The following is a 57,671-nucleotide window of genomic DNA, read 5'->3' on the forward strand; positions in this document are numbered from 1 at the left end:
CCGCCAAGGTGGCCGCCGCCATGGCCCGGGGGCTGTCGGTGGCACAGGGTGATGCGCTGAAAGACCTTGTCCATTATCCGGACCAGAGTTTCGACTATGTGATACTCAGCCAGACGTTGCAGGCGGTGAAACGGCCCGACCTCGTGCTGGATGAACTGGTGCGCATCGGGCGGCAGGCTTTTGTGAGCTTTCCCAATTTCGCGCACTGGCGGGTGCGGCTGTCGCTGCTTATGGGCGGGCGCATGCCGGTGACGCGGCTGCTTCCCGAACAATGGTATGATACGCCCAATATTCACCATGTCACGGTTGATGACTTCCGCGCCCTCATCCGCGACAAGGGGCTGGTGCAGGACGGGCAGTGGTTTCTCTCCGGCGACACGCAAACCGGCCGCGGCGCAGCCAACCTGATGGCGGAACATGCGGTGTTTTTGCTGCGGGGGTGATATCGTGTTCAGTCAATCCGTTATCCCAGCGCAGTGAGGTTCAGACAAGCATCAGGCGGGGCGTACGGAGTTGGATTGAAGGTGTGTGAAGAAGGTAAAAAGCTACCCCTTCAATCCCCTTGCGAGAAGGTCATTGGCTGCCCTAGCGACATCTTCTGCGCGCATATCATGGCCCCACACACCATAGCGCAGGCCCAGAAACACATTCATGCCCATTAGCGCCCATGCGTGGAGTTCATTTACGTCGTCTCGTATTTCCCCGGCCTCTGCGCCGGATTGCAGGCGCGCCAATATGCGCTCGGCGGTGGTTGTGTAATGGGTTTTATAGCTTTCCGGATCGACGAATTCTGACTCGTCGATGATCCGGTAGATTTCCTTGTGCTCGGATGCGAATTCCAGGAATCCCTGTAGCGCCATGCGCTCGCGCGATAATGCATCGGGTGCGTCCTCCATTGCGGCGGCGGCATGTTTGCCGACCTGTGCTGACATGTCGCTGACCAGGCCGCGGAAAATGGCATCCTTGGACGGGAAATAGGTGTAGAAACTGCCCAGCGCCACGCCCGCGCGGGCGGTGATCGAGACAATTGAGGTTTCGTGATAGCCTTTCTCGCCAAATTCCAATGCGGCGGCGTCGAGCAGCTTGCGCAATGTTTTGCGGCCGCGCTCTGTGCGTGGGGTTAGCGTCTCAGTCTCCTGTTTTATATCTGTTTTTGCCACACTGACCATTCTTTCCCTGTTGCGATTCCCTGCAGGTTTCACGCTCTTTGCGGTCGTGCCTACTCTGTGTCTTCCAGGTTACGGATACACGAAAAAAACGTTGTTGGGAATGAAATAGTTGAAAGGTGGTTCAACTTTCATTATAGGCAGAGTCACAAACCGGATTTCGCGGTGCACAGCGCGCTGTTCGAAAAGTCCGATGACAGGAGAGACCAGATGAAATTCGCTGCACGCACACTCAGCCCCGCTTTATTTTCTACCGCCATGATTGCGCTTGCCGCTGCCATGCCTGCGCATGCGCAGGACCAGGCAGGGGATGTGCAGGCCGAGGCAAATGAGGATGATAATGTCATTATCGTATCCGCACGGCGGCGTGATGAAAGCCTGCAGGATGTGCCGATTTCGATCACGGCATTCTCGGGCGACCAGCTCGAAAAAAGCGGTGCGGTGGATATTACCGATATTGCACAGGTCACGCCCAATACAACACTGGAGCCATCGCGCGGCACCAATTCGACACTGACCGCTTTTATCCGCGGCGTGGGTCAGCAGGACCCGGTTGCGGGCTTTGAGGCGGGCGTGGGACTGTATCTGGACGATGTGTATCTCAACCGCCCGCAGGCGGCTGTGCTCGACATTTATGATGTTGAACGGGTGGAGGTGCTACGCGGGCCACAGGGCACGCTCTATGGCCGCAACACGATTGGCGGCGCGATCAAATATGTGACCCGCCGCCTGCCACAGGAACTCAGCGTGAAAGCGCGGGCCACCTATGGCACCTATGACCAGGCGGAAGGTGTTGTAACGGCATCTGCACCTATCAGCGACCTGATCCGCGTTGGCGGCTCTGTTGCGCGCCTGTCGCGGGGCGGGTTTGGTGACAATCTCAATCTGGGCATTGAAAATTACAACAAGGATGTCTGGGCGGGCCGCGCCAGCGTGGAGCTGGGCGGTTATGGCGAACCGGTGTTTGTGCGTATCACCGGCGATTATACGCGCGACAAGTCCAACCCGCGCAACGGACACCGGTTGATCCCCGGCCTTGTTTCCGGCGCTCCGGTACTGGATGATGTGTATGACACGCGTGCGGGCCTTAACCAGCCGGAACAGGATATCGAAGCATATGGCCTGTCCTTGTCGGCGGAAATTGACCTGAGTGACACACTGACTTTCCGTTCGATCAGCGCATGGCGCAAGGATGAAAGCTCGACGCCGATCGATTTTGACGCGCTGCCAGTTGACGATGTCGATGTACCGGCTTTTTATGCCAATGAGCAGCTCAGCCAGGAATTTCAACTCCTCTATAATGATGGGCCGCTGAACGGCCTTGTCGGCTTTTATTATCTCGACGCGAATGCGGTGACGCAGTTTGACGTGATCCTTGGACCCACGGGCACGTTCCTGAGCCTGCCCGGTCTGAACGCTTATACAGCGGGCAATGTCGATACCAGTACATGGTCGGTCTTTGGCGATTTCACCTATGATGTTGGTGATATGATTTCGCTGTCGGTGGGTGGCCGCTATACCAGCGATAAACGCACATCTGACATATTGCGCCAGACAAAACTCTTTGGCCTGTCTCCGCAATTTGGCGGTAACGCTGTCACAATTGCCACCAGCACGGATTTTACTGGCGAAGCAAAATTCACCGACTTTACGCCGCGCGCCTCGGTCAGCTTCAAACCCAGCATCGATCACATGCTTTACGCGTCCTATTCCGAAGGGTTTAAGGGCGGCGGTTTCGACCCGCGCGGCAATGCCACTATTGCCCCCGATACCAATGGTGATGGTCTGCGCAGTTATCAGGAAATATATGATTTCTTCCTGTTCCAGCCCGAAAGCGTCGACAGCTATGAGTTGGGTTATAAGGGTACGTTTATGGACGGTGACGGGCGCATTGCACTGACGGGTTTTTATGGCGACTATAAAGACGTGCAGATTCCAGGCTCGGTAGGCGTAGATGCCGATAATGACGGTGTGTTCGAAAGTTTTGCCGGGGTTACCACCAATGCAGCCAAAGCGCGCTTCAAAGGCATTGAAGCAGAAGCATTCTTCCGCTTTGCGCACGGTTTTGCAGGCGCCGGTTCAAGCGTAACCTTTAATGGAACCCTTGGTTATATTGATGGTGAATACCGCGAATATATTGTCAACGGCGTTGACGTCTCTGACCAGCGAGTGATCCAGAATACACCTAAATGGACAGCAGCAAGCACTTTGGCGATGAACCTTCCAGTGGGTAGCGGTGATATCTATGCAGCGACCACAGCCAGCTATAAAAGCAAGACGAACCAGTTCGAAACACCGAGCATTTTCCTGGATCAGCCGAGCTATATGCTGGTCGATGCCAGCCTGGTCTGGACTTCAGGTGATGACCGCTTTTCACTGGGCCTGCATGGCAAAAACCTGTTCGACAAACGCTATATCACATCGGGTTATCAATTCGGTGTTGTAGGCGCTGGGGGCGGCTTCACACCGACACTCGGCACCGAAGGCATTGCAACTGCTTTTTACGGCAATCCGCGTCAGGTATTTGTAACGGCTGGGTTTGAGTTCTAGGACGGGTGACTGCGCAAGGTAATGCGGAGGCATCAGCGCCGCCGAAAATAGCGGGAAGGGGCATGGCGCTGACCATGCTCCTTGTCGTGTATATCTTCAACTTTGTCGATCGGCAGATATTGTCGATCCTCGCTGCACCGATTCAGGCCGAACTGGAGCTGACCGACCGACAGATGGGCTTGTTGGGCGGGGTCGCGTTTGCATTGCTTTATTCAACGCTTGCTGTGCCGCTGGCGTGGCTGGCGGATCGCACCAGTCGCAGCTGGGTCATCACGGTTTCGCTGGTAATATGGAGCGGTTTTACCGCGCTCACGGGCATGGCACAGAATTTCTGGCACATTTTCCTCAGCCGGCTTGGTGTCGGCGTTGGTGAAGCGGGCGGTGTGGCGCCTTCCTATGCCTTAATCTCCGCTTATTATCCGAGCGAAGAACGCGCCCGAGCGTTGTCCATCTATTCGCTTGGCATTCCGATCGGATCAGCCACAGGCGTGTTGGCGGGCGGATATATTGCCGCCACGGTGGACTGGCGACTGGCATTTCTGGTGGTGGGGCTGGTCGGTATATTGATAGCGCCGTTATTTCGCCATTTTGTCAAAGATCCGGCACCTGCCGATGGGCAGCAACTCATTGCGCCTGAGGCGCCGCGTTTTATGGAAGTGGTGCAGATACTCGCGGCAAAGCCCAGCTTCTGGTTGCTCGCCTTTGGTGCGGCGTTCAGCTCCATGCTCGGCTACGGCATCGCTTTCTGGCTCCCCAGCTTGCTGATGCGCAGCTTTGGGCTGGACCTTATTGGCACATCACAGTTTTTTGGCGCGGTATTGTTGATAGGCGGGGTCGCGGGTGTATTGGGCGGTGGCTATCTGGGCGACCACTTGGGCGCGCACCGCAAATCCGCCTATGCGCTGCTCCCTGCGGCGGCTTTTGCCTTGGCCGTACCATTATTCGCGGCTGGCATTGTCTCAGGTTCGGTGATGACTGCTTTCCTGTTCTTCCTGATTCCGCAGGCACTGGCCTATATATGGCTCGGTCCTGTCCTGTCCGCCGTGCAACATCTGGTCCGTGCTGATATGCGCGCCACGGCCTCGGCACTGTTCCTGCTTATCAACAACCTGATCGGCATTGGCGGCGGCATCTATGCGCTGGGTGCGCTGTCTGATGGCCTGGGCGCTATTTATGGCGGCGAAGCCCTGCGCTATGCCATGCTCTATTCGCTCGGGCTATATCTGATAGCGGCGGCACTTATGGCTTTGGCGAGCCGGTTTCTGGCGCGGGACTGGGTAGAATAATCGCTATCACCGCTCTTTTGTGGCGCTGAATTTGATTTCCGGGTTCTTCTCTTCCTGATAGCTGACATCCCATGCCGATTTGGCAAGGAATACCATGTCCCCATCGCGATCCTTGGCGAGGTTCGCCTGGCTGATGCGGCTAAAGGCATCGAGTATGGCATCATCACCTGACAGCCAGCGGGCTGTTTCAAATGGGGCCTGTTCGAGCGTTGCCTCGACTTTATATTCAGCGGACAGCCGTGAGATTAGCACTTCGAGCTGCAACTGACCGACCACGCCGATAATCCATTGCCCACCAATTTCGGGATAGAATACCTGGATCACGCCTTCTTCGGAAAGGTCGTCCAGCGCTTTGCGAAGCTGCTTGGTCTTGGTCGGGTCTTTCAGCACGACACGGCGCAGGATTTCGGGCGCAAAATTGGGCAAACCGGTAATACGCACATCGTTTTTCTCGGAAAGTGTATCACCGACCCGCAATGTACCGTGGTTCGGAATGCCGATAATATCGCCAGGGTGTGCATTGTCCGCAATTTCGCGGTCCTGCGCGAAAAACAGGATCGGTGAATGGATGGCAATAGGCTTGCCATGCCCGCTCGGCGTAAGTTTCATGCCGCGTTTGAATGTACCGGAACACAGCCGCATAAAAGCGATACGGTCGCGGTGCATCGGGTCCATATTGGCCTGCACCTTGAAAATAAAACCGGTCACGTCCTTACGGTTTGGCTGGATTTCCTCTGGCTCAGCAGGCTGCGGACGTGGGGGCGGTGCATGGGCTGCAATCGCGTCGATCAGCGGTACTATCCCGAATTCTTTCAGCGCAGAGCCGAAATATACGGGCGTCAGGTCGCCATTACGGTACGCTTCCAGATCAAACGGCATATAGCCTTCCTTGGCGAGTTCCCCTTCTTCAGTCAGCCGCTGTAATGCACCCTCGGACAGCACATCCGCTAGCTTCGTATCACCCAACCCGGCAAACCGCCTTGCATCGCCGAGATATTCTTTGCTCGCACCCGTAGGCTGCGCGAGTGTGTTGGTGGCAAAATCATATATGCCCTCAAACTGCCCGCCCATTCCGGTGGGCCAACCCATTGGGCAGACATCCAGCGCCAACATATCAGCGACTTCATCCATCAGCTCGAATGGATCACGGCCCTCGCGGTCCACCTTGTTGATAAAGGTGATGATAGGCACTGAACGCAGGCGGCACACTTCGAACAATTTGCGCGTTTGCGGTTCGATACCCTTGGCGGCGTCGATGACCATGATGGCGCTGTCGACTGCGGTCAACGTGCGATAGGTATCCTCGGAAAAATCCTCGTGTCCCGGTGTGTCGAGCAAGTTGAAGGTGATGCCCTCTCTTTCGAATGTCATCACGCTGGATGTCACCGAAATGCCGCGCTGCTGCTCGATTTTCATCCAGTCGGACCGGGCACGCCGCGCTGCACCGCGTGCCTTGACCTCGCCTGCCAGATGAATAGCGCCGCCCTGCAGCAACAGTTTTTCAGTGAGCGTGGTCTTACCCGCATCGGGGTGCGAGATAATGGCAAAGGTGCGGCGTTCGTTGGTCATCGGATAATCCTTGCGGGTTTTAGCCCCGAAGCTCCCCGCCCAGTTTTACCGCATTCGCCACCACCTTGTCGGAAATGGCCTGTAGCTCCTCTTCGGTGAAGCTTTTGTCCGTGGGCTGCAAGGTTACTTCTATGGCCAGCGACTTTTTGCCTTCGCCCAGTTCTTCGCCTGTAAAGACATCAAACAGCCGGGCATCGACAATCACTTTCTTGTCCGCACCTTTGACTGCACGCACCAGATCGCCCGCTGCGACGTTGTCATCCACTACAAAGGCAAAGTCACGCGTCACCGCCTGCAATGCGGGCGGGTCATAGGCATCGCGCATATGGTCTTTGAGCGGCTTCATCGGAATGGCGTCTAGGAATATCTCCGCGCCCATTATCGCACCTTTCAAGCCATAAGCCTTTGCAGTCTTGGGGTGCAGTGTACCATAAGCGGCCAGAATTTTTTTGGGACCGAGCCGCAATGTGCCGGACTGGCCGGGGTGAAAGTGCGCACCTGCTTCGCCGAAATCCATCAGCTTGTCAGTTGGCGCACCTGCGGCTTTGAGGAGCGCAATCACTTCGCCCTTGATGTCATAGGGATCAAAACGCACGGCCTTTCCGCCTTGCCAACCACGCGAAGTTTTATCACCGCTTAGTACAAGGCCCACCGTCTGCTTTTCGTCGCTATGACCATTCTTCGCCTTGAAATAACGACGACCAACTTCGAACAGGCGGATAGAGGTTGCGCCGCGGTCCAGGTTGCGTTTGGTGGCTGACAGGAGGCCAGGCAACATCGATGGCCGCATGATTTTCATATCTTCACTGATCGGATTGGCTAGCGTCCAATCGCCGCTGCCGAAAGGTATGGCCTCTTTTTCCGAGATAAAGCTCCAGTTGGCTGCTTCATTAAGCCCGCGTGATGCCGCCGCACGGCGAACACGGCGCTCGGCCAGCTGCATCAGGGAGGCTGTGGGCGAGGCCACACCGGGTGTGCGCGGCAATGGTTCAGACTTGATTTCATCAAGCCCCACCATGCGAACAATTTCCTCAACGATATCGGGCGCGCTGATCACGTCACGCCGCCATGTGGGGATAGAAATGGCCCATGGCGCACCCATAGAAACGCCAAAGCCAAGTGCTTCGAGTATCGCTTTCTGCCGATCTTCTTCCACGGCTATACCGCCCAGCCCCATGCAAAGCGCAGGATCATATGCGATCTCGCGGATATCAGTGGGCGGTGTGCCTGCACGGCTGATCTCGCTTGCGGTGCCACCACAAATCCGCGTGACATAGGCGGTGGCGATTTCAACACCATCGTCCAGAAATGCCGGGTCCACGCCGCGTTCGAAACGCTGACGGGCATCGGATGTAAGCATCAGTTTCTGCCCCGTGCGCGCGATATTTTCCGGTGTGAAATAAGCGCATTCGATAAGCACATCGGTCGTGCCTTCCTCTGCACCGGTCGCTGCACCGCCCATAATGCCGCCAATATCGTGCGCGCCATTATCATCGGCAATCACGGTCATGGTGGAATCGAGCGTATACTCTTTATCGTTGAGCGCGGTAAGGGTTTCACCGTCCTTGGCCTTGCGCGCCACTAGCGGCCCGTTGAGCTTGGCCATGTCATAGACGTGCAGCGGACGGCCGAGATCAAGCATCACATAATTGGTAATATCAACCAGCGCGCTGATCGGTTTCTGTCCAACTGCATTAAGGTGGCGCTGCATCCAATCGGGTGCGCTGCCATTGCTTACGCCCTTTATAGTGCAGGCATAGAAGGCCGGGCAGCCCTCCGGGTCGTCGGTGCGCACATCGGGGCCAGTGCCGCTACGCTCCACGGCCACTTGCTCCAGCGGTTTGAGCGCGCCGATGCCAGATGCGGCCAGGTCGCGGGCGATGCCGCGTACGCCCATGCAATCCTGCTTATTGGGCGTTACGCTTACATCAATCACCGGATCATCCAGCCCGGCATAGTCGGCAAAGCTGCTGCCCACAGCACTTGCGGCGCTGTCATCGAGCTCGATAATGCCGTCATGTTCGTCGCCCAGTTCCAGCTCGCGCGCACTGCACATCATGCCGAAACTTTCAACATCACGGATTTTGGCAGGCTTTAGAGTGAAGTCGCTGCCCGGGATATAGGTTCCTGGCGGACCGAACACACCAACCATGCCCGTGCGCGCATTGGGCGCGCCGCACACGACCTGCCACGGCTCGCTGCTACCATCATCGACTTTGAGCAATTGCAGCTTGTCCGCATTGGGGTGCGGTCCTGCTTCGATGACTTTGGCAACGCGAAAATCGCGCAGCTTGTCAGCGGTGTTCTCAATACCTTCCAGCTCAAGACCGATGGCGGTAAGCTTGTCGGTAATTTCGGTGAGGCTCGCATCGGTGTCGAGGTGCGATTTCAACCAGTCCAGTGTGAACTTCATGCGCCTACTCCTCCGCTGAGTGTCGGAACATCAAGCGCGCTGAAACCATAATGTTTAAGCCAGCGCAGATCGCCGTCAAAGAAAGCACGCAGATCGTGCATGCCGTATTTCAGCATGGCAAGACGGTCGATGCCGCAGCCAAAGGCAAAGCCCTGCCATATATCGGGGTCAAGTCCGCAATTTTCGATCACCTTGCGATTCACCATGCCGCTGCCGAGTATCTCCATCCAACCACCATTTTCGCTGTTGGGATCGCCGCCAATCACACGCTTGCCTTTTTCTACACTGAAACCGACATCGACTTCGGCGCTGGGTTCGGTGAACGGAAAATAACTGGGACGCAGGCGCAGTTCGACATCGTCACGTTCAAAAAACGCCCGTACGAATGTTTCGAGTGTCCATTTTAGGTGTCCCATATGGATGCCCTTGTCGATTACCAGCCCTTCAACCTGATGGAACATGGGTGTGTGCGTGGCATCGCTATCGCTGCGATAAGTACGCCCTGGTGCGATAATGCGGATCGGTGGTTCCTGATCCATCATCGTGCGGATCTGCACCGGCGAGGTATGCGTGCGCAGCAGCATCTGCTGGCCTTCGTTATCCCTATCGTCGAAATAGAACGTGTCGTGCATCGCGCGGGCTGGATGTGTTTCGGGGATGTTGAGCGCGGTGAAATTGCGCCAATCATCCTCAATCTCCGGCCCCTCGGCAACGGAGAAGCCAAGGTCGGCAAAGATTTCAGCGAGCTCGTCCATTACCTGCGCGACCGGATGCACGCTGCCCTGCGGTGTTTCAGGTGCGGGCAGGGTGAGGTCAATCGCTTCGGCGGCAAGTTTTTCATTGAGCAGCGCGTCTTCCATTGCCGCCTTGCGGTTTGCAATGGCGGTGGCAACCTGTTCACGTGCACCGTTGATTCTCGGGCCTTCAGTCTGGCGTTCTTCGGGCGTCATTTTGCCTAGTGTTTTCAGCAAGGTGCTGATCTCACCCTTCTTGCCCAATGCGCGCACACGGATATCCTCAAGCGCTTCCACATTCGCGGCGGACTCTATCTGTGCCAGATAATCCGATGCCAGTTTTTCAATATCACTCATAGCTGCTCCATGGGCTTTTTTGGGCCTTGCGCTCTCCTAGGCAAAAGCGCGCTGCAAACCAATGAAAAAAGCGCCGAAAGCGTTTCCGCCCGGCGCCTTTTTATTTGGGTATCGTTGGTTCAATCCTTGGGCAGCGCGGCCTTGGACTGTTCGATGATGGTTTTAAATACTTCTGCTTCATTCATGGCGAGGTCGGCCATGACCTTGCGGTCAAGGTCGATACCGGCGAGTTTTACGCCGTGCATGAATGTGCCGTATGTCATGCCTTCTGCGCGAACAGCAGCATTAATACGCTGGATCCAGAGCGCCCGGAAGCTGCGTTTCTTGGCTTTACGGTCACGGTATGCATATTGACCGGCTTTTTCGACAGCCTGACGTGCAATACGGATCGTATTTTTGCGGCGGCCATAATAGCCTTTTGCCTGCTCTAAAACTTTTTTGTGTTTTGCGCGGGTGGTAACACCCCGTTTGACGCGTGCCATAACTTAATTCCTTATATATCTATGTAAATCTGGTCAGTACGATGGCGTTACAGCCCGTACGGCGCCCATTTTTTTACTGTTTTCGCATCAGCGTCACAGGCCACTTTCGTGCCGCGATTCTGGCGGATATATTTTGCGTTATGACTCATCAGGCGGTGGCGTTTGCCAGCCACACCGAATTTCACTTTGCCGGACGCGGTGATTTTGAACCGCTTTTTAACGCCGGACTTTGTCTTCAGCTTGGGCATTTCGAACTCCTCAAATCTATGAGTTTCATTTCAGATGCACATGGCAGCCCTAACTGGCCAGCGCATCTCTTACGAAAGCGGGGCATTAGCGGGCGAAATATGATTCGGCAAGCGGGAAATTGTATAAGCAGTTGGCAGTTTGCCATGTGCAATATGTAAATTACCGGCATTTAATTGGCCCTGATGCCACCTGAGTGGCAGGCTTTGGCCCTAAAAGCACATTAAAATAGGGGGTTATAATGCCAGAAAAAGCCACACCGCGTAAAGCACCATCAAAACCGGCACCTAAAAGTGAAGTCAAAAATACCACCGCTTCGTCATTGAAACCGGAAATAGTGGCGGAACGTATCAGCCAGCTCACGTCGCAAATTGTGGGGCAGGCCGAATCCCTTCGTACGCAGGTGCAGGATTCGGAAATCCAGCGCAGCCTTAAGGAATTGCGAGATGCGTCTGTGCTGTTTCAGGATATGACTCAAAGCGCCACCAGTTCCATAATCCAGCCGCAACAACTGAGTTATGGAGCTGGCGACGTGTCGCCCGCGGGCATCTGGCGGCCCAATGATCCGGCAGGTCAAAAGCAGTGTGGTTGTGGTTCCGGTTGCGGTGATGAGTGCAAACCCAAATGCTGTATTCAGTTATATATGTCTGCGCTCAAAGTTATTGACGGACAAGGTGTGCTTGAAGGACGGCTTGAACTTGTTGCGGCAGTGCAGGCCGGAGATACCTGGGGGCTGGTTCCAGGGCTGAGTTCGTTTATCTCGGTTCCGCCGGGAACAAATGGTGTCAAACTGAATGAGCCAATAGCGAATTTCTGTGTGCCATGCGGGGAATGCATGACAATTCCGCTGCATGCAGAAGTCATGGAGCAATCCAATGGCTCATGGGCAGGTGCTCTATGGGAGGGCAAGCTTGAGGTGGGCTCGGCACAAAAGAGCATGACGCTGCGTTGTGATTGCGACATAGCCCCTATCGGCATCGCAGTGGGTCTTACTTCAAACGAAAAAATAAAAGGCGTTGTTGAGGTGGAAATTTCCGCCAAACGCAAGGCTGGCGGTTGTTGCTAAATTCGGCCTAATGGCTGTGTCCTACCATACCCATGGCTTCGAGTACATCATCAAGCCGCGCAGGATCGCCGATGGCCAATACATGACCTTCGCTGCCCGCGTGCAGCGGTTCACCGTTCCAGTCGCACATCTGCCCGCCTGCACCCTCGACGACAGGGACAAGCGCGGCAAAATCGTGCAGTTTCAAACCTGTTTCGCAGACGATATCGACATGGCCTGATGCGACCAGGCCATAATTATAGCAATCCCCGCCATAGATCATGCGTTTATGGTCGGTCTGCTGCGCCAGCGCCATAAAATGATCCGCGTCGTGATTGCTGAAATACTGCGGCCCCGTGGTGGAAAGCGACGCGTCCCCCAGTTCGCGGCAGGCGCGTGTCTTTACAGATTTGCCGTTAAATTCGGTGGTGCGGCCCATCATGCCTGCCCAGCGTTCACATGCTATCGGTTGATCTATAATGCCAATCACGGGCCAGCCATCCTGCAGCATGGCCACCAGAGTCCCGAAAATCGGCCGGCCGGCAATAAAGCTGGTGGTGCCATCTATCGGATCAAGCACCCAGGTCTTGCCAGATGTACCGGTTTTTGTTCCAAATTCTTCGCCGATAATTTCATCATCGGGGCGTTCCTTGTCCAGAATGTCGCGCATCGCGGCTTCGGCGGCCCGGTCGGCTTCTGTCACTGGGGAGGCGTCATCTTTGGAAACGGTATCAAATTTCCCGCGAAAGAATGGACGGATGGCCTCACCTGCTGCATCGGCAAGTTTGTGGGCGAGGTTTAGGTCGGCGGGTGTAGTCATCGCTGCGCTTTAGCGCAGTGGGAAGCCATTGGCCAGCGAGATTGACAAACGCGGTCCTGCCCTATGCACCGACGGGCCACTCTTGCCCAGTCTTCCTGTTTAAGGGCATGTTTTGCAACCGAGGCATCTCCAACTGGACCGCCGACATCCAATATACCTGTGGGGCCGTAATAGGCACCGCCTACCGCTTCATCGCCACCTGCTGAAAGCACAGTTGGAAGTGCACCTTTTTCTGCGGATTGCGCAAAAAGGCGATTTGTGAATTTATAGATTGTGTTTAGCAGTCCTTCGGGGCCGGTACTTTGCAGCGATGTGCTGGAATATCCGGGATGGCAGGCAATGGATTTTATATTGCTTCCTGCTGCTTTCAGCCGTTTGTCGAGCTCGAATGCGAACATGATGTTCGCCAGCTTGCTTTGCCCATATGCCACAGAGGGAGTGTAGTTTTCTTCAAGCATTAGGTCATTGAAATGCATGCGTCCGAATTTGTGGGCGATGCTTGTCACGGTGACGACGCGTCCTTCGTCCTTGTCCAGCATGTCGAAGAGCAGGGCTGTCCACAGGAAGTGACCGATATGGTTTGTACCCAATTGCAGCTCAAAGCCATCCTTGGTTTTCAGCTGTGGTGTCTGCATGATGCCCGCATTGTTGACGAGCGTGTCTATGCGGGGAAAACGGTGATGCAGGTCAGCAGCTGCAGCACGGACAGACGACAAGTCGGACAAGTCGAGCGCAACCTGCTCTGCCTTGCCAGCGCCAAGCTCTACCAAGCTTTTGACAGCTCTCGCTCCTTTATCAGGGTTGCGGCATGCAATGACAATATCGCCGCCAGCCTTTGCGAGTGACTTTGCCGCTTCAAATCCGATACCCGAGTTTCCTCCAGTGATAACAAAAAGTTTTCCGGTGAGGTCTGGCAAACGGTCTGCAGTCCAGTCCGTAAAACCACTATCGACGATTTTATAAGCCATTTTGATTGTTCCTTATCTTATGCGCTGGGATGTGAATTTTCATGTTTCATATTACATAGTTGACAAATTAGATGTATATTGTCAACTATGTAATATGAAACATGCTCAGGACCTCCAAAAGACAATCGCTGTTTTCACGCATTACGGCTATCGCAAAACGTCTATGGACAACATTGCCCAGGCCGTGGGAATATCGCGCCAGGCTCTCTATAAAAAATTTGAATCAAAGGAAAAAATATTCCACTTGGCGGCCAACGCACTAGTTGAGCAATCCTGTAGCGAAGCGCTGGCTGCATTCACGGCTCCAGGACAGCTTCTAGCGCAAAGACTGTTGAACGGTTTTGACAAGTGGTCCGGCCAGCATGTTGACTTGCTCCGCTCATCTCCCCACAGCACCGAGACTGTACAAATGGCGGGCAGCGAAGCTGGTGACGCGACCAAGGACGCTGAAAAAGCCATTATGGAAAAAGTGACAGAACAGCTTCTGGCCGAAAAGGCCATGCAACTTGATGCCCGGCAAGCAGAGAATATAGCAACAGCGCTTTATTGGGCATCAAAAGGCCTGATGTACTATGCGGAGAACCATGCGGCCTATGTACGGGAATTCAAACGCACAATTTCTGCCCTCCTCAGGGACTAGTCAAAAAGGCTGCTCACCGAGCTTTCATCGGCAATGCGCCGGATCGCTTCGCCGAGCAGCGGGGCGATAGAGAGATAGCGGATACTGTCCGATTCCGCTGCCGCTTCCGTGGCCTGGATCGAATCGCTGATCACCAGTTCTTTGAGCGACGACTGGTTGATATTGGCAACTGCGCCGCCTGACAGCACACCGTGCGTAATATATGCGGCCACATCGGTTGCGCCTTTCTCCTTGAGCGCAGCGGCGGCATTGCAGAGCGTGCCGCCTGAATCGACAATATCGTCGATCAGGATACAAAAGCGCCCCGATACATCGCCGATAATGTTCATGACTTCGCTTTCGCCTGCACGTTCGCGGCGTTTGTCGACAATGGCAAGTGGCGCGTTGTCGAGCCGCTTGGCAAGCGCGCGTGCGCGGACCACGCCGCCGACATCGGGCGATACCACCATCAGCTCCTTGCCGCCAAAGCGGGCCTGGATATCCGCGGCCATCACTGGTGCGCCGTAAAGATTGTCAGTCGGGATATCGAAAAAGCCCTGTATCTGTCCGGCATGCAGATCAACCGAGAGAACGCGGTCCGCGCCCGCCTTGGTAATCAGGTTGGCTACCAGCTTGGCCGAAATCGGCGTGCGAGGACCTGGTTTCCGGTCCTGCCTTGCATAGCCGAAATAGGGAACCACTGCGGTGATGCGCTTGGCCGATGCACGGCGCAGCGCATCGATGCAGATCAGCAGTTCCATCAGGTTATCATTGGCCGGATAGCAGGTGGATTGCAGGACAAACACATCCTCACCGCGCACGTTTTCGTGGATTTCGACGAATACTTCTTCGTCTGCGAAGCGGCGGACCGATGCGTCGGTCAGCGGGATTTCCAGATAGCCGGCGATGGCCCGTGCGAGTGGAAGGTTGCTGTTGCCCGCCATTAACTTCATGCGTCTGTCCCCGAAATGCCATGGATTCGTATGTTGCGCACCTTTTTAGCGCAGTCACCGGGAATCTAAAGGTGTAATATCAGCTATCCACGACTCTTTTATTGCCGCCAGTGCTGCGTCGCTCTATCACGCTTTTATGACTGACAAACTCTCTATCATCATCGCACAGATCACGCAGCGCGTAGGTGACTTGGCTGGCAATGCGGATGCGATGCTGGCGATCCGCGAAAATCACAAAGACGCTGATCTGATCGTCTATCCTGAGCTTCAACTCATCGGCTATCCGCCCGAAGACCTTGTGCTCAAACCTGCATTGGTGCGCAGCGCACAGGCGGAACTGCAGCGCATGGCAGCGCTTACTGCCGATGGCGGAGCGGCGATGCTGGTGGGCAGTGTGTTTGCCGAAGACGGACAGCTTTACAATGGCCTGGCGTTGCTCGATGGCGGTGAAATCGCGGCGGTGCGTTACAAGCACGAGCTGCCCAATTACGGTACATTTGACGAGAAGCGCCTGTTCGCAAGCGGTCCCCTGCCGGATCCAATCGTGTTTCGCGGCGTCAAATTGGGCGTGCCGATCTGCGAGGATGTGTGGTTTCCGAAAGTGTGCGCGCATCTTGGCGAACAGGGTGCGGAAATATTTATCGTCACCAATGGCAGCCCGTACGAGATTGACAAGGACGATCTGCGTATCGACTGTGTCGGCAAAGCGCGGGTGCGCGAAACCGGTGTCCCTATGCTGTTTCTCAACCGGATTGGCGGACAGGATGAGGTGGTCTTTGATGGTTGCTCATTCGTGCTGAACGCTGATGCCAGCGTGGCGCACCAATTGCCCGATTGGGACGAAACCATTGTGGCGACCGAATGGAGCAAGGGTGAAGGCAGCTGGAACTGCGCGCCTGGTGAAATCCATGAATTCGATCCGTTCCCGCAGGATGTCTATCACGCCATGCTGGTTGGCTTGCGCGACTATGTGAATGCAAATGGCTTTCCGGGCGTGGTGCTCGGCCTGTCGGGCGGGATCGACAGTGCGCTTTCGGCGGCGGTCGCGGTCGATGCACTGGGTGCAGACCGTGTGTGGTGCGTGATGATGCCGTCACGTTTTACATCTCAAGAAAGCCTGGATGATGCGGCGGGCTGTGCGGAAATGCTCGGCTGCCGGCTTGATAGCATTCCGATACAGCCTGCGATTGAGGGGTTTGACGAAATGCTGGAAGGTAGTTTCTCGGACAAGGAAGTCGATATCACCGAAGAGAATATCCAGAGCCGTATCCGCGGGGTCACTCTGATGGCGCTGTCGAACAAGTTTGGCCATATGCTCCTTACCACCGGCAACAAAAGCGAGATGTCGGTCGGTTATGCCACCATCTACGGTGATATGGCGGGCGGTTATTCGGTGCTGAAAGATGCGTATAAGCTGACGGTGTTCGAGCTGTCACGCTGGCGTAACAAGAATAAGCCGCCCATGGGACTTGGTCCGGACGGTCCGGCTATGCCCGACACGGTTATCACAAAGCCGCCAAGTGCCGAGCTGCGCGAGGATCAGAAAGACAGCGACAGCCTGCCGCCCTATGAAGTGCTTGACCCGATCCTGCACGGGCTGGTCGAGGAGGAGCTGTCGGTCGGCGCACTGGTCGAACGCGGATTTGACCGCGACACGGTGGCGCGGATCGAACGGCTGCTCTATATCGCCGAATATAAACGCCGCCAGGCCCCCCCAGGCGTCAAGTTAGGAACCAAGAATTTCGGCCGTGACCGGCGCTACCCCATTACCAATGCATTCAGGACATCATGATCGTTAAAACCCGTTTCGCACCGTCGCCCACCGGCCATCTGCATGTCGGTAATATCCGTACCGCGCTGCATAACTGGATGTTTGCGCGTAAAATGGGCGGGCAGTTCCTGCTCAGGCTCGATGACACCGATGCTGAGCGGTCGAAAGAGGAATTTGTGGATGGCATCCGCCGTGACCTCGGTTGGCTCGGCTTGTCGGCAGATGGTGAAGAACGGCAGTCGGGCCGGTTTGATGTATACGAGGCTGGTTTTGAAAAACTGAAAGCCGCTGGGCGCGTCTATCCCTGCTATGAAACAGCGCAGGAGCTGGAGCTGAAACGCAAAATCCTGCTCGGCCGGAGCAAACCGCCTGTATATGACCGTGGCGCGCTGGAGCTGACCATAGAGCAGGTGGCGGCTTATGAAGCCGAAGGCCGTCGTCCGCACTGGCGGTTCAAGCTCGATCACGAGACACCCATTACATGGAAGGACTTAGTGCGTGGGGAACAGAAATTCGACGCATCCCTGCTGTCCGATCCGGTGATCCGGCGCGAGGATGGCAGCTGGCTCTATATGCTGCCGTCGGCGATTGATGATGTGGATATGGGTATCACCCATGTCGTGCGCGGGGAGGATCATGTGTCCAACACCGCGGCGCAGGTGCAGATGTTTGAAGCCATGGGCGCCAGCCCACCCGAATTTGCGCATGAAGCGCTGCTGGTTGGCAAGGAAGGCAAGTTGTCAAAGCGCCTTGGATCGCTGGGCGTGGCGAGTTTCCGTGAGCAGTCTATCGAGCCGATTGCGGTGGTTGCGCTGTTGGCACGGTTGGGCACATCCGATCCGGTTGAGCCCGTAACGGGTATCGAACCTTTGCTTGAGACATTTGATTTTGCGCGTTTCAGCCGCGCGCCTGCGCGTTTTGATGACGAGGAACTGAAGCTCATAAACCAGAAAATCGTGCATCAGCTTGACTATGCCTATGTCGCAGACAGGCTGCCCGCCGATATGGATGAGGCGGGCTGGCATGCAATCCGGCCCAATGTTGCCAATATTTCCGATGTTGCGGACTGGTGGCAAATTGCCAGCGGTGAAATTGAATGGCCTGATTTGGAAGCGGAGGATGCCGCCTATATTCGCGCCGCACACGCTGCTTTGGCGGATATGGACTGGGGCGATGATATCTGGAAGCGGTTGACGGGCGCATTGAAGGAAGCGACGGGGCGCAAAGGAAAATCGCTGTTCATGCCGCTCCGCCTGGCGCTAACCGGGAAAGCCCATGGCCCTGATATGGGCGAGATGCTGCCACTCATAGGGCGCGACATGGCGCTGGACAGGCTCTCGGAATATTAAAAAGCCCCATGAATGGCGGGTTGACCGTGAGTCTGCTCCGTATATGCCCGTTTCATACAGATGGACTGGCTTTGACAGTGCCATAGGTGATACCGCAGCTATTTCGATACCGATTTGAGATATGCTATGATAGCTTTCCGCTCGTTGGCTTTTTTTACGCGAAAACCCATTGAAGTACCTGGTGCGAATTTTCCCGGATTTTCCAGCCAGGCATCTAGGTTCTCATCGGTCCACTGTGCTTTGAGCCTCTTCAACGCGTTGCTGTATTTGAAGCCTGTTACAGTCCCTGCCTGTTTGCCCACAATATTTCTGTGCCGGGGGCCGATACGATTTTTGTCAAGCGAGTGGCATGCGCCACATTTCATCTGGTATAGTTTTTCCCCAATAGCAGCTTGATCGGATGTAGCAGCCAAGGTGACCGATAGCGCGGAGCTTTTGATGGAGGGATCTGTTTTCTCCGCATTACCGGGCACATGGAGGGCGTTCTGCATTGAGGGATGGGAATTTGCCAACAGGAGCCCGCCAATTGTTGTAACTATTGCTATTAGGGCAAAGGCTATACCGGTGGTTGTTTTCATGACTATCGACCCGTTTTAAAAAGAATGTAGATTCAGGATTAACCGAACATGAGTGGTGTCTTGGGGATAGGTTCGCCCAAAGCATTGCCCAAAATTGCCGCGTGAAAAGCTTCGTCTCCAGCCATTTGTGCGGCAACTTGATGAAAGTCGTTTCCAAGAGATGGGATCAGGCCAAGATAGGCATTTGCGGCGCCGCGCTCCAGCTTGAGTGCGAGACGCAGGACGTCCTCCTGATTCTTTAGCGAAGCAATATCGAGAGCGTCGATATAATGATCCTGTGATTGTTCCTCAACGGGCGTACCGCCAAGTTGCTCGACGGCCTTTATCAACGCATCGCGGTGCCCTTTGTGATGGCCCTGGAAAGTTACGCCAATGTCAACGACGGCCGGTTGCAACAAACCGCTTGTGGCAGCAATCTGATATGCGGCAATCCCTTCGTGTTCCAATGCGATAGCGGCATTCAGGATTTCAACATCCTGGCTTGTCGCGCTTGCACTATTGGGAGCGGCTGCATAGGAACATCCGCCAGAGATCATTGCCAAGCCAGCAAGAGAAAGGGTTTTTCCGGCCCCGCCGATGAAATTCCGGCGTGTTGGCATTGTGGTTTCAGTTGTCATTTTCATTCTCCGTTTTGTTGGGACAGAATTCCTTGATAATCTTTGCGGTCATTGCTTCGCAGTCGGCTCCGGCAAAGGTAATCGTGTCGTCAAAAACATTGCCGAATTCGACCTCAATGTCTTTGCGCATGAGGCGTCTTGCGCGAAACAATCGCGTCTTTATGGTGGAAGCGGGAATCTCCATTGCTTTAGCGGTTTCTGCCACGGACATTCCCTCAATATCTCTCAGGATAAAAACTGTGCGATACGGGTCCGGCAGCCGCCGGACAGCCGCTTTCAAAAACTTGGACAATTCGGACCGGGCCAGTATTGAACTTGGTAATTCACTTGCTTCACTGCTTGAGGAATAGGTCGAGCGATACGCATCAATGACGGTTACATCTTGCGCTCGAAATGCGTCGATTTTCCTATCGTTGGAACGTTTTCGATCGAGTGCTGTGTTCAGCGCTATTCGCGTTAACCAGGTCGAAAGAGACGACTTGCCTTCAAACTTGTCCAATGCGCGAAATGCTTTGAGATACGAATCCTGAACAACCTCCTCGGCATCGGCGTGATTTCTCAAAATACTCCAGGCGGCCCTGAAAAGGCGCTGGTTGTTCCGCCTTGTGATCAACGCGATTGCAGTGCTGTCTTTCTGAACCGCAGCTTCAACAAGCTGACGATCGTTCATTTGTTCGTAATCGTGGGCAATATTGTTCATGCTTCCAATCCCGTTTCAGCTATCAGACGGCGCGTGCGAGAAAAGGTTCCCAAGATTACCAATTAGCAGGATGGTTTTCTGCCCCAGTGTTTGCGCTATCCCTGAGTCAGCAAATTCAAAGCAAAGCTGGTAAGCAGAGGATCCGATCTCAAACTTGCTGTTGCACCCAATGATGGGACAATGAAACGCGATCCTGATCCTGTTCTCTTAAGGTTGATCACCCATGCCTTTGCGGCTCAGAATCATATTGTTCTGGGCGCCTCTTCACCCATGGTAGCTGGCTATAGCGATCGCCATCTCCATCAGCTTACCCGGCTCAGCTATCTGGCACCCGACATTATCTCAGCGATAGTCGATGGAAATCAGCCGGCCCATCTCACAGGCCGCAAGTTACTGCGCATGGGAGCTCTTCCACTTTGCTGGGCTGAACAACGAGCCGCACTAGGGTTCGGGTAACTCCAAACCACTAAAAATCCAAAAGTGCATCTGGTGCCAGCGTTTCGGACCACCGAGACAAACGGTCATTTGCGGCGGTGTGCGCCGCTGACAAATGGTCTCTCGTCAACGCTATATCGCAGAGCCTATCTATAACCTGCGGAAATGTCGGTGCTATTTATGTGCTCAAACGAAAATCTGGAGACACTGGAAATATAGGAAAAAAGTGGTGCCCGAGGACAGAATCGAACTGCCGACACAGCGATTTTCAGTCGCTTGCTCTACCAACTGAGCTACTCGGGCACTTTGATTGCGCATTTGGTGATACATGCGAAACCGAAGGCAGCCTATAAGCAGGACTCATGCCTTATGTCCAGCCTTAAATCAGTCTATTTCGCTATCCGGTATCACTACGGGCTCACCGGGGACGCTATAGCCATCATTCAACCATTTCAGGAGGTCGCGGTCCTTGCAGCCTTTACTGCAAAAGGGAGCATGTTCTGGCACCGCCGCCTTTTTGCAGAGCGGGCATTTTCCGGGTGTTTTGCTAGGCTGAGTCATATGTACCAGATAGGCAGGATGCTTCCCGCGTGCAAGCTGGCTTTGCGGCAATGTCCACGCTGCGGCCTATCTGTTTTACAAGCGCGGCCTGCCATGCTTCATGCTCATCCCATATCGCTTTCATAGGCGCTGTCAGGTGGAGCATGAGCTTGCTTGTGCCCGGGTCTCTTTGCGCGCAGCGCAGCAGGTCCAGCAGCGCCGTGAGGTCAGGTGTATCCTGAACAACCTGCAAAAGTGACGGCCGTTCATATTTGCGCACGATTTGCATAAAGCCGAAACCGTTCACGGCAGTGCGTTCAAACGGACCCTGCATCGCCTGGTCAACGGCAATGGTTACATCCGCGCGATCTGCTTTTGTGGGTAGCGCCGGAAAATCAATGCCAATATTGCCGCCAATGCTGAGCCTCTCAATTGCCTTTGCGGCCGCCTGTGCTGCGTTTAGCGCCAGTTGTCTGGGTGCGCTTTCACCATCAACATCGACCACCGCCATGGCTGGTGTGGGCACGATTTCCAGAGTGCCACCCGGGAATGCAACATGGCCGCTTTGTGCTTCATGTAGGAGCTCGTTCCACCCCGCCTTGGCGAGCAAGTCAGGCCCGTGCGCAGGGCAATGTTTTACCTCGGTGCCATCTGCTTCTATCTGCTCGAGCAGGCTGGGCGAGGGGGCAAGTGCGATGTCATCGCCCACGCCCTTGGCCAATGCATATTTATACCGGCCTTGCTCAGGCCCTTGTTCGGTAATGGCTGTACGGGTGATACGCACCCGCAATTCCTGCCCCTCGGTCAGTGTACCCGGAAAAGATGAAATAATGACATCTTCGCCGGTCGAGAGTGTGGCAATGGCCCGCTTTCCGGTCCCGATCTTGCGTATCAACTGTGCCATGAGGACTGCGCCGGGCCGTATGCTGTCGCCTGCACGCTCAATCCGCGCTTTTATGATCTGGCTGCCACGCACTAATGCTGCGCGTTCCTCGCCAATACCGTTTTCGTATAACCAGTGCATTACAATGTGTAACCGCCGGAAATGAGCAGGGTGCGCACTTCATAAAGCGGCAGTCCCATCACGCCGCTATAGCTGCCGGAAATACGCCGGATAAGCGCTTCAGCAGCGCCCTGTATGGCATAGCCGCCTGCTTTACCCTGCCATTCACCGGTCCCAATATAGGCATCAATCTCACGCCCTTCGAGCCGTTTGAAGATAACGCAAGTTTCGGAGAGTTTATGCTGCGAGCTGCCATCGGGCCGGACCAGGGTAACAGCTGACAGGACGCGGTGGCGACGACCTGATATGAGTGAGAGGCATTGCCGTGCTTCGGCTTCGCTTTCCGCTTTGGGCAGGATGCGGCGGCCAACAGCCACCACGGTATCACCTGCAAGGACGAAGCTTCCGTTATGCGCGCTCACCACCGCAGCTGCTTTTTCAGCGGACATGCGGCGTGCATAGTCCAGCGGTTTCTCACCTGTATGGGGTGTTTCATCTATATCTGCTGGAGCCACCGCATCTGGCGTAATGCCGATGCGTGCGAGCAGGTCAAGCCTGCGCGGGCTGGCCGATGCAAGGACAAGCTGTGGAGCGGCCATAAAAGTGGCTCTTATTTAAAGCGGTAGGTTATGCGGCCCTTGGTCAGGTCATAAGGAGTCAGCTCAACCAACACTTCATCCCCCACCAGCACACGGATGCGGTTTTTGCGCATCTTGCCTGCCGTATGGCCCAGGATTTCGTGATCGTTTTCAAGCTTTACGCGGAACATCGCATTGGGCAGCAATTCCATTACTGTCCCGCGCATTTCCAATAGTTCTTCTTTAGCCATGCAGTTTCTTAAATTTCCATAATTGTTGGTTTGGCCCGCATGTAGCGGGTAATCACGCAAAAGGGAAGATTTTACTGTCTGACAAGGCACAAGCCACTGTTGGTGCATGTTCATCCGCTATTACGCTTTGATACAATATAGGTGCTTGTCATCCATTTTACATCTTGCCTATAAATATAGCACTGATTTTACTCAAATATGAGAGCAAAACGACACGGATATGCGTGCCAGAAAAATCCCTTACAGGCTGCCACGCTTCGCGATAGCGCTTTCGCTATGTGCGGCACCGTATATGGCCTGTGCGCAGGAGGCGCAGCAGGAAGGCATTAAAACCGAATCTGAATCGGATGGCACCGATACTATCGATGACACTGGGACTATCGTAGTGCGTGCCGAAAGGCTGCCAGGTGCAGTCATTACACCTTATGAAGCGGTTCTGGAGCTGAATCCGAAAGATATAGCCAGCTATGGCGTATCTTCGGTGCAAGATCTGCTGACGGCGCTTGAACCGCAAACAGGCGGAGGGCGTGGACGCGGGAGCGGGCGTCCTGTTGTGCTGATTAATAGTCAACCTGTCTCAGGATTTCGTGAATTGCGCAATATTCCACCCGAAGCTATCCGGCAGGTGCAGGTCTTGCCAGAAGAAGTGGCGCTGCAATTCGGATATTCGGCCGATCAGCGTGTTATCAATTTTATTCTCGTGGAGAGTTTTTCCAGCCTTGTGCTGGAATTGGGTCACGGACTGTCGACCGCAGGTGGATATGGTGTATCGGAATATGAGGCGACATATACTAAATTTGGCAAGGGATCGCGGCTTAATCTGAACGTGGAATATGAGCCTAGGACAGCATTGCGCGAAAGCGAGCGCGGCATAGTTCAAAGTGATATTGCGACGGGGGAGACGCTGGTGGGCGATATAAGCCCGCAGGATGTCGGGGCTTACCGTACACTTATCGCGGCCAGCGACCCTGTTAAGGCCAATGCCAACTACAGCATGAACCTTGCGCCAGATACGCGGCTTTCGTTTAACGCTGCGTATGAGCGCAACGAAAGGCGATCACTGTTCGGGCTCAATTCAGCGGGTCTTTTGGTGCCTGCAAGCAATCCGTTTGCCCGCGGCACCGATGACGAGACGATCCGTATTTTTACGGCTGAGCCGCGTCCGCTAACGCGTGTTGCGCGCAATGATTCGCTGTTGGGCGGGTTTGCGCTCAATGGCAATCTGTCCGGTTGGCGCTGGTCGTTGACGGGCGATGCCAGCAATGTGAAGCAAGTGACCCACACCGATACACGTGCCGATTTTGCGGCCATTCGCGCAGGGCTTGCCGAAACTGACCCGGCATTGGCAATTGACCCTTTCGCGGGAAGCGATCTTGGACTTTTACTACCTTCCGCATCGGCAGACCTTGCGCAAAGCGAGACTTTTACTGGCAGTCTGCTTGCTTCTATTTCCGGAGTTCCGCTCAAATTGCCTGCCGGTGAAGTGCGCGCGACATTCAGCGCAGGTTATTCGACGTTTTCGCTGGACAGCGAAGATAGCCGGTCAGCGGGGCAGACATCGCTGGGCCGTGATCAGGGCAGAATTGCCGCCAATATAGAAGTGCCGCTATTCGAACGCGGTTACGGGGCTGGGAAGATACTGGGCGATGTGTCTCTAAACGGTAATCTGGGATACCGCGAACTGTCCGATTTTGGCGGGCTGACGAAATATGGTTTCGGGGTAACATGGAAGCCGCTAGGTGGATTGAGCTTATCCGCTACATCTATCAACACCGAGAGTGCGCCAAGTATTTCACAGCTTGTCAGCCCGGTAATCGTGACACCAAATGTGCCGATATTTGACCTTGCTACTGGCCAGAATGCAATTGTCAACATCACCACCGGTGGCAATCCATTGCTGCTGGCGGAGCGTCAGCGTGATTTGAAGTTCGCGCTGAATTATCGTCCGCCCAAGACCGGGGGGCTAGGTTTTTTTGCCGAATATTATCGCAACCGCAGTTTTGATGACAGTGCGGGCTTTCCGGCACTTTCGCCTGAAATTGAGGCGGCTTTTCCAGGACGGGTCACACGTAATGGTGCGGGACAGCTTGTTGCACTTGATCGCCGTCCCGTGACGTTTGATCGCGTGAATAGCGAGCGTGTGCGCTACGGTATTTCTTTTTCCAAATCATTCGGGCGTCCACCGCAAGGGCGAGGCCGTGGAAGAGGTCCACGCAGTGCTGACAATGGCGGCCCTCCAGGTACACGTCCACAACAGTCCGGCGTGGCGGCTGCGCAACCTAAGCCGCGGCAAACACCCCGGCAGGGAAAGCCAGGCGGCGAGAAAGCAAAAGCGGCAACTGCAGATACAGCTTCGAGCCCTCAAAAGACGCCGCAACAGGCAAGGGGCAGACCGCCAGCGCAAAGTGCGCGCCGCGGCCGCGGCGGTAGGCGCGGTTTTGGCGGTCGGCGCCGCGGCGGCCGCTGGAGCGTTTATGCTTTTCACAATATTGCAATTGACGAGACTATACTGATCCGCCCCGGCGTGCCGGAACTGGATTTGCTTGGCGGGTCGGCGACTGGCAGCAATGGAGGCGCATCGCGGCACAGTGTCAATTTCGGCGGAAGGTGGTTCAATAACGGTCTGGGCATGCGTGTAAGCGGCAATTACCGCAGTGGCACACGTGTCGAAGGTGCGGATGCACTGGGCGCATCGGACCTGATATTTGACGATATCGCGACGGTGAATGTCCGATTTTTCTTTAATATGGGAAGCCGTGAAAAACTGGTGAAGAAAGTACCGTTTCTGAAAGGCAGCCGTGTGTCGTTGCGTATCAATAATATATTGGGCGGCATCCAGACTGTACGCGATGAAAGTGGCGAAACCCCGCTCAGCTATCAACCCGGCTTTGTTGACCCGCGCGGACGGTTTGTGGAGCTGAATTTACGTAAAAGATTTTAGGGCATGAAAAAGGCCCCGGCGCATGTTGCGCCGGGGCCTTTTCCTGTTGAGTAATTTTCTGGTAGGCTACTTAGCCGACACCTGCCAGAGCCGCAATGAGCAGCAAGGCCACGATGTTCGTGATCTTGATCATCGGGTTTACCGCAGGGCCAGCCGTATCCTTGTAAGGATCGCCAACCGTATCTCCGGTGACAGCGGCTTTATGCGCCTCTGACCCTTTGCCGCCGTGATTGCCATCTTCGATATATTTCTTGGCATTGTCCCATGCGCCGCCGCCGGCTGTCATCGACAGGGCCACGAATATGCCGGACACGATCACGCCAAGCAGCAATGCGCCCAGCGCGGCAAAGCCGTTCGCCTGACCGGCAACCGCTGTAATCGCGAAATAGACCACAATCGGTGCAAGCACGGGAAGCAGTGAAGGAATAATCATTTCCTTGATCGCCGCCTTGGTTACAAGGTCTACCGTGCGAGCATAGTCCGGCCGTGATGTGCCGTCCATAATGCCTTTATCGGCGGAAAACTGTGCACGTACGTCTTTCACAACATCACCAGCAGCGCGCCCCACGGCTGTCATGCCCATCGCTCCGAACAGATAAGGGAGCAATGCGCCGAGCAGCAGTCCGACAATCACATATGGATTTTCAAGGCTGAAATCGACTGTGACGTCCTTGAAGAAGACATCAAGGTCCGCGGTATAGGCGGAGAACAGCACCAGTGCGGCGAGACCGGCGGAACCAATGGCATAGCCCTTGGTTACAGCCTTTGTGGTGTTACCCACGGCGTCCAGTGCATCGGTCTTGTCACGCACGCTTTCGTCCAGACCAGCCATTTCGGCGATGCCACCAGCATTGTCCGTAACCGGGCCATATGCGTCCAGTGCCACAACCATACCGGCCAATGCCAGCATTGATGTTGCCGCAAAAGCAATGCCCAAAAGACCTGCAAGCTGGTAGGATACGATGATACCAACCACGATAACCAATGTTGGCAACGCGGTGGATTCCAGACTGATGGCCAGACCCTGGATCACGTTTGTACCGTGTCCTGTTTCCGAAGCCTTGGCAATGGACCGTACCGGGCGATATTCGGTGCCGGTATAATATTCAGTGATCCAGATGATAAGGCCAGTTACGCCCAGCCCTACAATCATCGACCAGAACAGATCCATGCCGGTAAACCCGGTGGTGCCGATTTCAGTGTCCATACCGCCCAATGTACGCGATGTGACGTAATATATGGCGGGAATGGAAAGTACGGCTGTTGTGATAAAGCCTTTATAAAGCGCGCCCATGATGTTGTTGGAACTGCCCAGACGCACCATATAGGTGCCGATTATCGAGGTGAGAATGCACACACCGCCGACAATTAGCGGCAGGCTCATCAGGTTCATCAGGTCTGCCGAAGCAAGGCCCGTGATAAGCAGTGCGATAAGCACCATGGTGGCGCCCACAGTCACGACATAAGTTTCGAAAAGATCAGCGGCCATACCTGCGCAGTCACCCACATTGTCACCGACGTTATCAGCGATGGTGGCGGGGTTGCGCGGGTCATCCTCAGGAATGCCTGCTTCAACTTTGCCGACCAGGTCAGCCCCGACGTCAGCCGCCTTGGTAAAGATGCCGCCGCCCAGACGTGCAAAGATGGAAATCAGCGAAGCGCCAAAGGCCAATGCCACCAGTGCGTCGATGACATGCCGGTCATTGGGTGCATAGCCGCCAAATGTGGTGAGGTACCAGAACAGGCCCGCAATCGCGAGCAGCGCGAGGCCAGCAACGAGCATGCCGGTGACAGCGCCTGCGCGAAATGCCACGGTAAGCCCTTGTTGCAGTCCACTATCCGCCGCCGCAGCCGTGCGTACGTTGGAGCGTACGGAAATGTTCATGCCAATGTATCCGGCCACGCCCGAAAGCACAGCACCGATAACAAAGCCGATTCCGGAAATCAGGCCCAGCGTCAGGCCGACGATAATTGCTACAACAACGCCGACAATGGCGATGGTGCGATACTGGCGGCCCAGATAGGCTTGTGCGCCTTCCTGAATAGCGCCTGCGATTTCCTGCATTTTTTCATTGCCTGCCGATGCGCTGAGCACTTGGCGGCTGGTTATGATGCCGTATAAAACGGCGATCAGCCCGCACAATATTGAAATGGTAACAGCATTAAGTTCCATGTGCTGAAATTCTCCCTAAAATGGTTTATGATTACTCCGTCGAATGCGGAATTGGGGGAGAGGTATAGTGTGGCTTTGCCAAAAAGCGCAACCACTAAATAAAAAGGGGCTTTCAGCCATCCCGATGTATATAACCCAGTGATACGGGAAGTTGCATGTTTTTGTCTTTATATCTGATGCTTATGTCTTTTCCTGATGCAAATTTACCGATCGCTGTGGCAGGACAAGGAAGGCGAAGGTCCTGCGGTGCGGCAAACAGCAGTTGATAGTCATCACCGCCTTTGGCTGCATCCAGTCTGCTTTTCTGCGTATCGCCAAATATAGAACGATAGGCATCCGACAGTGGCACAGCGTCCAGGTCCAGCGACAATGCAAGGCCAGAGGCGTCCGCCATACGCCGCGCATCAAGCAACAATCCGTCGGACACATCCATCATCGCATGAACATGCGGGGCAAGTGCCTGCCCTTCAACCAGAAGTGCGGCAGGGCGTCTGTAAGCTTGTATAACCGCGGCTGGTTCTTCCTGGCCCTGTTGCAGAAGCTGCAACCCGGCCCAGCCATCGCCAATGGTGCCGGTTACATAGAGTAAATCTCCAGCCCTTGCGCCTGACCGTGCTGGAGGAGGCGCATCCGCGCTTACACCAATAGCGGTCAGGCCCATGGCGCGGGCATCGCCTTTTGGCTGCCCAACTGTATCACCGCCCAGCAGCGGGACACCATAATGGGCAAGTGCATCGCCCAGCCCGGCCACAAAACCTGCATCCCAGTCTGCATCTTCCATCAGGCCATAGCCCATCATTATACCGACAGGCCTAGCGCCCTTGGCTGCGAGGTCCGACAGATTGACTGCAAGGAGTTTCCACGCAACGTCTGCCGGCGGATCAGTGGGCAGGAAATGCACACCCTCGACCAGCATATCATGTGTCAGGACGAGCTTTGTGCCGCCCATGTTCAAAACCGCCGCATCATCTGCGAGACCGCGCGCCGCCGGATCAGTGGCGATTTTGCGCAGCGCTTCGATAAAGGCGGTTTCTGAGGTCATGTATTGCCGGGCCGTTACCGCCGCACTTCTTTTGCAATCGCATCAAGCAGGCCGTTCACAAAGCCTGCATCCTTTTTGTCGAAAAAAGCATGAGCGACATCGACATATTCGGTGATTGCGGTAGCCACCGGCACGTCAGCGCGGGCCATCAGCTCATAAGTACCGCAGCGCAGTATCTGATGCATCGTCTTGTCAAGCCGCTTCAACGACCAGCCGCTCGCCAGCCGGCTTTCGATCATCGCGTCAATTTCATCGCGCCGGGCATCGACGCCGCTGACAATATCATCGAAAAAGCTAACTTCAGCGTCGGCATATTGTGCGTCTTCAATCTCTGCACCCAGTCGATGTTCATGAAATTCGTGCAGCAGGGGCGCGAGCTTCATGCCCTCCATATCCTGCTGGTAAATGGCCTGAACCGCAGCAAGGCGCGCGGCGCTGCGGGATTTTGATTTTGCATTCTGTGTCATATTATTTCTTCTCTTCCAATCGACGTCGCACGCTTTCGGCATGCGCGGGCAGGCCCTCGGCTTTGGCTAGTGTCATAGCAGCCGGACCGATTGCGCCAAGGCTATCATGATCCAGTTCGATAAAGCTGGTACGTTTCATAAAGTCCAGCACGGAAAGGCCCGAGGAGAAACGTGCCCGCTGTCCGGTGGGGAGTACATGATTGGGTCCGGCAACATAATCGCCAATGGCTTCGGGTGTGTTGCGGCCCAGGAACACGGAGCCTGCATGCCGTACCATTGCAAACAGCTGTTCGGCATTGTCTGTGGCCAACTCCAGATGTTCAGGCGCGAGCCGGTCACACAACGGCATGGCGTTTTTCAGGTCATCCACAACAATGATCGCGCCATTGTTACTCCAGCTTTGCCGGGCAACTTCGCTTGTCGGTAGGGCGTTTAATTGCAAAGCCACAGCATCGGCAACCAAATTGGCGAAACTTGCATCGTCGGTGAAGAGGATTGACTGGCTGCTGGGGTCATGTTCGCTCTGACTCAGCAGATCCGCTGCAATCCATTCGGGATCATTTTGGGCATCGGCCACTACGACAATTTCGGACGGCCCGGCGACCATATCAATGCCGACCACGCCATAAAGTTGCCGTTTGGCTTCGGCGACCCAGGCATTGCCAGGGCCGGTAATGACGTCCACGGACGCGATTTTGTCAGTACCATGGGCAAGCGCGGCAACAGCCTGAGCTCCGCCAATGCGCCAGATTTCGTCGACACCTGCCAGGTGCGCCGCTGCAAGCACTAACGGGTTAATTTCGCCATTGGGCGTTGGCGTTGTAACGACAAGCCGCTCTACACCCGCCACTTTGGCCGGAATTGCATTCATCAGCAGAGATGAGGGGTAAGCCGCCCGTCCGCCCGGCACATAAAGCCCCGCCGCTTCGACCGTGCTCCAGCGGGCGCCCAGACGCACATTCTGCGCATCGCGGTAATCGCGGTCTTCGGGCAGTTGCGCTTCGTGATAAGCGCGTATCCGCTCCGCCGCCATATCCAGTGCTGCGCGCAGTTCGCTATCCAACGCGTCATAAGCAGCCCTGCATTCTGCCGCTTCGATATTCCAGCCACTGGCGGCCAGTGAGTGGCCATCAAAGCGGTTCGTATATTCGGTCAGCGCATCATCGCCGCGTGCCCTGACCTTTGCTATAATACGCGTCACATCGCCCGCTACGTCATTATTACCGCCGCGGTTTGCATTTATAAAATGGTCAAAATCGCGATCAAAACCAGGGTCAGAGGCGTTAAGGCGGAGTGTCATCTGACAGCCTCGCGAAACCTGTCTATCAATGGGCCAAGCACGCTGTGATTGGTTTTGAGCGCTGCCCGGTTGACGATCAGGCGTGCAGAGACATTCATGATTTTGCTTGTTTCGACGAGCCCGTTTTCCTTGAGCGTGCGGCCTGATTCCACCAGATCGACTATGCGGCGCGACAGGCCCAGCGAAGGGGCAAGTTCCATTGCACCGTTCAGCTTGACGCATTCCGCCTGCACCCCCATCGCCTCGAAGTGACGGCGGGTCAGATTGGGATATTTCGTGGCTACACGGACATGGCTAGCGCCCGCCAAGTCGTCCGTGCCGGCCTTTTCGGCAGGTTCGGCGACCGACAGGCGGCAATGCCCGAATCCCAGATCAACTGGCGCGTACAGATCGGAATACTGAAATTCGTCAATCACGTCCGACCCGACAATGCCGATTTGCGCGGCCCCGTGTGCCACGAAAGTCGCCACATCAAATGCACGCACCCTGATAATGTCTATATCTTCGCGGTTGGTGCCGAATTTCAGCGCCCGGTTCGACTTGTCGAAAAAGCCTTTTTCGGGCACGATGCCCGCCTGCTCCAGTATCGGGAGCGCGTCATCGAGTATTCTTCCCTTGGGAATCGCAAAGATGGTTGGTTTTGCCATATCGCAGGCGGATGTAGGGGGCTTGGCGTGAAAGGGCAATAAACAATGGATATGGGATATGGCAATGCGTGATGAAATCCGAAAAGGCATTTTGCAGCAGGCGGCGCATTGCCGGACCAATGATGCGCCGGTGACAGGCGCGATATGTGAAGCCATGGTTGCTCTGGCCGAGGGAGATACGCGCTGCGGACGGATTATTGCGGATTGGCCGGGCAACCCGATAGAAGATGCGCTGGCACTGCGCATTGCAGGCGGGCTGCATCATCTGCATCTGACCGGGCACGACACCAGATTAAATGTCATATATGACCAGGACGTCACCGATCAGGATGAAATCAATGCCATTGTTGCGTCAGTTGTTTATGCCCATGACGATGAACTGGCATCATGGTTTGACGGCCCGCCACAGACCAATGAGGCAGGACGTTCGGCTAACATCATGGCGGCGCTGCTATGGCTGTCGGGTAAGCTAGGCCCGCGTTTCGAGTTACTGGAAATCGGTGCAAGCGCAGGCATTAACACCATGATGCCGCGCTATCATTATGATATGGGCGGTGTGGAAGCGGGACCCGCAGGCTCGCCCATGCGCATCCGGCCCGAATGGAAAGGTGCATCGCCGCCGCATGCATATGTGAAAATCGCATCCATTCACGGATGTGACGTAAATCCGGTCGATTTGACTGATCCGACTGAGGCCATGCGACTGCGCAGCTATGTGTGGCCGGAAAATCCGGACCGTATGGCAAGGCTGGACAATGCCATCGCCTTTGCGCAGGAACACGCGCCTGATCTGATGCAGGCAGATGCAGCGGACTGGGTGGAGGCGCAACTTGCCGCGCAGCAGGATGCGGGTACGGTGCGGGCATTATTCCATACCATTGTGTGGCAATATATCCCGGAAAGTGGGCGCAAACGCATCAGCGCCGCCATGGATGCCGCCGCAGCACATGCAAATGTCGAGCGGCCTTTGGCGTGGATATCACTGGAAACCAATCGCGCGACCATGCGGCATGAATTGAAAGTCCGTTATTGGCCGGGGCAGGAACAGGCGATGCATCTGGCCAATGCCCATGCGCATGGCAAATGGGTGGAGTGGCTCAATTAGGCGCTTACAGCCAGTTTTCCATCGCCGCATTCACTGCGTCGTGATTTTCCCATGTCACAAAATGCCCGCCGGGGATTTTGACGAGTGCCAGATCCTCAATCAGGTCATCCAGCCCGTCCAGCAATGACGGCTTGAGCGCATGGTCATCCATCGCCCAGATAAGCAGCACCGGCATTTTCAGGATGGGAAAGGGCTTGTCCAGATAGGCAGGTCGTTCGGGCATGGGGTCTCTGCTATCCGGCCCATTTTTGGAAGGCATGGGAGGAATTACGATCTGGCTGGCTCGGTACCAGTTTATCATCGCCTCGAACGCGCCGGGCGTGGCCCATTGCTCCAGATATATGCTGCGTTCTTTCGGCTCTATGCCTGCCGCGCCGAAATTCGCGAAATTCTCGTCAAAATAGGCATTCCAGCCCTTGCGGTAAGCATATTCTATAAAACCATCTCCTCGAAATGCCGTAATATATTGTGCCGCCGCGCGCTGTTCCAGGTCATCAAACAAGGACTTCTGGTAAGTAAAGGGGTGTGGGCCATTGGCAATAATCAGGCGTTTGATGCGGTCTGCATGGCCCAGCGCCGTCGCCCAGGCTACACCCGCTCCCCAGTCATGGCCCATAAGCGTAAACTGGTCGATATCCAACGCATCGGCGAGTGCGATTACATCGGCAACCAAATTTTGGATTCCATAGGCATCCACACCCTCTGGCTTGGAAGATCTGGCGTAGCCGCGCTGATCGGGTGCGATACAGCGATAACGGTCTGAAAACTGCGCAATCTGATGCCGCCATGTGCGGTGCGATTCGGGGAAACCGTGCAGGAAGATGATTGGCTCGCCGTTCTCCGGCCCCTCAATGGCTACATCTAGTTCGATACCGGTGGAAAGGGCAATGCGGGTCTGCTGGAAAGAAGAGCGAGTCATCGCCCTACTATACCCATTCATCATTCTGGTGAAAGCCGAAACCTCAGCAAACTTAGTGCGAACTAAAAATGGAGAAATTTCAGTCTAGATTTCGATCCCTAAATATCGAAAAATGGCGAGGCAGCCATTTCTCCGCCATCAAGATAATCTAGTCTGGTATACCCGGAGTTTCCCATTCACTAGGAAAACACACTTCTTGGCCATTGGGTAGAACTTCGCATGTGATAACTACACAATTCCCAAATTGATCGCACTCAATATATGTTTCGGCATGTGCTGCAACAGGCAGCACAGCCATCGCTGCCGCCATTCCAAACGCAACGGATTGTGCTATCTTTTTCATCAATTCTCTCCTTTTTAGGAAAGCAAATATAGCATAAAATCCAATAATGTCAATAAGATGATTCTATATTGATTAGTCTGCAACCTGCGTCTTGATCGCCATTGCGTGGATGCGTTCATCCATCAGGTTGCCGAGCGCTGCGTTCACCATGCGCTGCTGCTGCACGCGGTTTTTGCCAGTAAAGGCTGCGCTCTCCACCTCAACACTGAAATGTGATTCTCCGCTGCCATCATCACCGGCATGGCCGCGGTGCTGGGCGCTGTCATTATTGACCACCAGCCGTGTCGGCGAAAGCGCTTCGGTCAGCCTTTTGATAATTTCTTGCTCGACTTCACCCATATCTCACGTCCTTTGATTCTATCTTGTTCGCACTTATATAGTGTGTTCGCATTAAACTGTAACCATTGGCCGGGCCCGCGCTGAATTTTGACCAAGCAACATCAGACCAAAAAGAAAAGCCCGCGCTTTCATGGGCGATATGAGGACACGGGTCGTTTGTGCGACGTACCGAGCTGCGCTGAAGATGGTGAATTCCGCGCGCCGTCCGCACGGTTCCGTAGCGGTATGTCACGTTATGATGGCCCTGGTGAATGGCGCTGGCTGTGCCTCGACCATGTGCGCGATTTCAACGCGGGCTATGATTTTTTTGCAGGGATGGACACCGACGAGATTTACGAGGCGCAGCGGCCCGGATCAGCGTGGGAATCGGAAAGCCGTGTTTTTGTGAATCAGGGGGACCCCGCTCCACGATGGTCGAATTTTACCGACCCGCTGGATGCCATTGGAGCCCGGTTCAAGGAAAATCTGGCGGCGCGGTCACGGGCGGGTTTTGCCGCATCACCTCTGGACAAGGCGGACCGGCAGGCGCTGTCGACGCTAGGGCTAGGCGAAGATGCGGACCGCCGCACAATTCGCCGCGCCTATAGTGAGCTTGTGCGCCGCTACCACCCTGACCGTAATGGCGGTGACCGGACCCACGAAAAGGCATTGCAAGACGTGATTGCGGCCTATACCCATCTTAAAAACGCGGCGGCTTTTTCATAGAGTCCCGTTCCATGATAGTATTTGGTCAAAACGCATAAGGCAGAAACATGACGGATATTCCAAACACCACCCCTGGCACACAAGGCGACACAATAATGGCAGCGCCCGATAGGGTCGTTGATGCGCGCGAAGAATTTGGCATCGATATGGACTGGGAAATTCCGGCCTTTTCCGAAGCAGATGAGCGCGTGCCGGACCTCGACCCTTCTTATGTATTCGACCCCGAAACGACTATGTCGATTCTGGCCGGGTTCGCGCATAATCGCCGCGTGATGGTGCAGGGCTATCACGGCACCGGCAAATCGACGCATATCGAACAAGTCGCGGCGCGGCTGAACTGGCCATGTATCCGTATCAATCTTGACGCGCATATCAGCCGTATCGATCTGGTTGGACGTGATGCCATTGTCCTAAAAGACGGCAAGCAGGTCACCGAATTTCGTGAAGGTTTGCTACCATGGGCGCTGCAAACGCCAACGGCTTTGGTGTTCGATGAATATGATGCGGGACGTCCCGATGTGATGTTCGTGATCCAGCGCGTACTGGAAACCGAGGGCAAGCTGACCCTGCTTGACCAGAACCGCGTGATCCGTCCCAATCCGTATTTCCGCCTGTTCGCCACCGCGAATACGGTTGGTCTGGGCGACACAAGCGGATTGTATCACGGTACGCAGCAGATCAACCAGGGACAGATGGACCGCTGGAACATCGTGTGCACGCTCAACTACCTGCCTGCCGAAACCGAGGCAAGGGTCATATTGGCCAAGGTGGGTGAAACCGACCCGGATGTTGTCGCCAATATGATCAAGGTCGCGGACCTGTCGCGGCAGGGCTTTATAAACGGCGATATTTCAACCGTGATGAGCCCGCGTACAGTGATCAGCTGGGCCCAGAACGCAGCGATATTCCACAATATCGGCTTCGCCTTCCGCCTCAGCTTCCTCAACAAATGCGACGAAGCCGAGCGGATGCTGGTCGCCGAATATTACCAGCGCGTATTTGGTGAGGACCTGCCGGAAAGCATTGTGGGCCAACCTGGCTAAGGAAAAATGACCGACCGCACTCCCCTTGATGACCTGAAATCCGTGCTTGGCGGCGCGGCGCGGGCGATTGCGCGTGAGGAAGAGGTGGAGCTTGCCTATACGGCAGAAGCTCCTTCGGGTGCGGGCAAGAATATCAAGGTGCCGATGCCGGGGCGCAACCTGCCCAAGGACCAGGTGGCCGAGGCGCGCGGTTATGCCGATCTTTATGCGCTGAAAATGCGCTATCACAATGAAGCTGCGCATAATAAAACTGCCCCGCGTGAGGCTGTGGCGCGGGCGGCATTCGATGCCGTGGAGCAGGCGCGGATAGAAGCGCTGGGCAGCCGCCAGATGGCGGGCGTGGGTGACAATCTCGACGCCGCGCTTGAGATGCGGCTGAAAGCCGATCCGATCAGCCGCGCCACGCAGCGTGATGAAGTGCCGATCTCGACCGCGCTCGCGTTGATGGTGCGCGAGCGGCTGACGGGCAAGCCAGTGCCCGAACGTGCGGTGGCGGGCGTGGAAATGCTGCGCGGTTGGATCGAGGAAAAGGCTGGCGCGGACCTTGATGCGCTGCCGCTTACGCTCGATGACCAGTCGAGCTTTGCGGAATTGACACAGCAGCTTCTTGAGCATCTTGAACTTGTCCAGGGCAATGTCGAGGAGGAAGAAGGCGAGGACGACGAGAGCGACGATGGCGAAGACGAAGAAAATGACGATGGCGAGGAAGGCGAAGAGGAAGCCACGGGCGACCAGGGCGAGGTAGACGCGCGCGGCGAAGAGCAGGAGGGCGAGGGCGAAGACGGCGAGGGTCAGGAGCGCGAGTCCGAAATGGACGATGCCAGCGATGGCGACCCGGGTGATATGGGCGAGGACGGCATGATGCCGGTGCGGCCGAACCGGCCCTGGACCGATATTCCGAATGACTTTGACTATAAAGCCTGGACCGAAGAATATGATGAAATCATCGAAGCAACCGAGCTTTGCGATGAGGATGAACTGCTTCGCCTGCGTGCCTATCTTGACCAGCAGCTGACCAGTCTGCAGGGCGCGGTCACGAAACTCGCCAACCGGCTGCAGCGGCGCTTGATGGCGCAGCAGAACCGCAGCTGGGACTTTGATCAGGACGAGGGCCTGCTCGATGCCGCGCGGCTGTCGCGTGTGGTAGTCAACCCGATGCAGTCACTGAGCTATAAGGTCGAACGCGACACAGACTTCCGCGACACGGTTGTGACGTTGCTGATCGACAATTCGGGGTCCATGCGCGGGCGGCCGATTTCCATCGCCGCGATTTCCGCAGATATCATGGCGCGCACGCTCGAACGCTGCGGGGTGAAGACCGAGATACTGGGCTTTACCACCAAGGCGTGGAAAGGCGGGCAGTGCCGTGAAAGCTGGCTCGCCGAAGGGCGGCCACCGCTTCCCGGACGGCTTAATGACTTGCGCCATATCATATACAAAAAAGCCGATGAACCATGGCGGCGCGCGCGCAAGAATCTGGGCCTGATGATGCGCGAGGGTCTGCTGAAAGAGAATATTGATGGTGAGGCGCTCTTATGGGCGCATAATCGCCTGCTTGCGCGGCCTGAGGAACGCCGTGTGTTGATGGTGATTTCCGATGGCGCGCCGGTTGATGACAGCACCTTGTCGGTCAATAATGGTGCGTATCTGGAACAGCATCTGCGCAAGGTGATTGAATGGATTGAGAATAAATCACCGGTGCAGCTCAACGCGATTGGCATTGGCCATGATGTGACCCGCTATTACCGAAAGGCGGTGACGATCATGGATGCCGAGCAGCTTGGCGGTACGATGGTGGAGCAACTCGCCGGACTGTTTGACGAGGAATGAAATGAACGTAAGCGAAGCTGTTAGAACCCGCCGTTCCGTTCGGGCATTTACAGGCAAGCCGGTTGATCTGGATGTTCTCAAATCGGTTCTGGACACCGCGCAGCTTTCGCCTTCTGGCGGCAATGTACAGCCGTGGAACGCATCGATTCTTACTGGCGATCCGCTTGCGCAGCTTATTAGCGCCGTTGCGGGAAAACTGCCGCAAGGGCCGGCAGGCCAGTCGCCCGAATATGACATTTATCCTAAAGACCTGCCCGAACCCTATCGCAGTCGCCGCTATGGTGTGGGTGAAGCCTTGTACGAGTCGATTGGCATCGACCGCGGCGACAAGATGGGCCGGATGATGCAGATGGCACAAAATTTCCGCGCCTTTGAGGCGCCGGTGTGCATGTTTGTGCATACACCTGGATATATGGGGCCGCCGCAATGGTCGGATATCGGCATGTGGCTGCAGACTATCATGCTGTTGCTGCGCGAGGCTGGACTCGACAGCTGTGCGCAGGAGGCATGGTCGCTATACGGCGCGGAAATACGAGAGGCGGTGAATATTCCCGAGGACCATATATTCTTTTGCGGGATGGCTATTGGTTGCCGGGATGTCAACGCTCCTATCAATAATTTTGCTGTACCGCGCGCTGAAGTACAGGAAAACATTACATATTTGGGGTTTCCAGACTGAAATATCGGCCACGTATATTTTACATTTACCTCGCAATAAAATTTTAACCATCTGTGATTTTCCGCACCTTAGCGTGGCTTTCGTGTCGATAACGTCCTATAATAATTTACATCTGAGTCTAAACTCGGGTCGCAAAATTAGGAAATAGGCACGTGCCGCGCGCAAAGCGCGGCTGGCGTGTGGGGGATGGAATATGCGACTGAAAAGCGGAATCCGGGCTTTATCATTGGTGCTGGCAGCAATGCTGGCCGCCACGCAACCTGCGCAGCTTGCGGCGCAGGACATGCCGCTCAGCCTGCGCGACAGTTTCCCGTTGGGCAATGAAAGCGGCGTATTGTGCCAGGTGCAGAACAAGGCCGCGGATGCTGCCAATGTCTCACCATTCGATCGCAGCTGGGCGATTGTATGCCGTGATAGTGCATTGCCGGTGGGGTATATTTTTGCGCTGCGTGATGACGGGGGTGACCCGGCTGCCCGATTGGCTGCTCGCCGTGCACAGGACGTGGATTGCAGCGCAGCGGTGCAGGCTGCGACAATTAAGGTGAATGACGCCACGCAGCAAAGTTGTAAATGGCGCAATGGCGACGTTGGGTACAGCGTCGCACAGGTCCGCATCGGCAAGGTTACCTATTTTGCCGAAGGGTTTTCTGTCTATGACAGCGCGCTTGAACTGGCACTCAAATCCATCATGGACGATGAAATTGTCGATGGCGAGATTTCCGTTGCTACGACATCAGTGGGTGATGGCGAGGCTTTTGCGCGTATTCAGGCGCTTTCACTTGATCCCGATCAAGCGCTGGCAGAGGGGTACAGGCGCAACAATAGCGGCGACTATGCCGATGCCGCACAGTTTTTTGAAACATTGCAGCAGCGCGTTGCCAGTCTCGACAAGCCGGTAGAAATCGACCCGGCGGAATTTCTGGTCAACCGGGCGTTGCAAAAATCGAACCTTGGCGAATTTGCGGAAGCCAACACACTGTTTGCCGAGGCGCGCACTATGGGAAGCTCCACGCCTGTACAGGAGCGGTTGTTGCGCAACTTTGAAGCAATTCATTTAATCAACCAGCGCAAATTCGATCCGGCTATCGCACGGCTGAACGAACCTGTGCCGCCGCTCTATAGCGGATCTGATGTTCTGCGCACGACAGGCGAGATTACACAGCCCATTTCCACGCGTATCAATGCCTCGGATGCTTCATCAGAAGCTCTGGGACTTGCCGATGATCTGAAGCTCACTCCGGAAGAACGCATCATCATCATTGATGCACAGGCCAAGCATCTGGAAGCTACAGCAAATCGTTTGAAAGGGAATAATGCCGGCGCACGCACCGCACTGGCCGATGCGCTGCGCGAAGTGGTGGCGGTGCGCGAAGGGCGCGTGATTTCCATCATCCGCCTGCGTGCACAGATACTTGCCGAACTCGCTCAGATTGCCGAAAGTGAAGGGAGTTATTCCGCTGCGCAGGGATATTTCACCGCAGCCGTCAACCTGCTCGAAGTGCAATATCCGCAGGCACGTGCGCTTAATGCGGCGCGCGCACGTTATGCCGCTTTCCTGGTGCGGCGTGGCCGTGACGATGAAGCACGGGAAATTTACAAAGGCGTCGTGGCCGCATCACTCGACAGGCGCAATCCTACTTCAGGGATGGTAAATCAGCTATCGCCCTATTTCACCATATTGGCGCGTGATATGGCGACCCGGCCTGAGTTTGCCTCTGACTTCCTTGATGCGACGCAGATACTAGTGCGCCCCGGCGTGGCCGAAACACAGTCGATACTCGCCCGCGAACTAAGCACCGGCGATGATGAAGCGGCTCGCCTGTTTCGCCAGTCGAACAACCTGACACGTTCTATTGAGCAGGCCCGTATCCGGTTTGCGGCATTGGGACAGACTGAACAAAATTCACGTATTGCCCTTCAGCGCACCGAAACCGCAGCCCAGATCGAACGTTTGGAACAGCAGCAACAGCAGACCCTTATCAAGCTTGCCGATTATCCGCAGTATAAGGCCGTGTCTTCACGCACATTGTCACTCGCTGAATTACAAGGCATGCTGGGCAGTGACGAGGCTTATATACGCTTGTCCGTGGTGTCCAATGATGTCTATGTCTTCTTTGCGAACAAGGACAGGGCGACAGCCTATCGTTCAGATATGTCAGCCGCGCAAATGACATCGCGCGTAGATGCGATCCGCGACACGATTTCCAGTTTTGACGGGTTCCAATATGTTACCAGCCCGTTCGACGTTGAAAATGCACGGGCACTGTACCGTGATCTGTTTGGCCCTGTCGCTACAGATCTTGCAAATGTGAAACATCTGGTATTTGAGCCCGATGGTGCGATGCTCAGTCTGCCTGTGAATCTGCTGGTGTCCGACGATGCATCGGTAAATGCCTATCTGACCCGCACCGAAAGCCCGGACGCTGATCCATTTGATTTTACCGGAGTTAATTGGGTAGGGCGGACAACCGATGTCAGTACAGCGGTTTCGGTGCGCGCTTTTTACGATGCACGCCAGGCGCCACTTTCACGCGCATCCAACCAGTATCTGGGTTTTGGCCAGAATGCAGCTGTTTTTGATGAAGAAAACCTGTCCGGTATCCGCGGCGCTCGTGCTGCCGACCCGCAAAGCGCGGAATATGATGCCACCAATTGCGCCTGGCCGCTGGGGGAATGGAACAAGCCCATTTCGGACAGGGAATTGCGCCGTGCGCAGGGTATTTTGGGTGATGGCACGGCCGAGGTTGTAACAGGCGAGGCTTTTACCGATGAGAACATACTGTCGCGCGGTGACCTGAACCAGTACCGTATCGTCCATTTTGCCACGCACGGGCTGGTGACTGCGCCGCGTCCGGATTGCCCGGCGCGCCCGGCGCTGCTCACGTCATTTGGGGGAGAGAATTCCGATGGCTTGCTTAGCTTCAAGGAAATTTTCGATCTCGACCTTGATGCCGATATGGTCATCCTTTCGGCATGTGATACCGCGGGCCGCGCAACCGTGGCCGCAACGCGTGATGCAGGCATCACCAGCGGCGGTGGCAGCGCACTTGATGGCCTTGTCCGTTCCTTTGTGGGCGCTGGCGGCCGGTCTGTGCTGGCCAGCCATTGGCCCGCACCCGATGATTTTGATGCTACGGAGCGGCTCATCAGCGGAATGTTTGAATCTGCGGCTGGCACCAGCATTGTGGATGCGCTCAACAAGGCGCAGCGGCCGCTTATGGACGATCCGCTGACCTCGCACCCTTATTACTGGTCCGGTTTTGCCGTGGTGGGTGATGGCCGCCGTCCGTTTATCAGCGGTACGCAAAGCGCGGCGGCACAAACAGGGAATGCGGCAGGTGAAGCAGGTAGCGATTGAGAATGGCTGAAGCAGCGCCTCTTGATGCCATGCAGGCAACAGCTTCTCCGTCCGAAGATGGGGAGATGGAGCGGACCGCGCGGCGCACTTTCCGGCAATTGGGGCCAGTGCGGTTATTTGCGACCGGCATGATATTATTGCTGGCCATATTGGTGGCCCGTTATAGCTGGGACCTGGCGCTGGTGCGCGATGCCGAGGCAGCCTTATATGACCTGCGCGCGGGAAATCTGGCAGAGGCAGTAGATCAGGATGAACGCATTGTCATGATTGTTTATACTGATCAGGTATTGCGCGATACGGGGCAGCGTTCGCCCATGGACCGCACCACTTTGGCGAATGCGCTCGCCAATATTGACCAGATGGGACCAAAGGCGATCGGGATTGATATCCTGTTTGACCAGCCACAGGATGATGATCCGCTTCTACAGTCCGCACTGCGGTCGATGCAGACCCCGACACATGTTGCTTTTGCCACAGCCGAAAGCAACACAGAAGCCATCCAGTATGAGCAGCAGAAGTTCCTGGAACAATATCTTGCCGATGCAACAACCGAAAAAACAAAACCTGCCAGCATCCGGCTGGAAACCGATCTGGATGGTGTTGCGCGCAGATGGCCGACGCAACCGGAAAATCTGCCGCCTTTCCTTTCCAATGCGATGGCACCGATACAGCCTGCATTTGAAAGCTATGAAGGGCCGATACGGTACCGTGTGCCGGCATCAAGTGAACGACCCGTTTTCAACAAGCTTCCGATTGATCTGTTTTCGGACCCTGAAATGGCCGAATTCATGGCTGACCAGGTTGCAGGCAAATATGTCCTGATAGGCGGGGATATCGTCGATTATGACCAGTTTGACACCCCCCTGACGCGGCTTGGTGATCCTGTGACGGGCGCGGCACAGATGATTGGGTTGGAGGTGCATGCGCACATGCTGGCACAGTTGCTTGATGACCTTCGGCCCAGAGCCCTGCCTAGCTGGGTTTTATGGGGAATGGCTTTGTTCGCGGCGGCGGCGGGCGCGGCGACTGCACTCATATTCGGACGTGCATGGCTGATTGCGCTGCTGTTGGCGGGGCAGATATTGTTTTTCGTGGTACTGCCATTTGCGTTGGAACCAATGAATATCAGCACATTGGGCGTGCCGTCTTTTGGCCTCGGCCTGGGCTGGCTGCTTGCCTATACGTCGGTGGGTGCGGCAGCACGGGTGATCGGTTCGAAACAGCGCGCCTTTGCACAAAGCGCGTTGGGCAAATATCTGCCGCGTTCGATTGCTACGCAGATCATGAAAGACCCTGACAAGCTTGCCCTGCACGGGGAAAAACGGGAAATTTTCTGCGTCTTTACCGACCTGGAAGGGTTTACCAAGCTGAGCCATGCGGTGCCGCCGGAAATGGTGGCGCAGCTGCTCAATGATTATCTCGACCGGTTGAGCGACGTGGTGCTCGAATATGGCGGTACGATCGACAAGTTTGTGGGCGACGCGGTGGTGGCATTCTGGGGTGCGCCCATTTCCTCGAGCGATGATGGCGAGCGTGCGGCCAAGGCTGCCTATGCGCTATATGAAGAAGGCGAGGCGTTTCGCAGAAATGTACCCGAAGGCGTTCCGCCGATTGGCCGGACCCGGGTTGGCCTGCATTATGGCGAGGCCATTGTCGGCAATTTTGGCGGTGAGGGCCGTATGCAATATACCGCGCTGGGCGATGCCATGAACACGGCGGCGCGGCTGGAGGCTGCCAACAAGGCATTGGAAACAAAAGTGCTGGTGAGCCGTCAGGCGGCGGAGCGATCCGGCCTGGACTGGTATCGCCCGATGGGCCGCGTGACGCTGCGTGGCCGCTCGACCCCGGTCGAGGTGTTTGAGCCTGCCCCCGAATGGGAAAGCACAAAGCGCGAAGAGCTGGCACAGCTTATCGCGGCGCATGAATCGGGAGAGACTGGACTTGTGCAGAAATTCACAGACAGGGCGGCAGAATTCGCGCACGACAATGCCCTGACCAATCTTATCAAAAGGTTGCAGCAGACGAAAAAAGGAGAGAGCTATGTTCTCGGCTAAAAAAATCAGAATGGTGACAGCGGCTTTTGCACTGGGTAGCGCCATGGTAAGCGCGGGCATTGCCCATGCGCAGTCCGTGGTGGTGCGTTCGACAGGGCCGTCACAGGCACAATATCCCAAGGGCAAGAAACTGGCGGCCAATGCCAGGGTGACACTGAAGAAAGGCGACCGTGTGACTGTGCTCGACAAATCGGGTTCACGCGTTTTGTCTGGCCCAGGTACCTACACACTGGACGGGCAGGTGCGGCGAGACCAGACGCGCAGCACTCGCGTGGCCGGCTTTCTTTCGAACCGCAGCACGCGGCGCGCACGCACCGGGGCCGTGCGGGGTGCGGGCAACAGCCTGCGCATGTCGGGCCAGGCTATGCCGAGCCCGAACCTGTGGTTTATCGACGTAGCCAAGGGCGGCACCTATTGTGTAGCCAATCCGGCAACGCAGATATTGTGGCGTTCCAGCGTAATGGATAATGCGACCGGTCAGCTCAGCGGCCAAAATGGCACGGCACCGATTGAATGGCGTCGTGGCAATGCGCTCAAATCCTGGCCGCTTGATGCTGTCCCACTAACAGATGGTGGCAGTTACCAGATAAACGTTCAGGGCATGGGTGGGGCGCAAACGGTTACCACCCGCCTGCTGGGCAATGTGCCAGATGATCTTGATCAGACAGCTGCATTACTGATCGAAAAAGGCTGTGATACGCAGCTCGAACTTCTTGTCACCACGTTGGAGGCAAGCGACGGCGCCATCATTGGCGGCGGCGAATAGGGGCGTGATGATGGTACGGCTGACACGCAATATCATATCTGCAGCAGCGATTATCGCGGCGGCATTTCCTGTATCTGTTGTATTTGCCCAGTCTATGGTTGTGAATGCGACAGGGCCATCATCATCGGACTATCCCAAGGGTAAAAAACTGCCTGCCGATGCGCGTATTACTCTGAAGGCACAAGATAGAGTGACCGTTGTGGACAGAGCCGGAACACGCGTTCTGAAGGGGCCGGGCAGTTTCGTGCTTGATGGCCGTGTCAATCGCGACCGCAACCTTCTGGTGGGACTGACCCGTTCGGTCAAAAATGCTTCTGCCGTCAGGGCTGCGGCAGGTGCGGTGCGTTCGGTATATCCGGGCAGTGCCACAGGCACGGCTGAAACACCGGGTGATATGTTCAAAAGGGAAGCGCAGGCAAAGCTGATGCGGACTTCGCTGTGGCATGCCGATATCGATGAAAGCGGACGTGTCTGTTATGTCCAGGATCAAGGGCTACTGCTCACGCGCAAGGATGTTGAAAAGGGCCGTTATGCATGGCTCGGCATGGCCGATGGCGGGGCGATGACCCGGCTTTTCTGGGGGCGTTACACATTAGGTGTGGCCTGGCCTGAAACGGCCACGCCGATTGGCAATGGATATCGCTACCGCCTGGTAGGCCGTGAAGATGCGGCTGCGGCGCCCAGCGAAGAAGATGTCACACGGATCGAGCTGGTCGAGCTGGATGCCTTGCCGGAAGATAATCTGGAGCTGGCCGAGCTATTGCTGCAAAATGGCTGTGAAGCACAGCTTGATGCACTTTTGAACGTACTACCCGAAGATGAGAATAAAATAACACAAGAGCCCGCTGGATAAAGCGGCCATATGGAGGGATAAGGATGCTGCATAAAACAGGAATAGCTGGCAGGACGCGCATGATCGCGGGAATTTCGATGCTGGCCATGCTTTCCCCTGCGCTGCCCGCTTTTGCGCAGGCCAATATATCCCCGCCCACGCGTGAGGAAATTGACCAAGGTATTGTCGACGCTACGCTGGATAATGAACCGCGACCATTGACGGTTGAAGGCGGTTTGGAACGTGCGCCATGCCCGCTCGCCAATCCTGAATTTGCGGACATAAAATTCCGCCTGTCAGGGGTTGAATTTACCGGGCTGAAGATGGTTGGCGCGGATATGCTTACATCCAGCTATGCCGATAAAGTGGGGCAGGAGCTTCCCGTTGCCGCGATATGCGATATTCGCGACCGTGCAGCCACAACACTTCGCGAGGCGGGTTATCTTGCCGCGGTGCAGGTGCCGCCGCAGAAAATCAGCGACGGGCAAGTGCGCCTGGATGTGCTAATGGCAAAAATGACGCGGGTGCAGATCCGCGGGAATGCAGGGCCATCGGAAAAAGCGTTGCTGGACTACGTTAATAAACTGACTGACCAGCCGGTTTTCAATATCAAGGATGCGGAACGCTATTTGCTGCTGGCGCGCGACATACCGGGGTTGGACGTGCGGCTGGCATTGCGCCCCACCGATGGCGCACCAGGAGAAGTGATCGGTGAATTTTCGGTGCAGCGTACGCCAATCTATGTGGACACCACGGTGCAGAATTACGGGTCAAAATCAGTCGGCAGGTTTGGTGCGCTGGGACGGATCAGGGTCAATGGCATTACCGGCCTTGCCGATGAAACCACGGCAAGCATTTTTTCCACGATCGATTTTGATGAACAGCAGGTGCTGCAGTTCGGTCATAGCTTCAAGCCTGGCAGTGAAGGGCTGACCATTGGCGGCAATTTCACCTATGCATGGACAACGCCTGACCTTGGCCCCGGTATTGACCTCAATTCCGAAACGCTGATTGCATCTCTTGATGCCACCTATCCGATAGTCCGCAGTCAGGCTCGCAACCTGTTCGGCACGGTCGGATTTGAATATATTGATCAGGATGTGCGCTTTGGCGCATTGCCCCTGACGCGTGACAAACTAAGCGTGCTCTATGCCCGTCTTGGCTATAATGCGATTTCTGCCCCCAGTATTACAGGCCGCGATGGTTTTTCGATTTCGGAGCCGCGCTGGGCCGTTGGGGGTTCGCTTGAAGTCAGGCAGGGGCTCAGCATATTTGGTGCGAGCAAGGGCTGCGGTCCGGCGCTTGCGCGCTGCGCAGTGCCTGGTTTTGTACCGCCTAGCCGCGCTGAAGGTGACCCCACGGCCTTTGTAGTTCGTGCCAGCGGGCAATTTGATTATCGTCCGGCGAAAGACGTGACCATAACCATCGCGCCGCGCCTGCAATATGCTCCTGATGCATTGCTGAGCTATGAAGAATTTTCCGGCGGCAACTACACGATAGGCCGGGGCTTTGATCCAGGTATATTGATCGGGGATAGCGGCGTCGGCTTTCGCAGCGAACTGCGTTACGGTTCGCTCATTCCAAAAGACCGTGCGGCATCGGCTATCCAGCCCTATGTGTTTTTTGACGCCGCATGGGTGTGGAATGAAGACGCCGCCTTTGACGGGCTGGATCCGCAAAGTCTCTATTCGGCAGGCGGCGGTGTCCGCGCCAATATCCGCAATGGCGCCCGAATTGACGCGACTTTGGCGGTTCCGCTGAAAAAAGCAGGTTTTCAGACACAGCGGGGCGATGTCCGCTTCCTGATTTCATTGACCATGCAGCTTGCGCCATGGCGGTTCGGGGGAAATTAATCCTGCCTCATTGGGTATAATGACGGGCATTAAAGGTTTTACACAGAGGAAAGCAGCAATGGCACAGACAGCATCAAAAGACCGCAGGAATGACTGGTTAATGCAGCATGTCCGGTGCCGATCATTGCTGCTGAGCAGCGGATCGGCGAGCGCAGCGGCACTGGCACTCATGTTTGCGCCGTTGCCTGCGCATGCTCAATCCATGGACAGTGCCATTTCGGCTGTCGAAGGAACAGGTAGTGTCACCAGCGGCAGTGCGACCATAGCCCAGACGTCCACGCAGGACACAGTCACGGTCAACAGCAGTGAGGCCATTATCGACTGGGATCTGACTGATGATGCGATTGGTGGCGGTGATATCGTATTCCTGCCTGAAAATAATACGCTGTTGTTCACAGGATCAAGTGACTACACGGTGCTCAACAGGATCGTGCCAACCGATGCCACGCGCGGAATCCGCATTGACGGCACGGTGCAGAGCCTGGTTGGGGGCAATACGGGCGGTAATGTCTGGTTCTACAGCCCTGGCGGGGTTATCGCCGGGGCAACATCGGTTTTCGATGTGGGTGGCTTGGTCCTGACCGCCAACGCCATTGATACAAGCGGTGGCCTGTTCGGGGCGAATGGCGAAATTCGCTTTCGCGGGGCCGCAGGCAGTACTTCTGCAGTGGTTGTTGAAAATGGCGCGCAGATAACAGCGCCGAATAATGGTGGTATCAACTCGCAAGTGGGCAGCAGCTATGTTGCGCTGGTTGCACCACGTGTGGTGCAAGGTGGCAATGTGAATGTGAACGGTTCAGTTGCCTATGTGGGCGCGGAACAGGCGGACCTCACGATCAATAACGGCCTGTTTGATATTAACGTGACAGTCGGTACGACTGACGCCAACGGCGTTGTGCACGAGGAAACAGGGCGGACACTGGGACCATCGTCGACGCCAACACCGGCAGGCGCGAACAACACTCCACCTGCCAATCCCGATGCACAAGCCGTTTATATGGTCGCCGTCCCCAAAAACGATGCGATCACCATGCTGGTGTCGGGCAATATCGGCTATTTCCAGGCTGCGAGCGCGAACATTGTCAATGGTGAAGTCATCCTGAGTGCGGGTCATAATGTCTCTGTTGGCGGCACGGATGCAAACCCGACCATTGATATCGCGTCTGATCCAGTCAATGCGCTATCTGCCAATATTGAGTTCGGCAGCCTCACACTCAATGCCTCCACGACGTTGCAGGCTAGCGACACACTGGACATGGTTACCGAAGGCTCGCAGGTGCTGGCTGTCAATAATGATCGGTATGACCTGACCGCGACGGCTGGCAACCGGATTGATATTGGCGGCATAGCAGGCGGCAGCTTTCGGGCTGGCCGCGATGTCACGTTGCGGGCGGGAACATCTGCGCAGGGTGGAACCATTAACATATTTGTGGACCGCAATACTGTTTCACCTGATGCCCAGGGGACGATTCAGATTGATGGAAACTTCACTGCTGATACCAGCGCGGCAGGAGCGGATGATTTTTTTACTATACGCAATAATGGGAACACTGGCATTGGTGAGGACGCGATTGCCGGTGATATCAATATCAATATTTCGCAGGGCGGCAGTTTCACTGTAGGGGGGAATGCAAATTTCCTCGCGGGCGCACAGGGCGGCAAGGGTGAACAGCAAAATGGCCTGGCTCAAGGCGGCAACATTTCACTGAACCTTGCCGATGCGGGAACTCGGATTGACTTTGGTGGCTTTACACAGTTTGACACTGGTACACGCAGTTCAAATTCCGGGAAAATCGGTGGCAATGGTGTGGGGCTGCTCGGTGCTGACGGCGTGGCCGGAGATGTCTCACTTAGCCTTTCTGGCGGGACTTTTACTTCCGGAACGCTGAATTTTGACATTGGGGCGAGTGCATCATCAGGCTCTGATGCAGGCACGGCACAAAGCAATGATGCCACGGCGGGAAATTTCACATTATCGGTGACGGGCGGCGCGCATGATATTGGCGACATAAATGTCAATGGCAGGTCGTCTGCAGGCCAGTCATTCAACGCTGCTGGCGACAGGGTATCAGGCAATGTCAGTCGCAGCCGGGCCAATATCCTGGTTGATGCTGGCACGCTCAATGTCGGGAACGATATTGATCTTGACCTGGATGCATTTGGCCTGGTCACTGGCAGTCCGGTTGATGTCGCCACAATCACTACCCAAAATGGCGGTTCGCTTATTGTGACCGACAATATCGGTATTACTACAAGGGCATCCGGTGACAGTGCGACGGGGACGCTGACAGGCGGTTCAATTGCAATCCGCGCCGATGGTGGAACAATCACTGCAGGGGATATGTTCCTGAGCGCGGGCGTAGGGACAAGGGACTCATCGAATACAGAAGATTATATAGGCGGCAATATTGATGTCGTATCGCAAAATGATGGTACTATTCTTGCTGGTTTTGGTAGTTTGTCCTCCAGCGCAGATGCCAGCGGGGTTGCTGGTGGTAATGCCACCGGCGGGGATATACTTATCAACGCCAATAACGGTTCGATCACATTTACCAGCACTTTGTTCGCGTCTTCCGACGGTTTTGGTGGTGCTGGCACTTCCGCGAACGGAGTCGGTACCGGCCAGGGCGGGAATGTAACACTCCGTGTCGAAGGCGTAGATGGCGATCTTTCGCTTGCCAATGCGTTTCTTGAGGCGGACGGGTCGATCAGCCAAGGCGACGAGGGCGGCTTTTTCTTCTTTGAAGGCGCTGGTGGCAACGGCGCTGGCGGTTCTGTCGTGCTTGACTTGCTGGGCGGGACGTTCACCGCCGGAGACCTGAATGTCAGTGCGGATGGTTTTGGGGGAAGTGCCGGAGGTGGCGGTTTCTTTAGAGCATTTGCAGCTGCGCCGGCGCCCAGGCTTGCCGGACCTGCACCGGCTGCGTTCGCCTTGGCTGCTGCTGCTGTTGGCACGGATGCGCTGGGCATGTCAGCGGGCGATGGCGGTGTCGGTACGGGCGGTGACGTTGTATTCAACCTGGACCTTGGAGCAGGTTCAGCCACTGTTGCGAACCTTTCCGTAACATCCAACGGTGCTGGCGGAGACGGCGCGCAAGGTGATGTGACCGCCGGTACATTTGGCGGCACTGGCGGTGATGGTATTGGCGGCAATGCGACATTCAATGCCATTTCCGGTACGTTGAACGTAGCAACCCTCACAGTCTCGGCGAATGGCAACAGCCAGAATTTTGGTGGACGTGGTGGTTTCGGCAGCGGTAGTAATGGCGGGAATGGCGGCAATGGTATTGGCGGCAGCGCGACATTTAACCTTGACGGGACAGCGACCATCAATGCCCCGACTGTGCTGGTCAGTGCGGATGGCTTTGGCGGTGCGGCTGGAGGTTCCGGTCCGGCATTCGACCCGCAAAATCAGACACAGCTTCCCGAAGGTAATGGTGGGACTGGCGGTACCGGCACGGGCGGCGATGCCGTTTTCAACAATACGGCCGGATCGATCAGTTTCCAGCAGCTTACCGTGCAGTCAAATGGCATAGGCGGCCAGGGCGGGGACAGCTTTGGCCAGACCACCGGTGAATCAACGGGTGATGGCGGCGATGGCGGTGACGGGGTTGCGGGTAACGCGACCATTAACCTGAACCAGGATGAAAGCGGCAATCCGTTATATTCTGTTATCGCCAACGGTATAGGCGGCAATGGTGGTTCCGGCTTGGATTCGGGCAATGGTGGCAATGCGACGGGCGGCGTTGCAGCGCTTAACATTAACAACGTCAATGTGCAGCTTGCACCCCCCATTATTTCGGCGGTTGCTTTAGGCGGCAATGGCGGTTTTGGCGATGGTGTTGGCGGTATAAGCGGCGATGGCGGCAGCGCGCAGGGTGGCACGGCGCGGTTGGAAGTAACTGGCGATTTGGGTGCGATTGACCTGACCAGTATATCTATGAATGCATCTGCGGCGGGCGGTACTGGCGGCAATGGAGCTGATGATTTCAGCTTCGCACCAACGGGTACTGGCGGCACAGGCGGCAATGGCGGTGAAGCGACAGGCGGCACGTCCGAAATAATCGCCCGTACAGGTGGCACGATAACGCTTCCTCCTGTCTCTTTCACATTTACCAACACAGGTGCGGGCGGCAGTGGCGGCAATGGCGGCTATTCCTATTCGGGTAGTGGCGGTGACGGCGGTGATGGTGCGAATGGCACGGGCGGAACAACACGGTTCCTGTCACAGGGCGGTACGATTAATGGCAATAATATTGTCATAACAACCTCTGGCCAAGGCGGTGATGCAGGAACGGGCGGCGGAACATTTTCCAGTTATGGGGGCGCACCTGGCACAGATGGAACCGCAGGCTTCGGCTCAGGCGGCCTTTCGGTTATCGAGGTGCAGGAGGGCAGTCCCGGCATCATCAATTTCGGCGCAACCACTATCGAATCAAGCGGTTCGGGCGGCGGTGCTGGCGGCCGGATTGAGATTACCGACACATCTGTCGATCCTGCCGGACTGATTACATTCGACAGCCTGAATGCGACCGTTATCGGCCTCAATAATCCCGGCCTCACCGGCTTTTATATGTTCAGCGATAGCGGTGCGATCACTGTCAATGGCGATGCGACCGTGAATGTTTCAGGCAATATCGAATTTGACTTCGCAAATGATGGCCGGTTTGATGTGTCTGGCAATATCGACCTTACCAGCGGGGCGGATATACTGGTGGGCCACACCAGCAATAGTGGTGTGGATTCGATCACCTCCGGCGGCACGTTCGATGCTGTGGCACAGGGTGACTTCAACAGTATGGCAGGCTCGCTTATTGTTGCGGGCAGCACGGCCACAGTGCGTGCCGAACAGGATGCGACAGTTGATGATATAACCGGCATCGGGCTTGTTGATATTTCCGCACGGCAGGATGTTACGCTTAACAATGGCGCAGTGATAGGAAACGCGTTCGTCATTAATGTTGGTGCCGGTTCCATTGTGGTCGGCCCGCAGCTGATCGTACAGGCCGGCCTCGATAACGGCACACCTCCGCCACCACCGGCCCCGCCGCCGGTTCCCGGATATGATCCGAATTTCAACGCCACCATCACCGGTAATGTGACATCAACCGGCAACATCATTGTAAATGCGGGCGGCAATGCCACGTTTGTGGCGGGCAGCACCACCATTTCCGACAATGGCCTGACGGTGCAGACGGGCGATGACATCATCATCGAGGCGGGCGCACTTGTTGAAGCGGCGGCCAACCCGGCAACGTCGCCCACGCCTGCCAATCCGTTCTCTAACTTCAATAACCTTGCGCTGCTCGCGGGTGGCCTCACTCCGCTGAGCACTGCAATCGTGACGCCGATATCATCCATTGTCGCGGCTGGCGATATAAATGCGAATGATTTCGCCATTATCATGTTGGCGAATGCGGTTGACGGGCTGGGCGGCACCATCACGGCTGACTCGCTGGTTGTTGATATCAATGACGCGCCGCCTAACGGCATCGCGCAGTCCGACGATAACGGCCTGCTCAGTGCACAGTGTGTGCAGGGCAATGTGTGTCTTGGCACGCTTGATGTGAGCAATCAGCTGTTTGTCGGCCAGGCGAGCAATAATGACGTGATCCAGGCGGTGGTCGAAGGCGGCAATGTCAATGCGGATATAATCCGCATCACTACGCGCCGTGACCTGATTGTCGGCATGGACGGTGTTGCGTCCACCTTTGACGGAGGCACGGAAATCCTGCTTGAAAGCCTGGAAGGTGATATCGACCTGCGCGATGCGGCGCTCACCAGCGATCTGCTGCAACTCAGCGCGGTAAATGGTAGCTTGCTGGGCAGTGGCAGTCTGGCGAGTACCAACGATATTGGCATCACGATAGGCGCTGATCTGAGCGCGGCCAGTATCGATACGGGCGGTGAGCTCACCACGGTTGCCGATATAGGCGGCGCGCTGGAAGGTTTTTATTCGGTACCGGGCAGTATGTTTGTCGGGTCGCACAGTGTCGGAACGGGCAGCATAAATTATGATGCCGGCGGCGACTTTGACTTTGGCGATATAAATGTCCCGGGAACCGATATTACGCTGACGGCTATCGGCAATGTGAGTATAGGAAGTTCAAACACCGCTGATAATATCGATATCAATGCAACGATGATTGATCTGGGGGATGTATCTGCCGCAGGAAATATTGACCTGCTTGCTACTGACATTATCAGTTTTGGCTCGGTTACAGCAGGCGGCACCCTTACGATGGATGCCGGGGACATTTTCGGCACAGTCGCGGGTGCCAGTGATATTGATGCGATAGCGGCAGGTACGTTCAATGTCGCAAATGCTATAGCTGGCAATACCCTGACCGTAGATGCGTTTGATGTGATAATCGGCGCTGCCAGTGGCAGCGCTGTTTCCCTTTCAGGCGCGTCTTCCGTTGAAGTCGATGACTTGTCAGGGGACAGTGCAAATATATTTGGCGGTTTGGTCACGATTCAGGATGCTATCCTGACAGGGGATCTTAACATTGACGGAGATGATATAAATATTGGCAACGCATCTGCGGACAATATCAACCTTTCATCGGTTCTGGATGTGCGGCTTGATATGCTGGATGCCGCAAGCGATGTGGTGATCAGTGCACCAGGCAATGTTCTAACGGCACTTGGCCCGGGGGATATACGCGCTGGCGGAAATATTGATCTGAACGGAGCAACATCGGTCCAACTGGACAATCTTGATGCGGGCGGGGATATTACAGTCGCAGGCGGATTTATAGCCCTGCTTTCTGCCGATGCCACTGGCACGCTTGATCTTGTATCGGACACCACAATTGAACTGTTCGGTGATTCTTTATCGGGCGGAGCCATGACTCTGAATGCCGGGAGTGATATCAATATTGCCTCGCTGACCAGTGGCGGACTATTGGATATCGACGCAGGGGGTATCCTCACGGGCGATGATCTCGTCGGTGCAGATCTGATAACAATTGATGCCCAGTCGGTTGATGTGGCGAGTGTCAGTTCAACCGGAAACGCGGCGCGTATCATCACCGCCTCGGGGGATGCAGTCTTAGGTACGGTTTCTGCAGCCACTGGCGTTATTGTCACGGCGAACGGGATGGCGGATATCGGCATGGCGACAAGCGGCGGAAATACCAATATAACCGGCACCTCAGTCACGTTGGACAATGGCACGATTGGCAATAACCTCAACGTCAATGCGACATCCGGCGATATTGCCGGAACCGGAACAATTACGGTGGGCGGTGCGATCGATCTGACTGCCACCGGCAATGTCGGCTTTGGCGATCTGGATGCGCAGGGCGGTGACTTCACTGTCGATGCGGGTGGTGATGTCAGTTTTGCTTCTGCAACCGGCAGCAATGACGTGATCATGAATGCCGGTGGCGCGATTGGTGGCGGTGATATAACCGCTGCCGGCACGGCGATGCTTGATGCGGCCGATATCGCGGTCGGCAATGTGAATGCGGACATGATCGATTTCACCAGCGGCGCGGACATCCTGTTCGATGGGCTCACATCACCCAACGCGATTGCGTTGTCGGCGGCGAATGGCACTATCGGCGCAAATACGGGCAACGGCGATATTGACAGCGGCGGCGATGTTGACCTTGCCGCGCAGGTCATCAATGTGGGTGACGTGACATCAGGCGGATCTGTTTCTGCAGATGCGAGTGCGGGTGATGCCACCTTTGGTACAGTGGATGCGGCAAATGACATCACTGTTTCCGCCACCGGGACTCCGACGCTGGCAAATGCCATCAGCGGGGGCAATACCGACATCACTGGTGCGTCGGTAACCCTGAGCAATGGTGATATTGGCGGCGACCTCACGCTCAACGCAACGGCAGGCGATGTTGATGCCAATGGCGCAGTTACTGTCGCGGGCGGTATTGATCTTGATGCGACAGGCAATATCGGTTTCGGCACACTGGGCGCAGAGGGCGGTGATTTCACGGCTGATGCGGGCGGTAATATCGATTTCACACAGGCCAATGGCGCGGCGAATATCGACATGAATGCGGGCGGTGACATTACGTTTGACGGCATTGATGCAGCCACTGGCGTTGGCATTGATGCGGGCGGCCTGGTGCAGGGCGATGTCCTGTCCAGCGGCGGGGGTGTGTCTGTTTCGGGCGAAAGCGGCATCACGATCGATACCTTATCGGCCAATGGCGATGTAGAGCTTCTTGCAGATAACGGCGCGATTGCCGTTGCGGGTGATCTGACCACGCCCGGTACTGTCCGCGCCATTGGCGAGGATGTGCTGGTGAACAGTTCCGGCGATTTGGAATTCAGTGATACCAGCGCAAGTGCCGGCAATGTAGCCGTGACCGCGCTGGGTAGCCTGGTTATGGATGATACCGATGCCAGCGGTGATGTGAACCTGACTGCGGGCGGCTCAATCACGCTTGGCGACACTGAAGCAGGTGACAGGGCAGCTTCAACTGGTCAGGGTGATATCATATTAGATGCAGGGACTGACATTATTTTGGGTAGCGATACGCTCGCGGCTGGAGCATTGTTGGCTAACGCGGGCGGCAATGTGCAGGTGGATGCGCTTGCGTCTGGCGAAACAGTCAATATCAGCTCTGCCGATATTGCCATTGCAGGCGGTGCGCAGTTGGGTGAGGGTGATTTTACGGCTGATATACAGCTTTCCAATACCGGAACTGATCCAATGTTCGTTGGCGGCGCGGATACTACCGATGGATATAGCCTGAGCAATGACGAGTTTGGCAATGTCCAGTCGGGCGGCAGCATTATGCTGCGTTCCGATGCGGCGTCGCGGCAAGGTGATGACCTTATCATCCGTGACCTGACGGCAAGTGCGGGCCAGGGCGGCAATATTGGCGCGGATGGTGCTATCCTCTTCAATGGCGGTGACAATACACGCATTGAGGGCGCGGTTTCCCTTGGCAATGCTTCTGCCGATAACGGCATTTTTGTTGATGCCGCACAGGGTATTGCTGCCGATGCTGAAACCGCGATAGTCGAACTTACCGATGCCAATGGCGGCTTTGCCGGCGAAATCGGCATGACTGCGCCTACCATCACTGCGCTGACGACTGGCGCTGCTGCGGATGTTTCCGGGCTGGATACGGCGGGCATTGATGAACGGCTTGGCCAGAGCGACGGCGTTGATAATCCCGATGGTATTTTCCGTGCCGATGCGATCACATTCAATGTGACAGACCAGCTGCTGATACAAAATACAGCGCCGGGCACAGATTTTGATGACCGGCGCGGGTATACGGTGGGCTCTGGCTCCCTGCAAATAAACGTGAATGGCTCTGATGTTCCCATTGTGATCAACGGTGTTGCCACCGATGCTGCCGGGAACCGGGTTACGGGTATCGCGGTCATTGCCGAAACGGGCATAGCGACCAGCGGCACCGGGTCCAGTTTTGACCAGGCATCAACGATTAATGGTTGCCTGATTGCGGATCCATCCAGCTGTGCGCCTGTTGTTCCGCCCGGCACAGGTGACAATCCTGACACACCCAATGACCGCGATGTGATCGAAGAAGGCCTGGACCCTGATACTTCGGGTGATCCAGGCTCATTCTTCCTTTCGCCGCTGATTGAGCTCAAGGATTTTGAGGAGTTCGGTTACGAGCCTCTAATCGACGAGCCGGTCACCGGGGCAGGCAATGATGACCTGTGGCTGCCGCCTGTAAAATGCGAGCGTGAAAATGCCGAAGGCGAATGTGTGGGTGAAGAATAGGCGCAACGAAGGAGTCTTGACCTGAGCTGCGCTTTGCAACACATGGGGCAACATGTCAGAGTCCAACGATATCTCACTCACGCTATATAACAGCCTGACCCGTGCCCAAGAGGTTTTCGAACCCGTGCATCCCGGTGAAGCGCGCGTGTATACGTGCGGGCCGACCGTGTATAATTATCCGCATATCGGCAATATGCGCGCCTATGTGTTTGCCGACACACTGGGCCGAACGTTGTCGTTCAAGGGATATAAGCTCACCCATGTCATCAATATCACCGATGTCGGCCACCTGACTGATGATGCCGATGCGGGTGAGGACAAAATGGAGAAAATGGCGGCGGAAAAATCTCAATCCATCTGGGATATCGCGCGCCATTATAGTGAGGCGTACTGGGATGACGTAAAAGCGCTGGGTATCCGGCAGCCTGCACACTGGTCGATTGCCACCGATTATGTCGAACAGATGATCGCTTATGCGAAGGGCATTGCTGACAAGCATTGTTACGAATTGG

Annotated in this window: 45 protein-coding genes and 1 tRNA gene (2 of these 46 only partly in view); 21 read left to right on the forward strand and 25 right to left on the reverse strand. The window is 55.7% G+C overall.

What is annotated here, in order from left to right; all coding sequences use genetic code 11:
- Nucleotides 1-443 carry the 3' portion of a methionine biosynthesis protein MetW gene (gene metW / locus G6Q15_RS02500; protein ID WP_164115323.1) on the forward strand. The gene continues 148 nt to the left of window position 1, outside the view, so the window shows 443 of its 591 coding nt (coding positions 149-591); its start codon lies off the left edge, out of view; the stop codon is at nucleotides 441-443.
- A 102-nt stretch (nucleotides 444-545) separates the two neighbouring features.
- Here the strand turns inward: metW and G6Q15_RS02505 are convergent, their stop codons facing one another.
- Nucleotides 546-1,160 (reverse strand): TetR/AcrR family transcriptional regulator, encoded by a 615-nt coding sequence (locus tag G6Q15_RS02505; protein ID WP_240330709.1) that lies wholly within the window; start codon nucleotides 1,158-1,160, stop codon nucleotides 546-548.
- Nucleotides 1,161-1,376: 216 nt separating this feature from the next.
- On the opposite strand from G6Q15_RS02505, the gene G6Q15_RS02510 reads away from it, so the two are divergent.
- Entirely contained in the window at nucleotides 1,377-3,716 is a 2,340-nt protein-coding gene (locus G6Q15_RS02510; RefSeq protein ID WP_164115327.1) for a TonB-dependent receptor, read from the forward strand.
- A 62-nt stretch (nucleotides 3,717-3,778) separates the two neighbouring features.
- The gene (locus G6Q15_RS02515) at nucleotides 3,779-5,002 is read left to right on the forward strand and encodes an MFS transporter (protein WP_164115329.1); all 1,224 of its coding nucleotides are present in this window, start codon (nucleotides 3,779-3,781) and stop codon (nucleotides 5,000-5,002) included.
- A gap of 6 nt (nucleotides 5,003-5,008) precedes the next feature.
- Here G6Q15_RS02515 and G6Q15_RS02520 read toward each other — a convergent pair whose 3' ends face one another.
- The 5 genes from G6Q15_RS02520 to rpmI form a co-directional block, all read right to left on the reverse strand.
- Nucleotides 5,009-6,571, reverse strand: a complete 1,563-nt coding sequence (locus G6Q15_RS02520; protein WP_164115330.1) for a peptide chain release factor 3 — start codon at nucleotides 6,569-6,571, stop codon at nucleotides 5,009-5,011.
- A gap of 19 nt (nucleotides 6,572-6,590) precedes the next feature.
- Nucleotides 6,591-8,984, reverse strand: coding sequence for a phenylalanine--tRNA ligase subunit beta (gene pheT, locus G6Q15_RS02525; RefSeq protein ID WP_164115331.1), 2,394 nt, complete (start codon nucleotides 8,982-8,984; stop codon nucleotides 6,591-6,593).
- Nucleotides 8,981-10,075: a phenylalanine--tRNA ligase subunit alpha gene (pheS, locus tag G6Q15_RS02530; RefSeq protein WP_164115333.1), complete on the reverse strand. Its 1,095-nt coding sequence runs from the start codon at nucleotides 10,073-10,075 to the stop codon at nucleotides 8,981-8,983. The genes pheT and pheS overlap by 4 nt, the downstream gene beginning before the upstream one ends.
- Nucleotides 10,076-10,194: 119 nt before the next feature.
- Nucleotides 10,195-10,557, reverse strand: coding sequence for a 50S ribosomal protein L20 (rplT, locus tag G6Q15_RS02535; RefSeq protein WP_164115335.1), 363 nt, complete (start codon nucleotides 10,555-10,557; stop codon nucleotides 10,195-10,197).
- 47 nt (nucleotides 10,558-10,604) lie between these two features.
- On the reverse strand, nucleotides 10,605-10,805 hold the full coding sequence (gene rpmI / locus G6Q15_RS02540; RefSeq protein ID WP_164115337.1) for a 50S ribosomal protein L35: 201 nt from the start codon (nucleotides 10,803-10,805) through the stop codon (nucleotides 10,605-10,607).
- Nucleotides 10,806-11,044: 239 nt separating this feature from the next.
- On the opposite strand from rpmI, the gene G6Q15_RS02545 reads away from it, so the two are divergent.
- Nucleotides 11,045-11,869, forward strand: a complete 825-nt coding sequence (locus G6Q15_RS02545; protein ID WP_164115339.1) for a hypothetical protein — start codon at nucleotides 11,045-11,047, stop codon at nucleotides 11,867-11,869.
- Between the two features lie 7 nt (nucleotides 11,870-11,876).
- On the opposite strand, the gene G6Q15_RS02550 is transcribed toward G6Q15_RS02545, so the two are convergent.
- Together G6Q15_RS02550 and G6Q15_RS02555 are read right to left on the reverse strand one after the other, a co-directional pair.
- On the reverse strand, nucleotides 11,877-12,668 hold the full coding sequence (locus tag G6Q15_RS02550; RefSeq protein ID WP_164115341.1) for an inositol monophosphatase family protein: 792 nt from the start codon (nucleotides 12,666-12,668) through the stop codon (nucleotides 11,877-11,879).
- Nucleotides 12,665-13,636, reverse strand: coding sequence for an oxidoreductase (locus tag G6Q15_RS02555; protein ID WP_164115343.1), 972 nt, complete (start codon nucleotides 13,634-13,636; stop codon nucleotides 12,665-12,667). Before G6Q15_RS02555 ends, G6Q15_RS02550 begins: the two co-directional genes overlap by 4 nt.
- 19 nt (nucleotides 13,637-13,655) lie before the next feature.
- Between G6Q15_RS02555 and G6Q15_RS02560 the strand changes: the two genes are divergently transcribed.
- A complete protein-coding gene (locus tag G6Q15_RS02560; protein WP_205518064.1) occupies nucleotides 13,656-14,276 on the forward strand; it encodes a TetR/AcrR family transcriptional regulator in 621 nt (206 codons plus the stop codon).
- Here G6Q15_RS02560 and G6Q15_RS02565 read toward each other — a convergent pair.
- Nucleotides 14,273-15,208: a ribose-phosphate pyrophosphokinase gene (locus tag G6Q15_RS02565; protein WP_164115347.1), complete on the reverse strand. Its 936-nt coding sequence runs from the start codon at nucleotides 15,206-15,208 to the stop codon at nucleotides 14,273-14,275. The genes G6Q15_RS02560 and G6Q15_RS02565 overlap by 4 nt on opposite strands.
- A 136-nt stretch (nucleotides 15,209-15,344) precedes the next feature.
- Here G6Q15_RS02565 and G6Q15_RS02570 point away from each other — a divergent pair, with 136 nt between their 5' ends.
- Both G6Q15_RS02570 and gltX read left to right on the forward strand, forming a co-directional pair.
- Nucleotides 15,345-17,000 (forward strand): NAD+ synthase, encoded by a 1,656-nt coding sequence (locus tag G6Q15_RS02570; protein ID WP_164115349.1) that lies wholly within the window; start codon nucleotides 15,345-15,347, stop codon nucleotides 16,998-17,000.
- A complete protein-coding gene (gene gltX / locus G6Q15_RS02575) occupies nucleotides 16,997-18,328 on the forward strand; it encodes a glutamate--tRNA ligase (RefSeq protein ID WP_164115352.1) in 1,332 nt (443 codons plus the stop codon). Before G6Q15_RS02570 ends, gltX begins: the two co-directional genes overlap by 4 nt.
- A gap of 98 nt (nucleotides 18,329-18,426) precedes the next feature.
- Here gltX and G6Q15_RS02580 read toward each other — a convergent pair whose 3' ends face one another.
- From G6Q15_RS02580 to G6Q15_RS02590, 3 genes are read right to left on the reverse strand one after another with little or no spacing between them, the layout of a single operon-like run.
- Nucleotides 18,427-18,906 (reverse strand): c-type cytochrome, encoded by a 480-nt coding sequence (locus G6Q15_RS02580; RefSeq protein ID WP_164115354.1) that lies wholly within the window; start codon nucleotides 18,904-18,906, stop codon nucleotides 18,427-18,429.
- Nucleotides 18,907-18,944: 38 nt separating this feature from the next.
- Nucleotides 18,945-19,523: a ferritin-like domain-containing protein gene (locus tag G6Q15_RS02585; protein WP_240330710.1), complete on the reverse strand. Its 579-nt coding sequence runs from the start codon at nucleotides 19,521-19,523 to the stop codon at nucleotides 18,945-18,947.
- Entirely contained in the window at nucleotides 19,513-20,223 is a 711-nt protein-coding gene (locus G6Q15_RS02590) for an RNA polymerase sigma factor (RefSeq protein WP_164115358.1), read from the reverse strand. Before G6Q15_RS02590 ends, G6Q15_RS02585 begins: the two co-directional genes overlap by 11 nt.
- A gap of 180 nt (nucleotides 20,224-20,403) precedes the next feature.
- Here G6Q15_RS02590 and G6Q15_RS02595 point away from each other — a divergent pair, with 180 nt between their 5' ends.
- Nucleotides 20,404-20,679 carry a hypothetical protein gene (locus tag G6Q15_RS02595; RefSeq protein ID WP_164115360.1) on the forward strand — a complete coding sequence of 92 codons (276 nt, stop codon included), beginning with the start codon at nucleotides 20,404-20,406 and terminating at the stop codon, nucleotides 20,677-20,679.
- 206 nt (nucleotides 20,680-20,885) lie between these two features.
- Here the strand turns inward: G6Q15_RS02595 and G6Q15_RS02600 are convergent.
- The 5 genes from G6Q15_RS02600 to infA form a co-directional block, all read right to left on the reverse strand.
- Nucleotides 20,886-20,961, reverse strand: a tRNA-Phe gene (locus G6Q15_RS02600).
- Between the two features lie 81 nt (nucleotides 20,962-21,042).
- Nucleotides 21,043-21,219, reverse strand: coding sequence for a DNA gyrase inhibitor YacG (gene yacG, locus G6Q15_RS02605; RefSeq protein WP_164115362.1), 177 nt, complete (start codon nucleotides 21,217-21,219; stop codon nucleotides 21,043-21,045).
- On the reverse strand, nucleotides 21,206-22,222 hold the full coding sequence (locus G6Q15_RS02610; protein ID WP_164115364.1) for a ribonuclease E/G: 1,017 nt from the start codon (nucleotides 22,220-22,222) through the stop codon (nucleotides 21,206-21,208). Before G6Q15_RS02610 ends, yacG begins: the two co-directional genes overlap by 14 nt.
- Nucleotides 22,222-22,800, reverse strand: a complete 579-nt coding sequence (locus G6Q15_RS02615; protein WP_164115368.1) for a Maf family nucleotide pyrophosphatase — start codon at nucleotides 22,798-22,800, stop codon at nucleotides 22,222-22,224. Before G6Q15_RS02615 ends, G6Q15_RS02610 begins: the two co-directional genes overlap by 1 nt.
- An 11-nt stretch (nucleotides 22,801-22,811) precedes the next feature.
- Nucleotides 22,812-23,030 (reverse strand): translation initiation factor IF-1, encoded by a 219-nt coding sequence (gene infA, locus G6Q15_RS02620; RefSeq protein WP_164115370.1) that lies wholly within the window; start codon nucleotides 23,028-23,030, stop codon nucleotides 22,812-22,814.
- Between the two features lie 292 nt (nucleotides 23,031-23,322).
- On the opposite strand from infA, the gene G6Q15_RS02625 reads away from it, so the two are divergent.
- Nucleotides 23,323-25,971 (forward strand): hypothetical protein, encoded by a 2,649-nt coding sequence (locus G6Q15_RS02625; protein WP_164115372.1) that lies wholly within the window; start codon nucleotides 23,323-23,325, stop codon nucleotides 25,969-25,971.
- A 70-nt stretch (nucleotides 25,972-26,041) separates the two neighbouring features.
- On the opposite strand, the gene G6Q15_RS02630 is transcribed toward G6Q15_RS02625, so the two are convergent.
- The 5 genes from G6Q15_RS02630 to hisG all read right to left on the reverse strand — a co-directional run bounded on the left by G6Q15_RS02630 (nucleotide 26,042) and on the right by hisG (nucleotide 31,600).
- Nucleotides 26,042-28,144, reverse strand: a complete 2,103-nt coding sequence (locus tag G6Q15_RS02630; RefSeq protein ID WP_164115375.1) for a sodium-translocating pyrophosphatase — start codon at nucleotides 28,142-28,144, stop codon at nucleotides 26,042-26,044.
- A 112-nt stretch (nucleotides 28,145-28,256) separates the two neighbouring features.
- Nucleotides 28,257-29,186, reverse strand: coding sequence for a thiamine-phosphate kinase (gene thiL / locus G6Q15_RS02635; RefSeq protein WP_164115377.1), 930 nt, complete (start codon nucleotides 29,184-29,186; stop codon nucleotides 28,257-28,259).
- Nucleotides 29,187-29,200: 14 nt separating this feature from the next.
- Entirely contained in the window at nucleotides 29,201-29,653 is a 453-nt protein-coding gene (nusB, locus tag G6Q15_RS02640) for a transcription antitermination factor NusB (RefSeq protein ID WP_164115379.1), read from the reverse strand.
- A 1-nt stretch (nucleotide 29,654) separates the two neighbouring features.
- Nucleotides 29,655-30,953, reverse strand: coding sequence for a histidinol dehydrogenase (gene hisD, locus G6Q15_RS02645; protein WP_164115381.1), 1,299 nt, complete (start codon nucleotides 30,951-30,953; stop codon nucleotides 29,655-29,657).
- Nucleotides 30,950-31,600 (reverse strand): ATP phosphoribosyltransferase, encoded by a 651-nt coding sequence (gene hisG / locus G6Q15_RS02650; protein WP_164115383.1) that lies wholly within the window; start codon nucleotides 31,598-31,600, stop codon nucleotides 30,950-30,952. Before hisG ends, hisD begins: the two co-directional genes overlap by 4 nt.
- Nucleotides 31,601-31,658: 58 nt before the next feature.
- Here hisG and G6Q15_RS02655 point away from each other — a divergent pair, with 58 nt between their 5' ends.
- Nucleotides 31,659-32,705 (forward strand): DUF2332 domain-containing protein, encoded by a 1,047-nt coding sequence (locus G6Q15_RS02655; protein WP_240330711.1) that lies wholly within the window; start codon nucleotides 31,659-31,661, stop codon nucleotides 32,703-32,705.
- 4 nt (nucleotides 32,706-32,709) lie between these two features.
- Here G6Q15_RS02655 and G6Q15_RS02660 read toward each other — a convergent pair whose 3' ends face one another.
- The 3 genes from G6Q15_RS02660 to G6Q15_RS02670 all read right to left on the reverse strand — a co-directional run bounded on the left by G6Q15_RS02660 (nucleotide 32,710) and on the right by G6Q15_RS02670 (nucleotide 34,306).
- On the reverse strand, nucleotides 32,710-33,648 hold the full coding sequence (locus G6Q15_RS02660) for an alpha/beta hydrolase (protein ID WP_240330712.1): 939 nt from the start codon (nucleotides 33,646-33,648) through the stop codon (nucleotides 32,710-32,712).
- Between the two features lie 124 nt (nucleotides 33,649-33,772).
- Nucleotides 33,773-33,967 carry a hypothetical protein gene (locus tag G6Q15_RS02665; protein ID WP_164115385.1) on the reverse strand — a complete coding sequence of 65 codons (195 nt, stop codon included), beginning with the start codon at nucleotides 33,965-33,967 and terminating at the stop codon, nucleotides 33,773-33,775.
- 72 nt (nucleotides 33,968-34,039) lie between these two features.
- Nucleotides 34,040-34,306 carry a BolA family protein gene (locus G6Q15_RS02670; RefSeq protein WP_164115387.1) on the reverse strand — a complete coding sequence of 89 codons (267 nt, stop codon included), beginning with the start codon at nucleotides 34,304-34,306 and terminating at the stop codon, nucleotides 34,040-34,042.
- Nucleotides 34,307-34,393: 87 nt separating this feature from the next.
- Between G6Q15_RS02670 and G6Q15_RS02675 the strand changes: the two genes are divergently transcribed.
- The 11 genes from G6Q15_RS02675 to cysS all read left to right on the forward strand — a co-directional run.
- Nucleotides 34,394-35,011 (forward strand): J domain-containing protein, encoded by a 618-nt coding sequence (locus G6Q15_RS02675; protein WP_164115389.1) that lies wholly within the window; start codon nucleotides 34,394-34,396, stop codon nucleotides 35,009-35,011.
- A gap of 47 nt (nucleotides 35,012-35,058) precedes the next feature.
- Complete coding sequence (gene cobS / locus G6Q15_RS02680) at nucleotides 35,059-36,054, forward strand: cobaltochelatase subunit CobS (protein ID WP_164115391.1); 996 nt, start codon at nucleotides 35,059-35,061, stop codon at nucleotides 36,052-36,054.
- 6 nt (nucleotides 36,055-36,060) lie between these two features.
- Complete coding sequence (gene cobT, locus G6Q15_RS02685; protein WP_164115393.1) at nucleotides 36,061-37,884, forward strand: cobaltochelatase subunit CobT; 1,824 nt, start codon at nucleotides 36,061-36,063, stop codon at nucleotides 37,882-37,884.
- Between the two features lies 1 nt (nucleotide 37,885).
- Nucleotides 37,886-38,563 carry a nitroreductase gene (locus G6Q15_RS02690; RefSeq protein ID WP_164115395.1) on the forward strand — a complete coding sequence of 226 codons (678 nt, stop codon included), beginning with the start codon at nucleotides 37,886-37,888 and terminating at the stop codon, nucleotides 38,561-38,563.
- Nucleotides 38,564-38,756: 193 nt separating this feature from the next.
- The gene (locus G6Q15_RS02695; protein WP_164115397.1) at nucleotides 38,757-41,921 is read left to right on the forward strand and encodes a CHAT domain-containing protein; all 3,165 of its coding nucleotides are present in this window, start codon (nucleotides 38,757-38,759) and stop codon (nucleotides 41,919-41,921) included.
- 2 nt (nucleotides 41,922-41,923) lie between these two features.
- Nucleotides 41,924-43,975, forward strand: a complete 2,052-nt coding sequence (locus G6Q15_RS02700; protein ID WP_164115399.1) for an adenylate/guanylate cyclase domain-containing protein — start codon at nucleotides 41,924-41,926, stop codon at nucleotides 43,973-43,975.
- Complete coding sequence (locus G6Q15_RS02705; protein WP_164115402.1) at nucleotides 43,962-44,741, forward strand: hypothetical protein; 780 nt, start codon at nucleotides 43,962-43,964, stop codon at nucleotides 44,739-44,741. Before G6Q15_RS02700 ends, G6Q15_RS02705 begins: the two co-directional genes overlap by 14 nt.
- Nucleotides 44,725-45,594 (forward strand): hypothetical protein, encoded by an 870-nt coding sequence (locus G6Q15_RS02710; protein ID WP_205518065.1) that lies wholly within the window; start codon nucleotides 44,725-44,727, stop codon nucleotides 45,592-45,594. The genes G6Q15_RS02705 and G6Q15_RS02710 overlap by 17 nt, the downstream gene beginning before the upstream one ends.
- Before the next feature lie 23 nt (nucleotides 45,595-45,617).
- Nucleotides 45,618-47,426: a ShlB/FhaC/HecB family hemolysin secretion/activation protein gene (locus tag G6Q15_RS02715; RefSeq protein WP_164115406.1), complete on the forward strand. Its 1,809-nt coding sequence runs from the start codon at nucleotides 45,618-45,620 to the stop codon at nucleotides 47,424-47,426.
- A 58-nt stretch (nucleotides 47,427-47,484) separates the two neighbouring features.
- Nucleotides 47,485-57,159, forward strand: a complete 9,675-nt coding sequence (locus G6Q15_RS02720; protein WP_164115409.1) for a hypothetical protein — start codon at nucleotides 47,485-47,487, stop codon at nucleotides 57,157-57,159.
- Between the two features lie 52 nt (nucleotides 57,160-57,211).
- A protein-coding gene (gene cysS, locus G6Q15_RS02725) for a cysteine--tRNA ligase (RefSeq protein ID WP_164115411.1) crosses the window boundary here: on the forward strand, nucleotides 57,212-57,671 show its 5' end (the start). 1,001 nt of this gene lie beyond the right edge of the window; the window shows 460 of its 1,461 coding nt (coding positions 1-460); it begins with the start codon at nucleotides 57,212-57,214; the stop codon falls past the right edge of the window.

It is taken from the genome of Sphingorhabdus sp. Alg239-R122, assembly GCF_900537065.1.
Taxonomy (GTDB): Bacteria; Pseudomonadota; Alphaproteobacteria; order Sphingomonadales; family Sphingomonadaceae; genus Alg239-R122.

Coding starts and splice junctions, on each gene's coding strand:
- G6Q15_RS02700 (WP_164115399.1), top strand. CDS start 41,924: ATGGCTGAAGCAGCGCCTCTTGATGCCATGCAGGCAACAGCTTCTCCG.
- G6Q15_RS02585 (WP_240330710.1), bottom strand. CDS start 19,523: ATGACAACTGAAACCACAATGCCAACACGCCGGAATTTCATCGGCGGG.
- G6Q15_RS02510 (WP_164115327.1), top strand. CDS start 1,377: ATGAAATTCGCTGCACGCACACTCAGCCCCGCTTTATTTTCTACCGCC.
- G6Q15_RS02590 (WP_164115358.1), bottom strand. CDS start 20,223: ATGAACAATATTGCCCACGATTACGAACAAATGAACGATCGTCAGCTT.
- G6Q15_RS02625 (WP_164115372.1), top strand. CDS start 23,323: ATGGCCTGTGCGCAGGAGGCGCAGCAGGAAGGCATTAAAACCGAATCT.
- pheT (WP_164115331.1), bottom strand. CDS start 8,984: ATGAAGTTCACACTGGACTGGTTGAAATCGCACCTCGACACCGATGCG.
- G6Q15_RS02515 (WP_164115329.1), top strand. CDS start 3,779: ATGGCGCTGACCATGCTCCTTGTCGTGTATATCTTCAACTTTGTCGAT.
- G6Q15_RS02705 (WP_164115402.1), top strand. CDS start 43,962: ATGTTCTCGGCTAAAAAAATCAGAATGGTGACAGCGGCTTTTGCACTG.
- G6Q15_RS02520 (WP_164115330.1), bottom strand. CDS start 6,571: ATGACCAACGAACGCCGCACCTTTGCCATTATCTCGCACCCCGATGCG.
- G6Q15_RS02595 (WP_164115360.1), top strand. CDS start 20,404: ATGAAACGCGATCCTGATCCTGTTCTCTTAAGGTTGATCACCCATGCC.
- G6Q15_RS02610 (WP_164115364.1), bottom strand. CDS start 22,222: ATGCACTGGTTATACGAAAACGGTATTGGCGAGGAACGCGCAGCATTA.
- G6Q15_RS02715 (WP_164115406.1), top strand. CDS start 45,618: ATGCTGCATAAAACAGGAATAGCTGGCAGGACGCGCATGATCGCGGGA.
- rplT (WP_164115335.1), bottom strand. CDS start 10,557: ATGGCACGCGTCAAACGGGGTGTTACCACCCGCGCAAAACACAAAAAA.
- G6Q15_RS02580 (WP_164115354.1), bottom strand. CDS start 18,906: ATGAAAACAACCACCGGTATAGCCTTTGCCCTAATAGCAATAGTTACA.
- G6Q15_RS02630 (WP_164115375.1), bottom strand. CDS start 28,144: ATGGAACTTAATGCTGTTACCATTTCAATATTGTGCGGGCTGATCGCC.
- G6Q15_RS02570 (WP_164115349.1), top strand. CDS start 15,345: ATGACTGACAAACTCTCTATCATCATCGCACAGATCACGCAGCGCGTA.
- G6Q15_RS02660 (WP_240330712.1), bottom strand. CDS start 33,648: ATGATGAATGGGTATAGTAGGGCGATGACTCGCTCTTCTTTCCAGCAG.
- cobS (WP_164115391.1), top strand. CDS start 35,059: ATGACGGATATTCCAAACACCACCCCTGGCACACAAGGCGACACAATA.
- infA (WP_164115370.1), bottom strand. CDS start 23,030: ATGGCTAAAGAAGAACTATTGGAAATGCGCGGGACAGTAATGGAATTG.
- G6Q15_RS02565 (WP_164115347.1), bottom strand. CDS start 15,208: ATGAAGTTAATGGCGGGCAACAGCAACCTTCCACTCGCACGGGCCATC.
- G6Q15_RS02670 (WP_164115387.1), bottom strand. CDS start 34,306: ATGGGTGAAGTCGAGCAAGAAATTATCAAAAGGCTGACCGAAGCGCTT.
- hisG (WP_164115383.1), bottom strand. CDS start 31,600: ATGGCAAAACCAACCATCTTTGCGATTCCCAAGGGAAGAATACTCGAT.
- hisD (WP_164115381.1), bottom strand. CDS start 30,953: ATGACACTCCGCCTTAACGCCTCTGACCCTGGTTTTGATCGCGATTTT.
- G6Q15_RS02695 (WP_164115397.1), top strand. CDS start 38,757: ATGCGACTGAAAAGCGGAATCCGGGCTTTATCATTGGTGCTGGCAGCA.
- G6Q15_RS02720 (WP_164115409.1), top strand. CDS start 47,485: ATGGCACAGACAGCATCAAAAGACCGCAGGAATGACTGGTTAATGCAG.
- G6Q15_RS02545 (WP_164115339.1), top strand. CDS start 11,045: ATGCCAGAAAAAGCCACACCGCGTAAAGCACCATCAAAACCGGCACCT.
- G6Q15_RS02665 (WP_164115385.1), bottom strand. CDS start 33,967: ATGAAAAAGATAGCACAATCCGTTGCGTTTGGAATGGCGGCAGCGATG.
- thiL (WP_164115377.1), bottom strand. CDS start 29,186: ATGACCTCAGAAACCGCCTTTATCGAAGCGCTGCGCAAAATCGCCACT.
- gltX (WP_164115352.1), top strand. CDS start 16,997: ATGATCGTTAAAACCCGTTTCGCACCGTCGCCCACCGGCCATCTGCAT.
- cobT (WP_164115393.1), top strand. CDS start 36,061: ATGACCGACCGCACTCCCCTTGATGACCTGAAATCCGTGCTTGGCGGC.
- yacG (WP_164115362.1), bottom strand. CDS start 21,219: ATGACTCAGCCTAGCAAAACACCCGGAAAATGCCCGCTCTGCAAAAAG.
- G6Q15_RS02555 (WP_164115343.1), bottom strand. CDS start 13,636: ATGGCTTATAAAATCGTCGATAGTGGTTTTACGGACTGGACTGCAGAC.
- rpmI (WP_164115337.1), bottom strand. CDS start 10,805: ATGCCCAAGCTGAAGACAAAGTCCGGCGTTAAAAAGCGGTTCAAAATC.
- G6Q15_RS02560 (WP_205518064.1), top strand. CDS start 13,656: ATGCGCTGGGATGTGAATTTTCATGTTTCATATTACATAGTTGACAAA.
- G6Q15_RS02550 (WP_164115341.1), bottom strand. CDS start 12,668: ATGACTACACCCGCCGACCTAAACCTCGCCCACAAACTTGCCGATGCA.
- nusB (WP_164115379.1), bottom strand. CDS start 29,653: ATGACACAGAATGCAAAATCAAAATCCCGCAGCGCCGCGCGCCTTGCT.
- G6Q15_RS02655 (WP_240330711.1), top strand. CDS start 31,659: ATGGCAATGCGTGATGAAATCCGAAAAGGCATTTTGCAGCAGGCGGCG.
- pheS (WP_164115333.1), bottom strand. CDS start 10,075: ATGAGTGATATTGAAAAACTGGCATCGGATTATCTGGCACAGATAGAG.
- G6Q15_RS02690 (WP_164115395.1), top strand. CDS start 37,886: ATGAACGTAAGCGAAGCTGTTAGAACCCGCCGTTCCGTTCGGGCATTT.
- G6Q15_RS02615 (WP_164115368.1), bottom strand. CDS start 22,800: ATGGCCGCTCCACAGCTTGTCCTTGCATCGGCCAGCCCGCGCAGGCTT.